Annotated in this window: 48 protein-coding genes, 1 tRNA gene and 1 pseudogene (2 of these 50 running past the window's edge); 40 read left to right on the top strand and 10 right to left on the bottom strand. The window is 62.8% G+C overall.

The window, feature by feature from the left end; all coding sequences use genetic code 11:
- The 12 genes from Uis1B_RS03200 to Uis1B_RS03145 all read left to right on the top strand — a co-directional run.
- Positions 1 to 345: the 3' portion of a hypothetical protein gene (locus Uis1B_RS03200; RefSeq protein WP_101615501.1), read on the top strand. 39 nt of this gene lie to the left of the window's left edge; 345 of the gene's 384 nt are visible here — the last part of the coding sequence; the start codon falls outside the window, past its left edge; its stop codon occupies positions 343 to 345.
- On the top strand, positions 246 to 722 hold the full coding sequence (locus tag Uis1B_RS11825) for a hypothetical protein (RefSeq protein WP_133124814.1): 477 nt from the start codon (positions 246 to 248) through the stop codon (positions 720 to 722). Before Uis1B_RS03200 ends, Uis1B_RS11825 begins: the two co-directional genes overlap by 100 nt.
- Before the next feature lie 24 nt (positions 723 to 746).
- Complete coding sequence (locus Uis1B_RS03190; RefSeq protein WP_101615497.1) at positions 747 to 2921, top strand: tape measure protein; 2175 nt, start codon at positions 747 to 749, stop codon at positions 2919 to 2921.
- Positions 2918 to 3652 (top strand): hypothetical protein, encoded by a 735-nt coding sequence (locus Uis1B_RS03185; protein ID WP_101615495.1) that lies wholly within the window; start codon positions 2918 to 2920, stop codon positions 3650 to 3652. The genes Uis1B_RS03190 and Uis1B_RS03185 overlap by 4 nt, the downstream gene beginning before the upstream one ends.
- Positions 3653 to 3656: 4 nt before the next feature.
- Positions 3657 to 4793: a hypothetical protein gene (locus Uis1B_RS03180; RefSeq protein ID WP_101615493.1), complete on the top strand. Its 1137-nt coding sequence runs from the start codon at positions 3657 to 3659 to the stop codon at positions 4791 to 4793.
- Complete coding sequence (locus Uis1B_RS03175; RefSeq protein ID WP_101615491.1) at positions 4793 to 5425, top strand: hypothetical protein; 633 nt, start codon at positions 4793 to 4795, stop codon at positions 5423 to 5425. Before Uis1B_RS03180 ends, Uis1B_RS03175 begins: the two co-directional genes overlap by 1 nt.
- The gene (locus Uis1B_RS03170; RefSeq protein ID WP_101615489.1) at positions 5425 to 5787 is read left to right on the top strand and encodes a hypothetical protein; all 363 of its coding nucleotides are present in this window, start codon (positions 5425 to 5427) and stop codon (positions 5785 to 5787) included. The genes Uis1B_RS03175 and Uis1B_RS03170 overlap by 1 nt, the downstream gene beginning before the upstream one ends.
- Positions 5788 to 5849: 62 nt before the next feature.
- Entirely contained in the window at positions 5850 to 7532 is a 1683-nt protein-coding gene (locus tag Uis1B_RS03165; protein WP_101615487.1) for a hypothetical protein, read from the top strand.
- Positions 7533 to 7589: 57 nt separating this feature from the next.
- The gene (locus Uis1B_RS03160) at positions 7590 to 8012 is read left to right on the top strand and encodes a hypothetical protein (RefSeq protein WP_101615485.1); all 423 of its coding nucleotides are present in this window, start codon (positions 7590 to 7592) and stop codon (positions 8010 to 8012) included.
- 13 nt (positions 8013 to 8025) lie between these two features.
- Positions 8026 to 8760: an N-acetylmuramoyl-L-alanine amidase gene (locus Uis1B_RS03155; protein ID WP_101615483.1), complete on the top strand. Its 735-nt coding sequence runs from the start codon at positions 8026 to 8028 to the stop codon at positions 8758 to 8760.
- Between the two features lie 15 nt (positions 8761 to 8775).
- A complete protein-coding gene (locus Uis1B_RS03150) occupies positions 8776 to 9231 on the top strand; it encodes a hypothetical protein (RefSeq protein ID WP_101615481.1) in 456 nt (151 codons plus the stop codon).
- A 209-nt stretch (positions 9232 to 9440) separates the two neighbouring features.
- Complete coding sequence (locus Uis1B_RS03145) at positions 9441 to 10634, top strand: tyrosine-type recombinase/integrase (RefSeq protein ID WP_101615480.1); 1194 nt, start codon at positions 9441 to 9443, stop codon at positions 10632 to 10634.
- A gap of 30 nt (positions 10635 to 10664) precedes the next feature.
- Here the strand turns inward: Uis1B_RS03145 and Uis1B_RS03140 are convergent.
- A tRNA-Val gene (locus Uis1B_RS03140) sits at positions 10665 to 10738 on the bottom strand.
- Positions 10739 to 10912: 174 nt separating this feature from the next.
- On the opposite strand from Uis1B_RS03140, the gene Uis1B_RS03135 reads away from it, so the two are divergent.
- From Uis1B_RS03135 to Uis1B_RS03095, 9 genes are all read left to right on the top strand, one after another.
- Positions 10913 to 12421 carry a DivIVA domain-containing protein gene (locus Uis1B_RS03135; RefSeq protein ID WP_101615478.1) on the top strand — a complete coding sequence of 503 codons (1509 nt, stop codon included), beginning with the start codon at positions 10913 to 10915 and terminating at the stop codon, positions 12419 to 12421.
- Between the two features lie 23 nt (positions 12422 to 12444).
- Positions 12445 to 13671 (top strand): 1-deoxy-D-xylulose-5-phosphate reductoisomerase, encoded by a 1227-nt coding sequence (dxr, locus tag Uis1B_RS03130; protein ID WP_101615476.1) that lies wholly within the window; start codon positions 12445 to 12447, stop codon positions 13669 to 13671.
- A complete protein-coding gene (gene ispG, locus Uis1B_RS03125) occupies positions 13664 to 14983 on the top strand; it encodes a flavodoxin-dependent (E)-4-hydroxy-3-methylbut-2-enyl-diphosphate synthase (RefSeq protein WP_243390237.1) in 1320 nt (439 codons plus the stop codon). The genes dxr and ispG overlap by 8 nt, the downstream gene beginning before the upstream one ends.
- 56 nt (positions 14984 to 15039) lie before the next feature.
- A complete protein-coding gene (locus Uis1B_RS03120; protein ID WP_243390236.1) occupies positions 15040 to 16776 on the top strand; it encodes an alpha/beta hydrolase family protein in 1737 nt (578 codons plus the stop codon).
- A 75-nt stretch (positions 16777 to 16851) separates the two neighbouring features.
- Positions 16852 to 17601, top strand: coding sequence for a DNA repair protein RecO (gene recO / locus Uis1B_RS03115; protein WP_101615474.1), 750 nt, complete (start codon positions 16852 to 16854; stop codon positions 17599 to 17601).
- A gap of 4 nt (positions 17602 to 17605) precedes the next feature.
- Complete coding sequence (locus tag Uis1B_RS03110; RefSeq protein WP_101615472.1) at positions 17606 to 18397, top strand: isoprenyl transferase; 792 nt, start codon at positions 17606 to 17608, stop codon at positions 18395 to 18397.
- Between the two features lie 174 nt (positions 18398 to 18571).
- The gene (locus Uis1B_RS03105) at positions 18572 to 18949 is read left to right on the top strand and encodes a GntR family transcriptional regulator (RefSeq protein WP_101615470.1); all 378 of its coding nucleotides are present in this window, start codon (positions 18572 to 18574) and stop codon (positions 18947 to 18949) included.
- A gap of 100 nt (positions 18950 to 19049) precedes the next feature.
- Positions 19050 to 19985 (top strand): ABC transporter ATP-binding protein, encoded by a 936-nt coding sequence (locus Uis1B_RS03100; protein ID WP_101615468.1) that lies wholly within the window; start codon positions 19050 to 19052, stop codon positions 19983 to 19985.
- On the top strand, positions 19982 to 20695 hold the full coding sequence (locus Uis1B_RS03095) for an ABC-2 transporter permease (RefSeq protein WP_101615466.1): 714 nt from the start codon (positions 19982 to 19984) through the stop codon (positions 20693 to 20695). Before Uis1B_RS03100 ends, Uis1B_RS03095 begins: the two co-directional genes overlap by 4 nt.
- Before the next feature lie 96 nt (positions 20696 to 20791).
- On the opposite strand, the gene Uis1B_RS03090 is transcribed toward Uis1B_RS03095, so the two are convergent.
- The 5 genes and pseudogenes from Uis1B_RS03090 to thiM form a co-directional block, all read right to left on the bottom strand.
- On the bottom strand, positions 20792 to 22366 hold the full coding sequence (locus Uis1B_RS03090; RefSeq protein WP_101615464.1) for a glycoside hydrolase family 32 protein: 1575 nt from the start codon (positions 22364 to 22366) through the stop codon (positions 20792 to 20794).
- A gap of 88 nt (positions 22367 to 22454) precedes the next feature.
- A pseudogene (locus tag Uis1B_RS03085) lies at positions 22455 to 23803 on the bottom strand (oligosaccharide MFS transporter).
- Between the two features lie 341 nt (positions 23804 to 24144).
- Positions 24145 to 25239, bottom strand: a complete 1095-nt coding sequence (locus Uis1B_RS03080) for a LacI family DNA-binding transcriptional regulator (RefSeq protein WP_101615462.1) — start codon at positions 25237 to 25239, stop codon at positions 24145 to 24147.
- Between the two features lie 27 nt (positions 25240 to 25266).
- On the bottom strand, positions 25267 to 26382 hold the full coding sequence (gene thiE, locus Uis1B_RS12295; protein WP_243390235.1) for a thiamine phosphate synthase: 1116 nt from the start codon (positions 26380 to 26382) through the stop codon (positions 25267 to 25269).
- Between the two features lie 25 nt (positions 26383 to 26407).
- Positions 26408 to 27304 (bottom strand): hydroxyethylthiazole kinase, encoded by an 897-nt coding sequence (thiM, locus tag Uis1B_RS03070; RefSeq protein ID WP_423734855.1) that lies wholly within the window; start codon positions 27302 to 27304, stop codon positions 26408 to 26410.
- A 257-nt stretch (positions 27305 to 27561) separates the two neighbouring features.
- On the opposite strand from thiM, the gene Uis1B_RS03065 reads away from it, so the two are divergent.
- From Uis1B_RS03065 to priA, 15 genes are all read left to right on the top strand, one after another.
- Positions 27562 to 29037 carry a glycine--tRNA ligase gene (locus Uis1B_RS03065; RefSeq protein ID WP_101615458.1) on the top strand — a complete coding sequence of 492 codons (1476 nt, stop codon included), beginning with the start codon at positions 27562 to 27564 and terminating at the stop codon, positions 29035 to 29037.
- A gap of 126 nt (positions 29038 to 29163) precedes the next feature.
- Positions 29164 to 30393, top strand: coding sequence for a tRNA dihydrouridine synthase DusB (gene dusB, locus Uis1B_RS03060; RefSeq protein WP_243390234.1), 1230 nt, complete (start codon positions 29164 to 29166; stop codon positions 30391 to 30393).
- 132 nt (positions 30394 to 30525) lie between these two features.
- The gene (ftsZ, locus tag Uis1B_RS03055; RefSeq protein ID WP_101615455.1) at positions 30526 to 31770 is read left to right on the top strand and encodes a cell division protein FtsZ; all 1245 of its coding nucleotides are present in this window, start codon (positions 30526 to 30528) and stop codon (positions 31768 to 31770) included.
- 28 nt (positions 31771 to 31798) lie between these two features.
- A complete protein-coding gene (locus tag Uis1B_RS03050) occupies positions 31799 to 32278 on the top strand; it encodes a cell division protein SepF (RefSeq protein WP_101615453.1) in 480 nt (159 codons plus the stop codon).
- 95 nt (positions 32279 to 32373) lie between these two features.
- Entirely contained in the window at positions 32374 to 32658 is a 285-nt protein-coding gene (locus tag Uis1B_RS03045; RefSeq protein WP_423734851.1) for a YggT family protein, read from the top strand.
- Positions 32659 to 32781: 123 nt separating this feature from the next.
- Positions 32782 to 34029, top strand: coding sequence for a DivIVA domain-containing protein (locus Uis1B_RS03040; RefSeq protein WP_101615451.1), 1248 nt, complete (start codon positions 32782 to 32784; stop codon positions 34027 to 34029).
- 8 nt (positions 34030 to 34037) lie between these two features.
- Positions 34038 to 34592 carry a signal peptidase II gene (locus Uis1B_RS03035; RefSeq protein ID WP_101615449.1) on the top strand — a complete coding sequence of 185 codons (555 nt, stop codon included), beginning with the start codon at positions 34038 to 34040 and terminating at the stop codon, positions 34590 to 34592.
- 3 nt (positions 34593 to 34595) lie between these two features.
- Positions 34596 to 35525 carry an RluA family pseudouridine synthase gene (locus tag Uis1B_RS03030; RefSeq protein WP_101615447.1) on the top strand — a complete coding sequence of 310 codons (930 nt, stop codon included), beginning with the start codon at positions 34596 to 34598 and terminating at the stop codon, positions 35523 to 35525.
- A gap of 45 nt (positions 35526 to 35570) precedes the next feature.
- Complete coding sequence (gene dnaE / locus Uis1B_RS03025; RefSeq protein ID WP_101615445.1) at positions 35571 to 39161, top strand: DNA polymerase III subunit alpha; 3591 nt, start codon at positions 35571 to 35573, stop codon at positions 39159 to 39161.
- A gap of 97 nt (positions 39162 to 39258) precedes the next feature.
- Positions 39259 to 40665: a histidinol dehydrogenase gene (gene hisD, locus Uis1B_RS03020; RefSeq protein WP_341476244.1), complete on the top strand. Its 1407-nt coding sequence runs from the start codon at positions 39259 to 39261 to the stop codon at positions 40663 to 40665.
- Positions 40662 to 41819, top strand: a complete 1158-nt coding sequence (locus Uis1B_RS03015; RefSeq protein ID WP_101615443.1) for a histidinol-phosphate transaminase — start codon at positions 40662 to 40664, stop codon at positions 41817 to 41819. Before hisD ends, Uis1B_RS03015 begins: the two co-directional genes overlap by 4 nt.
- A 1-nt stretch (position 41820) precedes the next feature.
- A complete protein-coding gene (gene hisB, locus Uis1B_RS03010) occupies positions 41821 to 42420 on the top strand; it encodes an imidazoleglycerol-phosphate dehydratase HisB (RefSeq protein ID WP_101615441.1) in 600 nt (199 codons plus the stop codon).
- Positions 42417 to 43037, top strand: a complete 621-nt coding sequence (locus tag Uis1B_RS03005; protein WP_101615439.1) for a hypothetical protein — start codon at positions 42417 to 42419, stop codon at positions 43035 to 43037. The genes hisB and Uis1B_RS03005 overlap by 4 nt, the downstream gene beginning before the upstream one ends.
- A gap of 42 nt (positions 43038 to 43079) precedes the next feature.
- Complete coding sequence (hisH, locus tag Uis1B_RS03000; RefSeq protein WP_101615437.1) at positions 43080 to 43721, top strand: imidazole glycerol phosphate synthase subunit HisH; 642 nt, start codon at positions 43080 to 43082, stop codon at positions 43719 to 43721.
- 63 nt (positions 43722 to 43784) lie between these two features.
- Positions 43785 to 44513, top strand: a complete 729-nt coding sequence (gene priA, locus Uis1B_RS02995; protein ID WP_101615435.1) for a bifunctional 1-(5-phosphoribosyl)-5-((5-phosphoribosylamino)methylideneamino)imidazole-4-carboxamide isomerase/phosphoribosylanthranilate isomerase PriA — start codon at positions 43785 to 43787, stop codon at positions 44511 to 44513.
- A gap of 91 nt (positions 44514 to 44604) precedes the next feature.
- Here the strand turns inward: priA and Uis1B_RS02990 are convergent, their stop codons facing one another.
- Positions 44605 to 46059, bottom strand: coding sequence for a DUF2252 domain-containing protein (locus tag Uis1B_RS02990; protein WP_101615433.1), 1455 nt, complete (start codon positions 46057 to 46059; stop codon positions 44605 to 44607).
- A 150-nt stretch (positions 46060 to 46209) separates the two neighbouring features.
- Between Uis1B_RS02990 and glnA the strand changes: the two genes are divergently transcribed.
- Together glnA and Uis1B_RS02975 are read left to right on the top strand one after the other, a co-directional pair.
- Complete coding sequence (glnA, locus tag Uis1B_RS02985) at positions 46210 to 47547, top strand: type I glutamate--ammonia ligase (protein ID WP_101615431.1); 1338 nt, start codon at positions 46210 to 46212, stop codon at positions 47545 to 47547.
- A 338-nt stretch (positions 47548 to 47885) separates the two neighbouring features.
- On the top strand, positions 47886 to 48992 hold the full coding sequence (locus Uis1B_RS02975; protein ID WP_243390233.1) for a formate/nitrite transporter family protein: 1107 nt from the start codon (positions 47886 to 47888) through the stop codon (positions 48990 to 48992).
- A 27-nt stretch (positions 48993 to 49019) separates the two neighbouring features.
- Here Uis1B_RS02975 and hrpA read toward each other — a convergent pair whose 3' ends face one another.
- Complete coding sequence (gene hrpA / locus Uis1B_RS02970) at positions 49020 to 53075, bottom strand: ATP-dependent RNA helicase HrpA (protein ID WP_101615426.1); 4056 nt, start codon at positions 53073 to 53075, stop codon at positions 49020 to 49022.
- Between the two features lie 57 nt (positions 53076 to 53132).
- Positions 53133 to 53798, bottom strand: a complete 666-nt coding sequence (locus Uis1B_RS02965) for a class I SAM-dependent methyltransferase (protein ID WP_101615424.1) — start codon at positions 53796 to 53798, stop codon at positions 53133 to 53135.
- 135 nt (positions 53799 to 53933) lie between these two features.
- Here Uis1B_RS02965 and hflX point away from each other — a divergent pair, with 135 nt between their 5' ends.
- Positions 53934 to 55496, top strand: coding sequence for a GTPase HflX (hflX, locus tag Uis1B_RS02960; RefSeq protein ID WP_101615422.1), 1563 nt, complete (start codon positions 53934 to 53936; stop codon positions 55494 to 55496).
- 177 nt (positions 55497 to 55673) lie between these two features.
- Positions 55674 to 56636 (top strand): L-lactate dehydrogenase, encoded by a 963-nt coding sequence (locus tag Uis1B_RS02955; protein ID WP_101615420.1) that lies wholly within the window; start codon positions 55674 to 55676, stop codon positions 56634 to 56636.
- A 416-nt stretch (positions 56637 to 57052) separates the two neighbouring features.
- On the opposite strand, the gene lexA is transcribed toward Uis1B_RS02955, so the two are convergent.
- Positions 57053 to 57671 carry the 3' portion of a transcriptional repressor LexA gene (gene lexA, locus Uis1B_RS02950; protein ID WP_101615418.1) on the bottom strand. Its footprint extends 131 nt past the window's final position, so the window shows 619 of its 750 coding nt (coding positions 132-750); the start codon falls outside the window, past its right edge — the gene reads right to left on this strand; it ends in the stop codon at positions 57053 to 57055.

Below are 57671 nucleotides of genomic sequence, written 5' to 3'. Positions count from 1 at the left end.
CAGACCCGCGAGGACCTGCCCGACGTGACCCTCAGCCTCAAGGGCCTCGACACCACCGTCACCCTCCCGAACCTCAACAGCGCCGACCTGCCCATCGAACTGGTCAACGTGGTCCTCATCATCAAAAGCAAGGTCGCCCTGAGCGAAGAGGACACCTTCCACGCCACCGCCGTGTTCCTCGCCTACCTCGAACAGATGCAGCCGAACCTCTGGAACCGCCTGCGCCGCGCAGGCAACCCACTCGGATGGATCAGCGCCATCATGCGCGGCTGGGCCGAAGGCAGCGGCCTCGACCCAAAACAGCTGTCCTCCTCACCCTCCACCAGAACCACCACGGCGCACTAGCCGCCGACTGGCTCAACCGATACCACCTCATCTGGAAACCCATAGGCCTGCCCGCATGGCTCAACGCACCCCACGACGCGAAACCACGCGGCAACATCGGCATCGGCCTCGCATGGGAACTCACCCGCGAGATCCTGCGCGACCACACCTCCAGCAGCTTCGCCGCCCTCGCCGGCTGGTCCTACACGCCCACCGGCAGCGAGATCGCCATGTGGGACCGCATGGACATGGAAAAACGCCTCCGCCGACACGGCTGGCGGCCATGGAAGAACCAGCCCGACCCGCTGCGCGCCAAACCCATGGAGGATCCACGCGTCCGGGCCGAACGCCTCCGACGACGCCGACTGCTCAGGGAGCGCTTCCACATCACCGAATAGCCCACGCCGGAAGGAGACGACCACATGGCACAGGACATCGGCACCGTCTACGTCGAGGTCGCCCCCTCCGGCAAGGGCTTCGGCAGGAAACTCGAAGGAGACCTCGGCGCCAGCATCGACACCGCAGCCAAGACCGGCGGCACCAGCCTGCTCGACCGACTCGGCACCGCGTTCAAGGGCGTCGGCAAACTCGGCCTCGGAGCCGTCACCACCGTCACCGGAGGCCTCGTCGCCCTCGCCGCCAAAGGCGGATTCGACCGCGCCCTGAACATCGAGAACGCCCAGGCCAAACTCAAGGGCCTCGGCCACGACTCCAAAAGCATCAGCGGCATCATGGACAGCGCCCTCGCATCCGTCAAGGGCACCGCGTTCGGCCTCGGCGACGCCGCAACCGTCGCCGCGTCCCTGAGCGCATCCGGCGTCAAAAGCGGCACCCAGATGACCAACGTCCTCAAAACCGTCGCCGACACCGCCCAGATCTCCGGCCGCAGCCTCACCGACATCGGCACCATCTTCGGGTCCGTCGCCGCCCGCGGCAAACTCCAGGGCGACGACATGCTCCAACTCATGGCCAGCGGCGTCCCCGTCCTCCAACTCCTCGCCCAACACCTCGGCAAGACCAGCGCCGAAGTCTCCGACATGGTCTCCAACGGACAGATCGACTTCCAGACCTTCGCCGACGCCATGCAGCAGGGCCTCGGAGGCGCCGCCCAGGCAGCCGGCACCACCTTCACCGGCGCATTGTCGAACGTCAAGGCCGCGCTGAGCCGCATGGGCGAAACCATCGCCGCACCCGTGCTCAACGGCCTACGCGAACTGTTCAACCAGGCCATCCCCCTCATCGACGGATTCACCGCCGCAACCAAACCCGCCATGCAGAAGATCGGCGGCACCATCGGAGCCCTCCTGCCCGGCATCATCGCCACGATCAGATCATTCATCCCCGTGATCGGCCAAGTCATCTCCAGCATCACCTCCATCGCCGGCGCGGTCCTACCACTCATCGCCACCCTCGCCAGCCAACTCGCCCCCGTGATCACGCAGATCGCCGCCATCATCGGCCAGCTCATGGCAGCGCTCGCCCCCGTGATCGCCCAGCTGGTGGCGTCCCTGCTGCCGGTGATCACGAACATCGTCATCGCGGTCACGAACCTCGCCAACGCGGTGCTGCCCATCGTCATGAGCGTGATCGGCACCGTCCTGTCGCTGATTCAGGCCCTGATGCCGGTCCTCACCATGATCGTCACGGTGATCGCGTCCGTCTCGTCCGCCGTGATGAGCGCCGTGGGTCTGATCTCGGGCATCGTGATCAACAGCGTCGCCATGGTCGCCTCGGTCGTCGCGACGGTCGTCGCCGTGGTCACGGGACTGGCGTCCGCCATTGCGAGCGTGTTCGGCGCGATCGCCAGCACCGTAGGGTCGGCGGTCTCCTCGATCGTGTCCGTCGTGTCGTCGGGGTTCTCGACGGTGGCGGGCGCGATCTCCGGGGCGGTCAACGCCGCGGCGAGCGTGGTCAGCGGATTCTTCGCCACCGTGGCGAGCGTGTTCAACCGGATCTCGAGCGTGATCTCCAACGCGATCCACAGCGCGGCTTCGGCTCTGGCCTCCGGATTCTCCGGCATGGTCTCCTCCGCCGTGAGCGGCGTGGGAGGCGTCATCAGCGCGGTCAGCTCCCTGCCCGGACGGATCATGGGATTCTTCGCCGGGGCGGGCAGCTGGCTCGTCGAATCGGGCCGCAGCATGATCCAGGGCCTCGTGGACGGCATCACCGGCGCGATCGGCGGCGCCGTGAGCGCGGTGAGCGGCGCGCTGGGCAGCATCCGCAACCTGTTCCCGTTCAGCCCCGCCAAACAGGGACCGTTCTCCGGCCGCGGCTGGACGCTCTACTCCGGACGGTCGATCATCGACGGGCTGGCCGAGGGCATCGGCGACCGGCGCGGGGACCTCGTGGCCGGCGTGCGCTCCACGCTGGACGCCGCCAACGCGGAGATCATGCGCGGCATGCGCTCCGACGGCTCATGGCCAGGCCTGTCGGTCAACGCGAACGGCGTGCTCTCCGGCATGACGACGGCGTCATCAGGCGTCAACGATCGTTTCCGGCAGGACATCACCATCAACGGGGCGACCGACGCGCAGCTCGTCGCCGCCAAGGTCATGGCGCAGACCCGCATGGCATTGAACACGGGAGGCTACCGATGAGGGTCGTCATCACGTCAGACGTGGACGTACTCGAGCTCGACGACGGATACACCAAGCGGCGTGACGTGCCTTGGCTGCTCAAGGACGGGATCGACGGATGGTACAACACGCCCGGCCTGAAGTCGGACGTGGTGGACCGGCCCAACGGTGACGGAGCGTACCGGCCGAACTTCCTGTGGCAGTCCAAGCGGGTCGTCACGATCGACGGCGCGGTCGTACCCCGGTCGTCCGCGTCGGAGATCGGGTTCCATGATCGGATCAACGATCTCGTGGGCCGTCATCTGACCCTTCAGGTGCATGACTCGTCCGGCGTCCGGCAGGCGCAATGCCATGTGCAGGACGACACGTCGATCATCGTGCGCGCGGACTCGTATGTCATGAGGTTCACGATCATCCTGTGCTGCCCCGACCCGTTGCGCTACTCGCCGCCCGTCGTCTACCATGCGGCGGGCGGTTCCGTCCGGGTGGAGAACGCAGGCAACATGCCCACGTGGCCGTCCATCCACGTCACCGGCCCCGCATCGTCCCTCACGCTCGGCCTGAACGGCCGGAAGCTGACATGGAACGGGACCGCGCCGGACGGCGTGGACATCGACACGAGGGACATGATCGCCAGCGTCGGCACGCTCGGCTCGGAGGACGGGTTCATGATCCCGCCCGGACAAAGCACGGCCACCGCGTCCGGCACGTACAGGGGCGTGGCATTGAGCGTGCGCAGCGCATGGAGGTGAGACCGTGGAACCAATACAGCTCAAGGCGTTCAACGGGCTGACCGGCGCATACATCGGACGGGTGCCGTATTCGTCCCTGTCCGGCCAGGACTCCATCAGCGACGAAGGCTCGATGAGCGCGACCCTGCCGGACTGCCGCCAGCTGAGGCTCATCCCCAGCCTCGACCCGTACCTGCGCGCCTACGGCACGATCTACGCGGCCACGTCCGGCGACCGCATCCTGCACGCCGGGTATCTCACCCGGCATGCGATGAACGACAATCGCGACGCGCTCACCTTGGACATCGGCGGCGGGTTCACGATCCTCACGAAACGCAAGGTGCTGAACCGGAGGCTGAAGACCCTGTGGCGTGACGGCGAGGTCAGAATAGACGACGACAAGCACATCCCCGACGGGTGGCGGCTCACCGCACGCGGCACCTACCGCGACCTGATCCGCGCGCTCATCGAAGAAACCCTCGCATGGGGGCCGCTGCCGTTCGAACTGCCCCCGATCCAGGGCGGCGCCGACCATGAGCGCGACTGGGACGGCTGGGACTTCCCCGGCACGTGGGACGAGATCAGCGACATCGCCGACCTCGACGACGGGCCGGAGATCCGCGCCGACCCCATCATCGAGAACGATGCGATCCGGTTCCGCCTCAACGTGGGGGAGCCCGAGATCGTCGACCATGAGTGGCGGTGGAACACGCTGACACCCGGAACCGGCGTGACGCTCGCCGCGACCGACTGCGACGGAAGCGTGCTCACCTCGCAGCATTTCATGGTCGGCGGCAAGCACGCCGACAAGACCCTCGTCGCCATGGCGCAGGGGTCGGCGCTCGCGTCGGACGGATGGCCTCTGCTCCAGACCAGCGACGCCTCGCACTCCTCGATCACCGTGCTCAGGACATTGCAATCCTACGCGAGGGCGGCGATCCTCACCGGCGACACCGACCAGACCACGCACGGCCTGAACGTGGACATCTCACGGGACGTGCATGTCGGGGACCACGCCGTCGTGCGCGTGAGCGAAACGAACCCGGACGACCGGCAGAGGGACGTGCTGCTGCCGGAGAAGGTCGGACTGAAGATCACGGACGTGAAATGGGACGCCGGCAAGCAGTTCCAGACCCTACAGGCACGACCATTGGAGGCGTGATGCCCAAGTATCTTCCCGGCACGATCGACAACGAGAGCGTGATCCGACGCCGCCAGCAACGGGCCGAACGACGCATCCAGGCCGCGAACGCGAACGAGGGCACCCGCCCGTTCCAGGCGGTGGACAGGATCAGGCAGAACACGTCGGACCTGCGGAATCTGGTGAACGCCGCGTTGAACGTGGTGGCCCGCGACGTGGAGGCGAAGGGCCGGGGTGTCGGCCAGTCGAAGGCTTGGACCCAGTTGTGCGCGGTTGACGTGCCGGTTCCAGCGGGCCGTTCGGTCGGCGTGTTCCAGTGCACGGGCGTGGCGTCGCTCGTCGCGTCGTCCGTGTCGGTGGACGTCGGCTATCGGCTGCGGATCACGGTCGCAGGCCGGGTGATCGCCGTGTCGGATTCGGCGCGCGAGAACGTGGAGTCGGACGTGTGGGAGGCGTTGGCGTCGGGCGTGGTGAACCTCACCGGCCTGTCGGGCACGGTGGGCGTGGTGGTGCAGGCGTGGGCCGACGACAGGGCGGACTGGCCGGACGACGAGGCCGATTCGGCGTCGCTGGCGGTGCAGGCCGCGTTCCCCGCCGTCGCCAACAGTACGAATGAGACGAACGAGGATGCGATGAGCGAGGAGGATGTCTGATGGCCGTCTATGGGAAAAGGGTTCGCCGGCTGGATCGGTGGCTGGTGCGGGGCGACTCGAACCAGCTGGGCGGCCGATGGCGGAAACTCAACGTCCCCACGAATGAGATAACGCCGGTTGACCTGTCCGAATGGTCGGGCGTGGCGGAACTGTGGTCGCCGGACGGCGCCGAACGATGGTGGCATGGGACTTGCGGCGTCATGTCGGACGACGGTCACGCCGTGTGCTCGATCCCCCCGGCCGCGTTCGCGGGCGCCGAGTGGCAGTCGCGCCGCCACGGCACATGGAAGGTGACCGTGACCAGTCCGGACAAGGCGACCGTGCGCACGATCGGCTGGGGATACTGGACCCTCACCGGCTGACGGAACCATCACATCCCTCATTGACTCGCATTCCGGCCGCAGTGCCGGGGGAAGGAAGCATCATGATCATCGACGAACTGGCCGACCTCGTGGAAAGCGTGGACCCCGGCCCCCGGGGAGCCAAGGGCGAGAAGGGGGATCGGGGGCTGCCCGGCGTGAACGCGGTGCCCGCCGATCGGGCCGTGGGCGAATACCTTGCGGCGCAGGACACGAAGAGCCATGCCGCGCTCCACGCGCTCGACGGGTCGAAGGGCCCCGTCCTCGCCTACGACACCGTGGCCGACCTGCTGGCAAGCGGCTTGGAATCCGGGTCATTGGCGGTGACGAAGGGGTATCACGCGGCCGGCGACGGCGGCGCCGGCCTCTACCGGATCATGGACGCGAAGCCCTCCGGCCGCTGGTGGGCGGAGACCATGAAGTCCGGGCGGGTGGCCGTGCTCGACCCGCTGGATCAGGGCTTCAACCTGATCTGGACCGGCAGAACCAGCGTGAACGAGATGGTCGCCGCCTACGCGGACGTGTTCGGCGCGGACGTGCGGCCGGGACGCATCTGGCTTCCCGCGCCCAACGAACTCAACCCCGCGTCCATCACCCTGAAGAAGGACGATCCCACGGACCCGGACGGCGACGGCAACGTCACCGAGGCGATCTACTGGCACGTCACCGACACGATCGTGTTCGACAACCGCCTGAACTTCCACACGGTGGACATCACGGGCGGCCTGTGCGCGGACGACACCGTGGGCAGCGTCATCAGGATCGGCCCCGAGAACAACACGAACGTGACCTACGCGAAACCAGAGGACATCAACTTCCACCTGCATCTGATCCGAGGCACCGGCGCTAAGAAGCCGGACGGCACGATCGGGCATCCCGCGTGCGGCGTGGAGGTCGTCGGCGGCACGCGCATCATGTTCCACGGACAATTGGACCTCGACTTCGTGGCAGTGGGCGTGATCGTCGGCGGGCTGAACCAGTTCGCCATGGGCGCGGAACCCGTGTTCGACTACCTGTCGATCGGCAACGTGTACGAGTGCGGCATCCGCGTGACCAGCGGGCCGAGGATCACCGACGCGGCCGGCAAACCCGACCCGGACAGGGAGACCCTGCGCGCCAACACCCTGACACGGCTCCTCGCAGACCGCATCTACATCCAGGCATGCCATTGGACGATGTCGCAGAGCATGCCGATCATCGACCTGTCCGGCCACGTGGACACCATCAACATACACAGCCTCGTCGCCCAACGGCACACGGGCGAACCCATCGCATGGCTCATCTACTCGCACGACCTGTTGCAGATGGTCAAGGACGCGCACATCGGCACCCTCCACGTGGACAGGAGCACATGGCAGGGAGGCACGCTCCTGTGCCTCCAGTACACGGGCCTGAGGATCGACCAGTGCTACATCGGCATCGACTCGCGAGCCAATGACGCGAGTCTGATGAACGTGGAGCTGCGGGTCATGGACCCGTCCAGCTGGATCGACATCGGACGCCTGACCGGCAACCTCACCAAGCTCGCATGGCCGAACACCGTGCCCGGCATGATCTCCTACAGCTACGGCACGGATCTGACCGGTTTCGACGCGTCGAACACGCCGAACCACGTGCGCGTCAACGGCGTGAACCTCAACGGCCCGATGGCGCTGCCCGGTCTGATCGGCCTGTATCAGGGCGACAAGATCGTCGTCACCATGCCCGACAAGACCATGCGATACGCCGGCGTCGACAAACTCAACTGACAGTCGAAAGGAGCGTCGCATGAGCAGTCCGACCGAACAGACCAAGGAGGCCCGAAGATGACCGAGACGATGCCGGCATGGGCGTCGGTGCTCACCATGCTCATCGGCAGCGGCGCGGGCGGCACGATCGTCGCATGGGCGCTGCGCCGGATCGACCGCCGGGACATGACCATCACCCGCGACGATCTGGACGCGGCGCTGGCCTCCTCCAGCACGATCCGCGACCTGCAGGCCAAGCTCGACCGGGACTTCGAACGCTTGGACGAATCCGAGCGGGACCGCAAGGCCCTGCGCCGCGACGTGCTGCGGCTCGAACTGTTCTCGCACACCAGGTCCCGCGCCCAGCACGAACGCCAGCTCGAGGCCGGCAAGGAGTACGTGGACCTCGGCGGCAACGGGTACGGGCACGCCCGGTACGAGGCCCTCAAGCACGACTACGTGCGCAGGGAGACCCAGTGCGACTGGACGTACCAGCAGTAGAAAGGAGCAAGACATGGTACAGGCGCTATGGCGCGGCAGTCCGAACCACTATGCGGGCCGCCGCGGCTATCGGGTGACGCACATCACCCTTCACATCATGTGCGGATGGCTGTGGGGCACCGACAGCTGCTTCACGCAGGCCAGCTTCCGGGCGGCCAGCCACTACGGGGTAGGAGGCGACGGCACGATCCTGCAGTGGGTGAGCGAGGCCGACGGCAGCTGGGCCGACGCGAACGCGGCCAGCGACTGCTCCGGCGTGACCATCGAGCACGAGGGCGGGCTCGCGCACATCCCCGTCACCGACAGGGAGATCGAGGCCAGCGCCCAACTGTGCGCGGACATCGCGAAACGCTACGGCTGGTCGAGACTCTGGCACGACGAGACCGGAGGCCGACGCGGCAACGTGTGGCTGCACCGCGAGGTGCCCGGCACCGACCACGCCGACTGTCCCGATCTCGCCCCGAACGGCCTGCCCGTCAGGAAGGTCATCGACCGTGCCAACCGGATTCTGACAGGCGCCACCAACACCACCGAACACAAGGAGGACAGCATGCAGGCGATCATCCAACCAAACGGCGAAAGCCGCCTCGTCTACTTCGACGGCACGAAATGCCACAACCTCACCCACCCCGACCAGGTCAAGGCCCTGCAGCAGGTCGCCAAGGCCGGCGGATTCAGCCTGCCGACCATCAAGCTCGGCACCCGGACCGCACCGTTCTACACGCGACTGCTGCAGGCGCTCAAATAGCAAAGGAGAAGCCATATGACGGATATCGACACCACCGATCCCGGCATCGACGCGGCCGCGTCCGCGAACCTCACCGACACCGGTCCGACCGAACCGAAGACCGAAGGCACGCCGGTGGACACCACCGACACGCTCGGCCTCGAACCCCTCACCGACACCGAGATCCGGGACATCCTCGCCGACCTGACCGGAGACCGGGAGCGCGTGCAGGACATCTGGTACAAGGGCCAGCGGGTGATCCGCACCACGGCTCAGGCCGCGGTCGGCTTCATCGTCGCCGCCCCGGTGGTCACCCAGATCATCGACGCGATCGGCCTCGATCCCACCACGCACATGGGAGGATGGCTCGCCGCCATAGGCGCCGGCACCACCGCGCTGGCCGCCGTGCTCAGCCGCATCATGACCATCCCGGCCGTCAACCGGTGGCTCGTGACCCTCGGCATGGGCAGCGTTCCCCGCAACGCCGCCTGACGAAAAACGCCCCCGACCCACACCGCAGTCGTGCGGCAGGGTCGGGGGCGTTTTCGTCGTTTCCGGGCAGGGGTGTGCATCGCGCATCTCGGCGCCGGTGAGAGACCTTGACGCCACCGACATGCCGGCCGCATCATGACGTTTCGGACTCCTTGCGCCAAAAGCTGACCTCTGCTTATGCTGAGAGGCATCCGAGCCAAGGAGCGGGATTGGTCAGCATCACCAAATATGACACGGCAGAGGGGATCCGGTATCGCATCAATTACCGGAAGCCGAACGGTCGCTTGACCGCCAAACGCGGATTCCTCCGAAAGCGGGACGCCGAGGAATGGGCCGCCGAACACATCACCAGAGCCAAGGCCCTCGGGACCTACGTCGACCCGCAGGCCGGCCTGAAACGGATCGGCGAGATCTACGAGGAATGGCTGGCCGTCAAAAAATCACTCTGGAAGGAATCCCAGAGGGAAAGCATCGAAGCCTCGTGGAGGACCCACTGCCAGGCTTATTGGGAGAACCGGCACGTCGGCGATGTGACCCATGCCGAGATCCAGCAATGGGTCAGCCGGCTCGCGGCCCAACGGAGCGCCAGTGTCACGATCCGAGCCTGCGGCATCATGCGCGCGATTATGGACAAGGCCGTCCGCGACCGACTCATCGCGTCCAACCCATGCCAAGGCGTGGAACTTCCACGGAAGCCCAAACGCAAGGGGAGGCACATCTATCTCACCATCCCCGAACTGATCTCTCTCGCCGACGAATGCGGCAAAGCCCAGCAGATGGGGCGGGAACGGCGCGCGCTTGTCCCGACATTGGGATTCTGCGGCATTCGATGGGGCGAGGCCGCTGCTCTGAGGATCTGCGATGTGGACTTGTCCCGCGGATGCCTGAACATTGCCCGAAGCATCGTCCAGGTCAAGGGGAAACCCGTGGAGGGGACTCCCAAATCCTACGAATGTCGGCAGGTGCCGATGCCGGGGATCGTCTCCGAGGCATTGGGAGGGATCATAAGGGGGCGGGCCGATCAGGACGAACGGGTCTTCTCCGATCCGAACGGTGGGCCGATCCGTCCTCAATCCGCCAGCACGGCCAAGGGGAATCGGACATGGTGGCCATCGGCCCTGCGTCGGCTCGGATGGAGGGAGACCCAATGGCCCTCGCCTCATGATCTGCGTCACACCGCGGCGAGCATCGCGGTCAGTGCGGGGGCCAACGTCAAGGCGCTGCAGAGGATGCTGGGCCATGCATCCGCCACCATGACGCTCGACGTGTATGCGGATCTGTTCGACAGCGACCTTTTGGATGTGGCCCGCATGATCGATGCGGCCGTGCAGGTTCAGGTGCCCGAAGAAAAACGTTGTCAGAATGTTGTCACGCGGAAGGAAATCAGCGCCAAAACATCCTGAAATCGTTGAGATTCCAAGGAAAACCGAAAGTGGGCAATAAGGGACTCGAACCCCTGACATCCACCGTGTAAAGGTGGCGCTCTAACCAACTGAGCTAATTGCCCGATAAAACTCAAACATCATACCATGAGACCGCGTTCGGTCAAGACGGGTCGTGTGCAAGTCTCGTGGTTTTTGCCGTCCCGCGTCGGGAATCTGCCGCATTTGACCGAACGATCGCGTAAGGTGACTGTGTAGTTATCGGATTGGGGCCTTCGGCGGCCAAGGAGGTTGGTTCTATGGCACAGCAGCCCGTTTCTGAACGTACCGGTGCATCGCTTGCCCGCGCCGGCAAGCGCAAGCTGGGGTATGACGTGGCTCAGGTCGATTCGTTCCTCGAACGGGCGCATCATCTGTATGAGGACGACGAACCGAAGATGACCCAGGAGGATATTCAGAACGTTTCCTTCGCCGTGGAGAAGAACGGATACGTCATCGCTCAGGTGGATGCGGCGCTGAATCGTCTGGAGAAGGCTGTGGTCGACAAGCAGACCCAGTGGGACGTGAGCTCCTACGGACGTGTGGCGTGGAGGGCCGATACCGAACGGCTGGCGCATAGCCTGTATTCGCGTGCCGAACGGCCGGCGAGGGAACGCTTCTCGGACGGGCTGGAGAAGCGGCCATCGTATGACCGCAAACAGGTCGATCGTCTGATCGATCAGCTGGTGGGAAAGATCAAAAGGGACTTGGGGGAGTCCGGTGACGCGCCCAGTGAGGCGCAGCGCAAGGCCGATGCGGAGCTGGGATCCACCAGAGTTTCGAACATCATCTTCACGCAGCGTACCGGCAGGAAGGGCTACTCCGAACGGCAGGTGGACGCCTATCTCAACCGTGCCGTGCAGGTGCTTTCCCGCTTGGAATCGTTCGCGCGGCTTGAAGGGCCGTTGTCACAGGTCACATCGCAGGGCGATGAAGTCGATGGGACCGGTGCCGAGACGGCCGTTGCCGACGCGAAGTCGGCAGGATTCACTTCGGCGGATTCGGCGGATTCTCCGGCGGTTGCGGTTCCGACCATGCCGATGAATACGCAGAACTTCGGGGATTCGCCGGCTGCCTCGGTTCCGCCGGCTCCGACGGCTCCGATCACGCCGGTGGAACGCATCCATGACGCGAGCCAGCCTCAGGTCGATGCCTTCGCGGACGGTGAGATGGCTCCCGCGGCGATTCCGCCAGCGGCCCGACGCCGCACCGTCTCCTCGCAGCACGACAGGTCCTTCTACGATCTACGCAAGGCGGAAAGCGAGATCTTCAACAATGCCGCTCCCACCGCAACGGTTGCCGGACCGGCCGCCAAGGTGAGCGGATCCCTGGAGGGACTGGTCAACGCATCAGCGGATTCCGCCGCCGCTCCCGCTGTTTCCGACGATCACGACAGTCGGACCGTGAACCTCGCCGAACCGACCGTCGACCTCAGCGCTGCTCGCACGCACACGCCGGTGGTCCGCGCCCCGGCTCCCGCAGTGGAGCCTCACGTCACGCCGGTCGCCGCGCCAGAGTCTGTGGAGCCTCACGTCGCGCCGGTCGTTGACCGTGGGATCCCGACTGGTGATGGCGGGTCCCCGACCGAGAATGATGGTGGCCCCGCGAAGGGATCGGTGTTCGACGCCAAGGATGAGGCGGACGACTACTTCGCCGCACTGCTCGACACGAGTTCGATGCCGGCTGTGGATTTCCACATTCCGAATCTCACCTTCCCCTCGGTGGACGACGACCTTGATGATCATGACAGAAACGGCAAGCAGGCATGAGCGGCATGAATGATGCAGTGGCTATGAACAATGGCGGCGAAGCGGCATGGCGGCGCACGGTCGTCATCCTTGGATCAACCGGTTCCATCGGTACGCAGGGTCTGGACGTGATCGCCCGGCATCCGGAACGGTTCGACGTGATCGGTCTTGCGGCGGGTGGAGCCCACGTCGAGCTTCTGGCTCGGCAGGCCGTACGGTTCCATGTCCGCAGGGTCGCCGTCTTCCATGAGGAGGCGGCCGAACCTCTGCGTAGGGCTCTTGACGAGGCCAGGGCTCTTGACGAGGCCGGCGCGAAGGGCGTGGGCGTGTCCTGCGGTGCTCAGGCCATCGATGACATGGCCGCCATGGGAGCCGACGTGGTGCTCAATGGCATCACCGGTTCCATCGGCCTGGAGCCGTCCATCGCCGCGCTCCGATCCGGGGCGCAGCTGGCTTTGGCCAACAAGGAGTCCGTGGTGGCGGGAGGCCACCTGCTGTTCGACGCCCAGGTGCGGCCCGGCCAGATCAATCCGGTCGATTCCGAGCATTCCGCCATATGGCAGTCGCTGCGATCCGGAACCCATGGCGAAGTGGCGAAACTGGTGGTCACCGCATCGGGAGGACCGTTCCGCGGCCGAACCAGAGACGAGCTGGTGCAGGTCACTCCCGAACAGGCGCTCAACCACCCCACCTGGAATATGGGTCCGGTGGTGACCATCAATTCGTCCACGCTGATGAACAAGGGGCTTGAGGTCATCGAGGCCAGCCGTCTGTTCGACATCGAACCGGGTCGCATCGCCGTGACCGTGCACCCCCAGTCCATCGTGCATTCCATGGTCGAGTTCCGTGACGGAGCCACCATCGCGCAGGCGTCACCGCCCGACATGCGGCTGCCGATCGCCCTCGGCCTTTCCGCTCCGGACAGACTGGCGAACGTGGCCGTGCCGTGTGACTGGACGAAGGCCTCCGAATGGACGTTCGAGCCGCTGGACAACGAAGCGTTTCCCGCAGTGCAGTTGGCTCGGCACTGTCTCGCCGCATCAGAGAAGCACACGGCGGTGCTCAACGCCGCCAACGAGCAGGCCGTGCATGCCTTCCTGAATCGTCGTCTGCCGTATCTGGGCATCGTCGATACCGTGAAGGCCGTGCTGGATGAGATGGATGCCGATTTCCGCTCATCCCCGCTGTTCGAGTCCGTGGAGGAAATGAATCAAGTCGAACGAACCGCCCGCCGTCTGGCCGACGATCTGATAGACAACAACCGTGACTGAAGTGACCGAAACCGTGACTGATCAGACCAATATCCCCATGCATGCGTCCTCCGATACGCCGAACGGAACAGCGGAGGAGACCCGGAGCCAGCCTCAAGGCCATGACGGCGGCGGAGCCTTCCGCAAGACGGGGCAGGCGGCAATCAGCGAGTCGCCCCTGCATCCACGTCGCAAGTCGCGCCGCATCATGGTCGGACCGGTGCCGGTCGGTGGGGGTGCGCCGATTTCGGTGCAGTCCATGACCAACACCCTCACCGCCGATGTGGGCGCCACACTACGTCAGATCGGCGAATTGGCGCAGGCCGGCTGCGACATCGTCCGCGTGGCCGTGCCGAGTCAGGACGATGCCGATGCGTTGCCCCGGATCGTGGCCAAATCCCCGCTGCCGGTGATCGCCGACATCCACTTCCAAAGCAAGTATGTGTTCCAGGCGATCGACGCCGGCTGCGCGGCGGTGCGTGTGAATCCCGGCAACATCCGCAAATTCGACGAGGTGGGGCCGTCCATCTGCAAGGCGGCCACCGACGCGGGCATCTCGCTGCGCATCGGCGTCAACGCCGGATCCCTCGACAAGCAGCTGTACGCCAAATACGGCGGTCCCACGCCCGAGGCGCTGGTCGCTTCGGCGCTCAAGGAAGCCCGTATGTTCGAGGATGTCGGCTTCCATGACTTCAAGATCTCGGTGAAGCACCACGATGTGATCACGATGGTGCAGACCTACCGTCTGCTCGCGTCGAAGGGCGACTGGCCACTGCACCTCGGTGTCACCGAGGCCGGCCCGGCATGGCAGGGAACGATCAAATCGTGTCTGGCGTTCGGTGCGCTGCTGGCCGAAGGCATCGGCGACACGATCCGCGTTTCGCTTTCCGCGCCTCCCGTCGAAGAGGTGAAGGTGGGATGCAAGCTGCTTGAATACATGGGATTGCGCCCCCGTAAGTTCGACATCATTTCGTGCCCGAGCTGCGGCCGTGCTCAGGTGGATGTGATCCAGCTCGCATCCGCGGTGACCGAAGGCCTCAAGGATGTGACCGCACCCATCCGCGTGGCCGTGATGGGGTGCATCGTCAACGGTCCGGGCGAGGCCCGCGAAGCCGATCTGGGCGTGGCCTCGGGCAACGGCAAGGGACAGATCTTCATCAAGGGCAAGGTGATCGAAACCGTCCCCGAGGACAGGATCGTCGACACTCTGCTGAACAAGGCGATGGAGATCGCCGACCAGATGAAGGACGACGCCGAGCGCAACGGCACGTCGTTGGAAGGCACGTCCCCCGTCGTCGTGCCGATCCAGTCGCTAGGCAATCATCGGCGGTGACGGTCCGCTGAATGCCGGGTCTCGTCGTCGCCGTCGTGATACGGCCGTGATATAGAATGGCCTGCGTGTCGAAGCGCAGGAAACGAAACGGGTTCGAGCAGCCACGATGGAGCTGGTCCAAACGGCTGCTCGTCAGTCTGCCGATTTTCCTGATCCTCATGGGCATCCTCACGTCGGTGTCCCACGCCACCACCGTCGAATGGCACAACGATCCGATCGACCAGACGGTGAACACACTGGCGGCCGACACGTCGGTCACCTATGAGAATCCATCCGGTCTGCGACTGCCGAAGCGCGGCACCTATCAGGTGCGGACATCCGACGTCTGGATCGATCTCAAGCGTCCCTCCACCGGCGAGATCCAGCGCGCCCATGTGCTGATCCGGTCGCCGAAAGGCGTGTCCGCCAAGCGTGACCTTCCCGCGGCGGTATTCATGCACGGGGCCGGCTACGGTACCGCGGACAACTCCTTCGGCGACGTGGCCGCCGATCTGAGCTCGGCGGGCTTCGTCACCGCCACCGTCGACAAGCCGGTATGGTCCACCAGCGACATCGACCGCGACTATGCCGGGTCGGCGCACGCATACGGGCAGGTGGTGGACTATCTGCGGTCACTGCCGTCCGTGAATCCCGACAAGGTCGGACTGTATGCCACATCCGAAAGCACCTGGATCTCGCCGTATCTGGTGCGGGACGACGGTCGTATCGCCTTTCAGGTGCTGCTGTCTCCCATGGTGTTCTCTCCGCGGCACGCACTTGGTTTCTTCGTGGCGCAGGATTTCGCGATCGTCGGCGCCAACCCCGGATACCAGTCGATTGTACGACGGGTGTTCAGTGCCGACGCCGCCCTATTCGGGTTGACCAATCTCGACTTCGATCCGATGGTGGCCGAAGGATACGCGATCCCGACGTTCGTGGCGTATGGATCCAAGGACGTGATGACCGCGCAGGTGGATGGCGTCCGGCAGATCGAAACGATGGCCCATCGGACCGGCAACTGGGATGTGACCATACGGAACTATCCGGTGGCGAACCATGTGCTCAGGCTCGGCGACGAAGCCGAGGAGGGCACTCCGCTGGCCGACCGGTACGAGGACGACTTCGTGAACTGGGCCGTAGGCAAGGTCCGCGGCCTGGAACCGGATGGCGCGTCGATAGCCGGATCGTCGATCATCCAGTCGATCGGCGTGCCCACCTATCTCACCGCGCATCCGAAGATGACCGTCTACGGGGTGATCATCCATGTCGCGGCCGTCGTCATGCTGGTGGTCTCATGGCTGTTCGCCCTTGTTGCGCTGGTCCGCAAGATCTGGTTCATGACGCATGGCGGCGGCCGAGCCATCGGCCTCTCGCAGGGATTCCAAAGTGTGCTCGTCATGATCTGCCTCACCACGCAGGCCATGCTGGCCCTGTTTTTCGCCGGCGTTGGTCAGATCATCTGGCGCATGGTGAAGCTGATCTGGGGGGCCGCACCCGAACCGCCTGGCATGATCTACTGGAGCTGGTACGCACTGCAGGTGTTCTGCGCTGTGGTCGTGTGGGCATGGTCACGCGTCTTCGGACAGATTCTGGAAGCCGCTTCGCTCAGAGGACTGCTTCGCACCCCCGAGGAGTGGCGTGCCGACATTCAGGCATGGAGACTCACCGGCAAACCGGTGATTCGCATTCGAGGTGCGGAAACGGGCCCGGTCCTTTCTTCGACGCGCTTCGGCGTGGTGATGTTCGTGGTCACCACGTTGGCGATGTTCTGCCTGCTGCTGGTATTCGCCTTCTGGGGTCTGTTTGTCTACTGACGGTGGCAGGAGGTCGATTTCGCTCCGCCGGCACGAATCGGGGAAAGGAAACGGAGGAAAGGAGGCGGCGACGGTATGCCGCTGTATCGTGACGAAGGATTGGTGCTGCGCATGACGAAGCTGGGCGAAGCCGACGGCATCGTGACGGTGCTGACAAGCGGTCATGGCAAGGTGCGTGCCGTGGCCAAAGGCGTGCGCCGGATCAAATCCCGGTTCGGCGGTCGCCTGGAACCGTTCATGAGGGTCGATCTGCTGATCGCAACCGGGCGCAGTCTCGACGTGATCTCGCAGGCGGCCACCGTCAGCGCCTACGCCGATCCGCTCATCGCCGACTATGATCGGTATCTTGCCGCCAATGTGATCGGGGAGACCGCGGACAAACTGTTCTCAACGTTGGACGAACCTTCCGTGCCGCAGTATCGGCTGGTGGTCGGCGCGATCTCGGCTTTGGCGCGACACCTGCACGATGTTCGCGACGTGACCGATTCCTATCTGCTGCGCTCGCTGGCGTTGGCCGGATGGCGGCCGCGTCTCGAATCCTGCGTGGTGTGCGGCAGACCGGCCACAGGAGAAGACGAACGGTGGTTCCTCTCCGTTCCAGCCGGCGGCGTGATGTGCGAAGGCGATCACACCCCCGAATCCAGAGGGATCGATATGAGCCGCATCATCCGTCTGCGATCGCTGCTGTCGGGGGATTGGCGGGCATTGGAGGATCCGACAGCGGGAGCGGCAACCGACCGCGCGGTCATCGTCGATCGACTGATCGAGGAATGGGCGGAATACTATCTGGAACGGCCGATTCGTTCCGCACGCCTGTTAGATTAGCGGTATGGCTTTTGAACATGTGGACTACCGGTCGCTGGATATTCCCGCCGCACCGTTTTCGGACCCCTCCCGCATTCCCGATTTCCCCAAAGGCAAGGTGCCCCGCCATGTCGGTGTGATCATGGACGGCAATGGCCGTTGGGCCCAGCAGCGGGGACTGATCCGTACCGAAGGGCATCAGGCGGCCGAACCGGTGGTGTTCGACACCATCGCCGGTGCCATCGAGGCCGGTGTGCGGTATCTGAGTCTGTATACGTTCTCCACCGAAAACTGGAAGCGCTCACCGCAGGAGGTGCGGTTTCTGATGGGCTTCAGTCGCGAGATCATCCATCGCCGGGTGGCGCAGATGGATGATTGGGGTGTGCGCGTGCGATGGTCCGGCAGGCGGCCGAAGCTGTGGAAGTCGGTGATCGACGAGCTTGAGGTGGCGATGGAACGGACGAAGCACAACAGGACCATCGATGTGGTGTTCTGCATCAACTACGGTGGCCGGGCCGAGATCGCCGACGCCTGTGCGGCCATCGCCCGCGAGGTACGTGACGGGCGGATCAGCGGGGATCGTGTGACCGAGAAGATGATCTCCCAGCACCTGTATAACCCTGACATTCCCGACTGCGATCTGGTGATCCGCACGTCCGGGGAGCAGCGGACCAGTAATTTCCTGCCGTGGGAGGCGGCCTATGCGGAGCTTGATTTCGTTCCCGAGCTGTTCCCCGATTGCGGCCGCGAGGTCCTGTGGCGTTCCATCGACCACTACATTCACCGCGATCGTCGGTTCGGTGGTGTGAAGCGCTGAATCGCTGCGCCAGAATCGCCGCCGATGACGGAGAATCATCGGTTTAGCGGCGATGGTTCTCCGACATGCCTACTGTTATGGTTCCGAGTTGCACAGTTGTCGCAACTGTTGTACTGTTCTATATGACAGCACAACAGTACTGGTGCTGTTGAACAACAAGGAAAGGGGCAGGGAATGAGGCTGATCATCTCTTCCGTGTCCGGTGAACCCATCTACGAGCAGATCAAGACGCAGATCCGTTCGGCGGTGCTCTCCGGCGAGCTGGAAGCGGGCGAGGCATTGCCGTCGCTGCGCAAGCTCGCCAAGGAGCTTCGCGTCTCCGTGCTCACCATCACCAGGGCATACAACGAACTGGCTGATGAGGGCGTGGTGCGCAACGTCCAGGGCAAGGGCACCTTCGTCATGCCGAAAGGCAACGACGTGATGAGGGACCGTCTGGTCGTTCGCGTACGGACCGGCCTTGCGGACGTGGTGAAGGCGGCGAAGGCTGCGGACATTCCGGCTGCCGAACTGCACGCCATGCTTGATGAGGCATACGGCGAAGAGCCATGATCATGCGGATGGGTTGACCTGGAACAACGCGGGCCATTGAATTGGCCGCGCGCTCGTTGCCCGTATTCCGGGCATCGGCGATGACGAAAAAGGAGCGATCATGGTGCTTGATGCGATCAGCGGCACCGAGCCGCTCGCGCTCAGCGTGAACGGCGTCAGCAAGCAATACGATTCCGGATTCCGGCTTGACGACATCACGTTCGACCTGCCCTCCGGGTACATCATGGGACTCATCGGCCCCAACGGAGCGGGCAAATCCACGCTCATCAAACTCATCCTCAACATGGTGCGGCGCGACGCCGGCTCCATCGAGGTGCTCGGATACGACAACATCACGAATGAGGAGCAGGCGAAGGAACGTCTGGGCGTCGTATTCGATTCCAGCTATTTCGTCGACGTATGGACCATCCGCAAAGTGGAGCAGTCGGTCAGGGGACTGTACTCCACATGGAATCATCGTCTGTTCGATGGATACCTGCGGCGGTTCGGCCTCGACCGGAGGAAGAAGGTCAAGGAGCTTTCGCGCGGCATGCTGATGAAGCTCATGCTCGCCGTGGCGCTCAGCCACGACGCCAGGCTGCTCATCCTCGACGAGCCGACCAGCGGCCTCGACGTGCTGGCCCGGGACGAACTCATGGACATCCTCCACGAATACATCGAGGATGGCGAACACACCGTGCTGTTCAGCACGCACATCACCTCCGATCTGGAGAACGCCGCCGACTTCATCACCTACATCACCCGCGGGCGGCTGTACTTCACCGGACCGAAGGACGAGTTCCTCGACGCGTTCCGCGTGGTCAAGGGCGGGCTGGGCGACCTTGACGAGACCATACGGGCCCGCGCAGTGGGCATCCACCGATACGAAACCGGATTCGACGCGCTACTGCGCGTGGAGGATACCCGTGACCTGAACGGGGCAGGGCAGGCGCGACTGCTGGTGGAACCGGCCAGCATCGACGAGATCATCCGACTGACGAATGCAAGGAACGGCCGTACTGGAAACGGCAACGCAGTGAAGGGGGTCGCACGATGAATGCGATGGTGAAATCCATGCGTGTGGACTGGGCTCGCATGACCAGCGTGGGGTATGGCATGGTCGTCGGCTATGTACTGTCGATGCCGATACTGATGGTGGTGCTGACGCTCGTCATAGGCGGCGATGCCGCCACTGCGGGGATCCTCTGGCTGTACAAGTACCTCGCCGCTCTGAACCTGATGATGTACGTGAGCTTCATGACCTTCCCCTCCGTGTATCAGGATATGGGCAACAATGCGGATATGAACGGGCTGATGCCGGTGTCCCGCCGCAATCAGGTGCTGGGTCGGTACGTGTATCTGCTGATCTTCGGCGTGATCTTCATCCTGACCGAGGCCCTCACCTATCCGCTGGCCTTCGCCGTCGCCGGTCAGCTGGGATCCATGGGTGCCCTGCCATGGGGGACGTTGGCCGCACTGCTGTTCGCATACGTGGTGCTCGCCGCCATCGTGCTCGTGCTCGTCTATCGATTCAAGGCGCAGACGCTCCTGTACGTCGTGGTCTTCGCCGGTTCCGGACTGATGCTTTGCGGATTCGTTCTTGCGGCGCGGTTCTCCGATCAGGTCCAGACGATTCTGGGCTGGCTCGGTTCCCATGTGTTCTCCTCCGTCTGGCTCACCGGTGTGCTTGGCGTGGTCATCGCCGCGGTCGTGCTGGCGGGCTCGTATCTGCTTTCGGTGAGACTGTACGAGCGCAAGGAGATGTAGGCTCGTGCCATGCGAAAGGCCGGTGAGCTCCCGTCGTGGGCACTCACCGGCCTTTTCGTTCTTTTGCCCGCCCTTCGTCGTCCGGGGGAACGTCGACTATTCCAGTCCGATGGACTTCAGATGATGCGTGGTCAGGGCGCTGACCGTAAGGTCGCCGGATTCGGCGGAGAGCCTGATCGCGCGCGTGCCTCCGTCCGCGTAGCTGTAGGAGCTGAGCACCTGATGGCCGTCGTTCACGTAGACCTCCACGGAACCGCGGTCCACGAACACCCGCAGCTTCAGCTCGTCGGCCTCGCGTTCGGCCTGATCGAGCGGCGCCATGCGATAGCCACGGTCGCCGTACCTGTTGGTCTGACGGTCCACGACCACACCGCCGATCTGGTTGTCGTATGCCACATACGTGTAGGAGTCGTCCTCGGTGGCGTGGACCTTCAGCCCCGCACGCTCGGCGGTGGTGTGCTTCAGGTCGATGGTCAGCTCGATCTCGACGGCCTCGGCATCGTCCATCACCGTGTGGTCGGTGCCGGACCTGACCTCAAGGGCGCCGACTTCCGTGGAATCCTCGCGCAGACCGGTCATCTCGGCCGCCGGAGCGGTGTATACGTCACCGTCGTCGCCGAGGAACACCTCGCGCGGCAGCGTCAGCTGGCCGCACCAGCCGTCGGCCTGCATCGGGATCGGATCGACGAACGGGCTGTACCAGCCGTACATGATCTGCCGGCCGTCGGCGTTGTCGGCCGTATCTCCGGGCACGGTGTTGAACGACTGCGGCGCGTAGAAGTTGTGGCCGCAGTCCCACAGGCGGAAGTCGGTCTCCGGCTTGAACTCGCCGCCCGGCTCCCATGTGCCGATCATGTACCCGGCGTTGTTGACGTTGCGGTTCATGAATCCGCTCGGCTTGGACCCCATGGCGGAGAATCCGATGACCCATTTCTCGGTGCCGTTCTTGTCGGTGACGGGGAAGAAGTCGGGGCATTCGAGCATGAACACGTCCGGGTCCGGATGTTCGAAGAGCACGGTCTTGAACGTCCACTCGACCATGTCCTCGGAGGTGTACAGCCACATCTGGCCGCGCTTTTCGGCGGAGGAGACGCCGAAGGTCATGTACCATACGCCGTTGGTCTTCCACACCTTCGGGTCGCGGAAGTGCGAGTTCACCTTCTCGCGCGGGCAGTCGACGACGACGCCCTTCTTGTCGACCGCGTTCAGGGTGTCGTCGGTCGGTTCGGCGAGCATCTGCACCTGCCATTCGCCGTCGGAGCCGTCCACACCGTTGGCCCAGCGGTGGCCGGTGTAGTAGAACCGCACCTTGCCATCGTCGTCGATCACCGCGGAACCGGAGAACACGCCGTCCTTCTCCTCTTCAAGGCTGGGAGCGAAGGTGATGGGCTCGCGCCGCCAGGTGATCATGTCGTCGCTGGAGACGTGGCCCCAGTGGCAGGAACCCCACTGGGTGCCGTAGGGGTGCAGCTGGTAGTAGACGTGCCAGCGGCCCCGGTAGTAGCACAGGCCGTTGGGGTCGTTGATCCAGCCGCCGTTGGAGGCGATGTGGAACTTCGGGTACCAGCGGTCGTTGCGGGTCGCCGCCAGCCGGGCCGCGCCGGCCTCGGCCCTGGCGAGTTCCTCGGCGTGATTCCTGATGGGGGAGTAGATGGGAGTGAAGTCGCTCATCGTCGGATGATCCTTTCTGATTGGTGTTCGCGTTGGATGGATGGTGTTCGTGTTCGATGGGTTGCTGCCGATGCGCGGTGCGGCGTTCTCAGTCCTTGGACTCGGAGGCCTGAGCGGCCTTCATCTCACGCAGCTGCCTGTCGGTGTAGAACGGGTCGCCGCCGACCTCCTGATCATCGCGCTTGATGACGAAGATGCCGTAGATCAGCGCGCACAGCACGATGGCGGAGATGACCCAGAAGGTCACGCGGGAGCCCATGTCGTTATAGGGGAGCACTTGGGCCATCTTGTCGTGGAAGGCGCCAGCGGGGTGGAGAAGATGACCTGGCCGACCTGCGAGGCGATCTGGAAGCCCACCATGTACAGCGTGGCGGAGAGCTTCGTGTCGAAGTGCAGGGTGAAGTAGCGGAACGCCGGCAGGCAGAACAGCGGCACCTCGATGGAGTGGAACAGCTTGACGATGGAGACGGTGACCGGATCGTGGAACACGCCGCACAGGCCGATGCGCAGGAACATCACGGTGGCGCCGAGCAGCAGGGCGTTGCGCACGCCGACCTTCTTCATGATGATCGGCACGACGCCCATCATCGCGGATTCGAGGAACACCTGGAAGCCGTTGAGCGTGCCGTAGGTGGCGTTGCCGATGGCTTCGGTGGGGAACAGGGAGGCGTAGTAGGTGGGGAACATCTGCTGGTCGAACACGGTGTAGAAGGTGTTGGTCAGCAGCATGAAGACGATGAGCACCCACAGGGTCGGCATTCTGAGCACGGCCACCATCTCCCTGAAGGAGGGGTTGGTGGGTTCGGCGTTCGGTTCGGATTCCTTCCTCAGTTCGGTCCTCTGCTCGCTCGGTACCCAGAAGGCGTAGACGAGCAGCATGCACACGCCGAAGGCGGAGCCGACCCAGAAGTTGATGAGCGGATTGATGTTGAACAGGAATCCGGCGCACAGGGCGACGATGGCGTAGCCGAAAGAGCCCCAGGCGCGGGACTGGCCGTATTCGAATCCGAACTTGCGGGAGTAGCGTTCGGTGACGGCCTCGAAGAGCGAGCAGCCCGACATGAAGCCGGCGGACAGCACGATGGAGCCGATGAACGCGCCGATGTAGCGGGTGGTGCCGCCGGCGAGGATCATCGGGGCGTAGACGAATTGGACGAACGGGCCGACCAGAGCGGCGACGGCTGAGACGAAGATCACCAGCTTGCGCTTGATGCCGAGCTGGTCCTGGATGGCGCCGTAGACGAACATGATGATCAGCGTGGCCAGCGAGTTGATGGAGTAGATGGTGCCGACCTCGGCGTTGGTGAGTCCCACGCCGGAAATCAGCCAGCGCTGGAAGAACGACCACCAGATGCCCCAGGAGCAGAAGAACAGGAAGATGCCGAACGAGCTTTGCAGATACGAGGGGTTCCGCCATACCTTGGTTGTGTTTGCCATGAATGATCCGTTTCTCTCTGTGATACGTGTCGGTGCGCCGTGCGCCGCATCGCTGCGGCAGTGACTCGGTCGTTGATCCGGTCGGGTCGGCTACTGTGCCGCTCCGTTACTTGCATTAATGATGTTAATTGTTAAACGCGTTTACGTCAAACGATTGACGCTTGGTTGACGTCACGGATTTCGCGCAAGCGCTTGCTCAGATGGGGGGTGGTGCGTTCTCGGCGTGTCGAACGGGTTCGATGGCATACGCGGTCATGCGGGCGACGATGATCCGCACCAGCATGACCATGCCGTGCAGGTGCGGGATGCGATGTCGGAGTTAGGTGGCGGTCTGTTCGCTGTTATCGACCGTCGGGGCTGACGACCGAGCTTTTGTCGATCAGCGTGCAGTGGATCATCGCGTTCGCGGCATCCAGATCGGGCAGGGGGGAGACCGTGTCGGTCGGCCTCATGTCGTCGAGACCGCGGTGCTCGATCATCGACACCAGCTTGAGCGTGCCCCAATATCCCATCTCATAGTGTGGCAGGTCCACGGTGGTGAGCTGAGGAGACAGCGTCTCCGCGACCAGACGGTGGTTGTCCACGCCCACGACGCTGATGTCGCGGCCTATCCGGAGATTGCGCTGCGCGGCGCACAGGTAGACGTACCAGGCGCGGGCGTCGTTGAAGCAGACGAATCCGTCGGGATGTCCGCCATCGAACAGCGTCTCGACGGATTCGAGGGCCGAATGGTTGTAGTCGACGTGAACCACCAGATCGGGATCCGCCTTCATCCCCGCTTCGCGCAGGACATCCTGGTATCCCCGCTCCCGAAGAACGTCGGCGGGATATCGGTCGGCCAGTATCCTGCCGTTGATGCGAGGACGATCCTCGCCGCCGGCACCGATATAGGCGATCGAGCGGCATCCGACCGAGATCAGACGTCGGGTGGCGTCGTATCCGATGCGACGCTCGTCAGGCGCGATGGAGACCGCCCTCCCCATCCTGTCCGTACCGTCCAGCAGAACGGTGGGCAGCGGGTCAAGGTTGCCCGGCAGATCGACAGGGCGATCGAACATGCAGGCGTAGAGGAACCCGTCCACGTCATATCGTTTCAGCGTCTCGATCTCATGATGTTCGAGATCCTGATCGCCATTCGTGTTGACGGTGAACAGCATGTACCCCAACGACCGTGCGGCGTCCTGCGCACCGAGGATCAGTCTGCCCGCATATGGGGTGGTGGCGATCTCGTCGCTGATGAATCCCAGTATCTTCGTTTTGCTGGTCCGCAGACTTCTGGCCAGCGGGTTGGGTATGTATCCCAGATCTTTTGCCGTCTTGCGCACGTTCGCCGCGATGCCGGGCTTCACCCTTCCTGCATCACGGCCGTTGAGAACTAAAGAGACCGTCGAAACCGATACCCCCGTGCGCTCGGCAATCTCCTTCATGGTGGTCATGACTACCAAGTCTAACGGGTGTGAGGGTTATTGTCCGTTTCGCTCGATGATTTCATCGACCAGCTCGACCTTGCGATGCATCTGATCCCGGTATCCGGGCCGCATGTCCATCTGCAGACTCACCTGCGTGCGGTATCCATGGTCGCGCAGCACGAACGCGGCGCGCTTCACCAACGCGATCACGTCGTCGTAGTCACCCTCAAGCTCCGTGGACATGGCATGGGTTTCGTTGCGAATGCCGGATTCGCGGATCACCCTCACCACCTCGGCCACGTAATCGCTCAGTTCCTCGCCGACTCCCGTGGGCCAGATCGTGAGCTGGGCCAACGTGTTGACGTATCGGTCATCGTCCGGCCGTACATTGGCGGCTCCGATCTCGATCCGTGCGTGGCGGGTGCCGGTGTGCGACGAATCAGGCATTGATGCCTTCGTCTTCCGCCAGATCGTGGTCATCTCCCGGGCGGCCGATTGAGGATCATCCGCACCGGCGATGGCCGAGACGACGAACCAGCCGTCGGCGCCGGCCCGTGCCAGGGGTGCCACGTCATCGGGCTTCACGCCGCCGCCGGCCACCACCGGGTATTCGCTGATCCTGCACAGCCGGGAGATCGCCTCGATGGATGCGGCGTCATCCCCGGCGTTTTCGATCAACGTGGCCTCCGGTTTCGTCGAGGTGGGGTGCACGGCTCCGGCGCCGATGTAATCGATGATTCCCGCAGGCATCCGTTCGATGATGTCGAACAGTTCCGTGGTGTTCGCGCTCAGACCGACGATCGCCTCCGGTCCGAGCAGTCGTCGGCAGATATCAGCGGGGACATCGGTCTGTCCCACATGTACGCCGTCGACCTTGATCCCCCGTTCGCGTGCGGCGAGCACCGCATCGAGTCTGTCGTCGATCAGCAGCGGCACCGTATAGCTCTTGCCTTCCTTGCGGATCACATCCGCGATGTCGCGGGCCATCTCGATGATCTCGCCGGCATCGGAATGCTTGGCGCGCAGCTGTACGAACGTCACCCCTCCGCGAAGAGCGTCCCGCACGACTTCGGCCACCGGACGGCCGTGGGTGTCATCGGGGCCGAGAACCAGATAGGCCGAGATGTCGAACTTCTCGCGCATCGAGGGATGGGGAAATCTGAATGTCATGGTGTTCCTTTCCTCTGCAATGGGATCAGATGAAGATCGTGGACTGCGCGATTTCATCGGCCGATGTGTTCCACAGGGCGTCGATGAACGCCGTCTGGAACGAGGCGGGTCCGTTGGCCACCCTTTCGGCTGCGTCGGCCGCACGGTTGTAGTGCAGCGCCGCGGTGAGGGCCGCGACCAGCGGTCGGGCCACGCAGGCGTAGGTGGCGCTCACGCCGCCGAGCGAGCAACCGGCCCCGGTGATCTTGGTCATCCACACGCTGCCTCCGGGAAGATAGAAGTCGAGATGGCCGTCGGTGACCAGATCCACGGCGCCTGAGACGCAGACCACGCCGGAGGTGAACCGTGCGATGGCGTGGGCGGCCGGCACCGCCGATTCCACATCGTCGGCTGATTCCACGCCGGCGTGCGGGTGCGTGGCGCCCGGGGCGTCGAGATTCCAGATTCCCGCCAGCGCCATGGCTTCCGAAGCGTTGCAGCGTACGATGTCCGGAGGGTTCTCGACGAACGATCGGAGAATGGCCGTCCGCAGCTCTCCGGCACCGGCGCCCACGGGGTCGAGCACCCAGGGCAGTCCGGCGGCCGCGGTGTCGCGGGCCGCGGCCGGATACTGATCCCGGAACTCCTCCAGCAGGGTACCCATATTGATGTAGGTGGCCTTGGAGGCTCCCTGATTGAGTGCGTGGGCCTCTTCGGCGCTGTAGTGCATGGCTGCCGTGCCGCCTACCGCCAGCTGGGCGTTGGCCACCAGATTGATGGTGACGACATTGGTGAGTGACTGGGCCAGCGGCCCCGAGGCCCGTACGTCCGCAACGGCTTGGGCGATCTCGTTGCGCAATGGGTTGTTGATCGGCAGATTGCGATTCGTCTTCGGATCGTATGCCGTGGTTTTGCCGCGCGGTGCGTTCGAATCACGAGGAATATCGGTGTTCGGTGCGTCCGTGCTCATGCGATGCCTCCCTATGATGATGTCGTCCGATGACGGTGTCGTCCAACAGGTTCCAGGAGATGGGCCGCACCCCTTTCGACCCGTGACCCATACGGCGGGCTCCCCGGTTTCCGTTCCACAACCTATGCGCGATAGTGGACAGATCCTCCTCGGCTGCCCGCTGTCATCGCTTGGCGGTAATGTAAAGCGGTTGTACACGACCCCAAACCGTTCAAACCAGAAGGTGCATTGTGGCTGAATCGAAACTTGATGCCGTTGTCTCGCTCGCGAAGCGTCGCGGCTTTGTGTTCCCCGCCGGCGAGATCTACGGCGGTACCCGTTCCGCTTGGGACTATGGTCCGCTCGGCGTCGCTCTGAAGGACAACATCAAGCGCGAGTGGTGGCGTTCGATGGTCGTCACTCGCGGCGATGTGGTGGGCGTGGATACGTCCATCATCCTGCCGACTCCCGTATGGGTGGCGTCCGGCCACGTCGCGGTCTTCAATGATCCGCTGGTCGAATGCCTCAACTGTCACAAGCGCAACCGTGCCGACAAGCTGGAGGAGTCCTATGCCGAGAAGCACGGGGACAAGCTGCCGGAGAACGGCATGGCCGACATCGTCTGCCCCGACTGCGGCACCCGTGGCAAGTGGACCGAGCCGCGCGACTTCAACATGATGCTGCGCACCCATCTCGGTCCCGTGGAGGACGAGAACAGTCTGCACTATCTGCGTCCGGAGACAGCCCAGGGCATCTTCGTCGATTTCAAGAACGTGATGACCTCCTCCCGGTCCAAGCCCCCGTTCGGCATCGCCAACATGGGCAAGAGCTTCCGCAACGAGATCACGCCCGGCAACTTCATCTTCCGAACCCGCGAATTCGAGCAGATGGAGATGGAGTTCTTCGTTCAGCCCGGCACCGATGAGGATTGGCACCAGTATTGGATCGACGCCCGTACCCAGTGGTATCTCGATCTCGGCGTCAAGCCGGAGAATCTGCGCCACTACGAGCATCCGAAGGAGAAGCTCGCCCACTATTCGAAGCGAACCGTCGACATCGAATACAAGTTCGGTTTCCAGGGATCCGACTGGGGTGAGCTCGAGGGCGTGGCCAACCGCACCGACTTCGATCTTTCGGCGCATGCGAAGCACTCCGGCGAGGACCTGAGCTACTTCAACCAGGCCACCGGAGAACGGTACGTGCCGTACGTCATCGAACCGGCCGCCGGCCTGACCCGCTCGCTCATGTGCTTCCTGGTGGACGCCTACGACGTCGACGAGGCGCCGAACACCAAGGGCGGCGTCGACAAGCGCACCGTGCTGCGTCTCGATCCGCGTCTGGCTCCGATCAAGGCCGCCGTGCTGCCGCTGAGCAAGAAGCCCGCCCTGCAGGAGGTGGCTCAGAACCTCGCCGCGGATCTGCGCCAGAACGAATGGATGATCGACTACGACGAGTCCGGGGCCATCGGCCGCCGCTACCGTCGCGAGGACGAGATCGGCACCCCGCTGTGCGTCACCGTCGATTTCGATACGCTCGACGATCAGGCCGTCACCATCCGCGAACGCGACACCATGAAGCAGGAGCGCGTGTCGCTCGACAAGGTTTCCGATTACGTCGCCGCCCGCATCGGCGAGAAGCGCACCCATGTCCCGCAGAAGCCGGTATCCATGGGAGGGGATCCCTGGCCGGATTCCGTGAAGATCAACGAGGCCGGAGGCCTGTACTGATCCTGCGCGTCTGATCCTGTCCGCGTGATCCTGCGTGGTCGGTTTGCCGAACGGTGCGAACGGTCGGCAAGCCGGACCAGCCGGTTCATTGTTGTTCATTGCGTCGTTCATTGAGTGATGGAGTCCATGGAGACCACGATTACCTCGCCTCACGAAACCGAAAACCTCGATCCTCGTACGGATTCCGCGGCCGATGCCGTGGAAGTGGTACGCATCCATCCGGTGAAACTCGGTTCGATCACCGTACCTACCCCGGTGATGCTCTCCCCGATGGCGGGAGTGACCAACTGGCCGTTTCGCGTGCTGTGCGAGGAATACGGACCCGATGGTCTGTATGTGGCTGAAATGATCACGGCCAGGGCTTTGGTCGCCCGCAATCCCAAGGCGCTGAGGCTGTGTCGTTTTGCGCCTACCGAACGTGTGCGCTCCCTGCAGCTGTACGGGGTCGATCCGTCGATCGTCGAACAGGCCGCAAGGATCGTCGTGGACGAGAATATGGCCGATCACGTCGACCTCAATTTCGGATGCCCGGTTCCCAAGGTCACTCGGCGGGGCGGTGGCTCCGCGCTGCCGTGGAAGACCGATCTGTTCGCCGAGATTCTGCGGCGCGTGGTGAAGGTGTGCGACGATGCCGGCATTCCGGTCACCGCGAAGATCCGCGTCGGCATCGACCACGAGCATGAGACGTTCCATGAGGCCGGTCGCATCGCCCAGGAGGAGGGATGCCGGGCGGTCACGCTCCACGCCCGCACCACCGCCGAATACTATGGCGGACATTCCGATTGGAGTCGTATCGGCGAACTCAAGTCGATGCTGGACATTCCGGTGTTCGGCAACGGCGACATCTGGGGCGCCGAGGATGCTCTGGCCATGATTCGTCAGACCGGATGCGACGGAGTGGCTATAGGGCGTGGATGTCAGGGTCGCCCGTGGCTGTTCGCGAACATCAGGAACGCCTTCGAGGGCAGCCGTGAACGTCTCAATCCGAATCTGGGTGAGGTCTGTGCCGTGATCTGGCGTCATGCCGAACTGCTCACGCGGTTCTACGATGGCGACGAGCGGATGGCCGTTCATGATCTGCGCAAGCACATCGCCTGGTATCTCAAGGGCTTCCCGGTCGGCGGCTCCACGCGCAGAGCGTTCATGGAGTGCGAATCCCTCGACGACGTCAGGCGCGAGATCGGTCGGCTCGATCCGACGGTGGAGTATCCGGTCCGGATCATCGACAAACCCCGCGGTCGTGTGAGATTCGCCAAAAAGGTTCATCTGCCGTATGGGTGGCTGGATTCCCGAGTCACCACGCATGAGCAGCGTGAAACGCTGTTCGGTGACGATCCGATGGATGCGTCATACTGAGATACGGGACGACTCCCGTGGGGGTTCCGCGTTCGCGGCCTGAAAAAAGACGTACACGCCATAGAATATTCACGTTTGATCGGAAATACTGCGATAAAGTTAGGCATAACCGTGAGTGACAGGAGCAGAATAGTGAGCGACATTGCCCAGGCTGAGAATTTCAGCGATAAGACCGTGATCAAGGTCGTCGGCGTGGGCGGAGCCGGAGGCAACGCGGTCAATCGAATGATTGCCGAAGGACTGCAGGACGTTGAATTCGTGGCCATCAACACCGACGCCAAGGATCTGATGCGTTCGGACGCCGACATCAAGATTTCGCTCTCCGACCAGTCCAGTCGAGGCCTCGGCGCAGGCGCCGACCCCGAGAAGGGCGCCAAGGCCGCTCAGGATCACCAGTCCGATATCGAGGAGGCGCTGAAAGGCTCCGACATGGTGTTCGTCACCTGCGGCGAAGGCGGCGGTACCGGTACCGGAGCCAGCCCGCTTGTCGCACGCGCCGCACGCCAGCTCGGCGCACTCACCATCGCAGTGGTCACCCGCCCGTTCAGCTTCGAAGGTCCGCGTCGTTCCGCCTCCGCTGATTCCGGCATCGAAAACCTGCGCAAGGAGGTCGATGCCCTGATCGTCATTCCGAACGACCGTCTGCTTGACCTTTCCGATCGTTCCGTCAGCATCATCGATGCTTTCAAGCATGCCGATTGGGCCCTGCTCGCCGGCGTTCAGGGCATCACCGATCTGATTTCGATGAACTCCTACATCCATGTGGACTTCTCGGACGTCACGGCCATCCTCAAGGATGCGGGAACCGCACTGTTCGGCATCGGTTCCGCGCGGGGGGAGGATCGCGCCACGCAGGCTGCGGAGATCGCCATCAGCTCGCCTCTGCTGGAGGCCAGCATCGAAGGCGCCCATGGTGTGCTGCTCAACGTCGCCGGTCCCACCGATCTCTCCATGCAGGAAGTGGCGGAGGCATCCGAGCTGGTGCGTCAAGCCATCCACCCCGAGGCTCAGATCATCTGGGGTCTTGCGCTGGACGACGCTTACGGCGACGAGGTGCGCGTCACCGTGATCGCGGCCGGATTCGATGCCAAGAAGGCTACGGCCAGCTCCTATCGCCCGGCCGAACGCAAGGACGTTTCCGTTCCCGAACTGCCCGAACTGCATCTGGAAACGGGCGGCAACGCCATCAAGGCGCAGGAGCCGCAGGCGGCGCCTGCTGAACCGGCTCCCGCCGCACAACAGCCGGTTCAACCCGCCCAGCCGGCGGCGGCACAGCCCGTTTCGTCCGACGATACTTCCGAGCATCGGATCATTCCTTCGAGCCGTATGCCCGATTCGGATCCGGGTGACCTTGACATTCCCGATTTCCTTCGTTGATGAACACTGAACCTACTGGAGGGCAAAGATGGCTGGCTTCATGAAGAACGCGATGTCCTACCTTGGCATGGCGGATGTGGTTGACGAAGAAGAGGAGATCGAGCAGGAAGAGCCCTCCACCCGTGAATCGTCCTTCGATTCCGATCGCACGGTCACTCCTGCCGCCGCTCCCGCCGCGGCGTCGCCGGTTGCGGCTTCCCCGCGCAGTCGCACGACCCCGTTCAAGGGACAGCTCAATCGCATCACCACCATTCATCCCAAGTCCTATGAGGAGGCCCAGCTGGTCGGTCGGGCCATCCGCGATGGCGTACCTGTGGTGCTCAATCTCACCGGCGTGGAGGAGAGCATCGCCTACCGCATCGTCGATTTCTCGGCCGGTGTGGTGTTCGGCGTCAGGGGCTCCATCGAACGTGTCACCCCCCGGGTGTTTCTGCTCAGTCCCGCTCAGGTGAACATCAAGGTGGAGGATACGTCCAGCCCGTCGAACGCCGACATCTTCAACGAGTAAAGCTCCGCAGGGCGGCGATCATCCGCAGAGGTGCATGTTTTTTGCACCCGGCGTAATGGTCAGGTGTGGTGACGGGCGCTGATACGGTGGTGGGCATGACCTTGATTTTCCTGCTGAGGCTGATTCTGCATTGGCTGATCAACGCCTACATCTTCGTGCTGTTCGTCCGGATGATCCTCGATTGGGTCAGCGTGCTCGCCCCGCGATGGTATCCGAGCGGAGCGGTGGCGTCGCTGATCGATGTGGTCTATCGGATCACCGAACCGCCGCTGAGATGGCTTCGCCGCTATATTAAGCCCATACCACTTGGTACTGTGTATCTGGATGTGAGCTTCATCGTACTGTATTTCGCGTTGGTGGTACTGCAGATCCTGATCTGACGCGGGATGCGGCCGGATGGCAAGCCGAAACCCTATACAGTCGTAGGCGCCGTGCTAGCATGGTGCCGAGTACGTAATTTCATAAGCTCGTAGTATGAGCTGAGAGTGAGGTTGGGATCTGTAATGGCCCTGTTGACACCGAATGATATTCGTAACCATATTTTCCAGACGGTTCGTTTCAAGGAAGGCTACGACATCGACGAGGTCGATGATTTCCTTGATGAGGTCACGGAAACGGTCGAGGCTCTCGGCAGCCAGGCCGCGCAGTCGGGTTCCACCCAGTCGCTGGGTCCGGATGTCGCCGCGCTGAACGATAAGATCGCGCAGCTGACCAATGAGAATGCGCAGCTGCAGAACCAGCTGGCCAAGGCTCAGTCCGAGTCCAGGGAACAGGCTCAGAATTCCGTCGATGCGGAGCAGGTGCAGACCCTGTCCAACCAGAACGCGCAGCTGAAGTCCCAGGTCGATCAGCTCAACGCTCAGATCGATCAGCTGACCGCGCAGTCGGCACAGAGCGGTGACGCTGCAGCGGCTCTTGAGACCGAACGACGTCGCAGCGCCGATCTGACCGGCCAGCTCCAGAACGCGCAGCGTCAGATCTCCACCCTTCAGCAGCAGATCGCCTCCGCCGGTGACGCCGGCAAGCAGATCGCCGCGCTCAACAAGGAGCTTGAGGCAGCCAAGGCCCGCGAAGAGCAGATGCGTCAGCAGCTCGCCAAGGTGGAGCCTCCGGCCGAAACCGGCAGCCTGCGCAAGATCGCCGGTGCCGGTGCCGGTGCCAACTCGGAGCCTGAGCGCGCCACCGCCATGTTGGCCCTCGCCATGCAGCTGCACGATCAGTACGTCGATAAGGGCAAGGCCCAGCGTGATCAGTTCATCGCCGATGGCCAGGCCAAGCATGAGGATCTTGTCAACAAGGCCGATGCGTACTCACAGCGCATCCATCAGGATGCCGACGCCTATTCTCAGCGCATTCACTCCGAAGCCGATGCCTACACCAAGAAGACTCGGAGCGAGGCGGACGAGTATTCGAAGAAGACCCGCAACGCGGCCGATGAATACTCCGAGAACACGCACAACGAAGCGGAGAACTACTCGAAGAAGACCCGCGCCGAAGGCGACGAGTACGCTCAGAAGACCCGTAACGTTGCCGATGAGTACGATCGCCGTACCCGTGCCGCCGCGGACGACTACGCACAGCAGGTCAAGGACAAGCTGTACGCAGATTCCAAGGTGATCGAAGGCAACATCGAGGGCCTCAAGCAGTTCGAAACCGAGTATCGCAGCCGTCTGACCGAGTTCCTCGGCCAGCTGACGGCCCAGATCTCCGATACGAACAACTATCAGGCCATGGGACAGTCCAAGCGCTGAAACTTCGTATGACTGAGTCGAAAACCGCAAGACGGCCGCGTGTCTGCGTGGCCGTCTTCGTATGTGTAACGATCGTCACACTGATCGTGGACCGTGTGACGAAGAACATGGCCTTGTCGTCGCTGACCACGGATTCGCAGGTTCCGGTCGTTCCCGGACTGTTGTCCCTGCGGCTGTTGCATAACCCCGGTGCGTCGCTCGGTATGGGATCCTCCGCGACCTGGCTGATCTCCCTGTTCGCCATGGTGGTGTCCGTGTGTCTGCTGGTCGCCGGGGTGAGGACGACTTCCGTGAAATGGGCCGGTTGCCTTGCCCTTGCGTTTTCCGGGGCCGTGGGCAATCTCGTCGATCGTGTGATCTACGCCGATGGGTTCCTTGATGGCAGCGTCGTGGATTTTCTCGACTACGGCTGGTCGGTCGGCAATGTGGCCGACATCTGGCTGGTCGTGGCCGGTGTGGGATTGGTGGCGCTGATTCTGCTGTCCGTACCGTTTCGTGATGCCGGGCGGGAGGATACGCGCGATTCGGACGCCGGGCCGTCGAACGAACACAAGGAGCGCTGAACCATGGAAACCATCGTTCCTGCGCCCGATGCACTGGTGGGGCGTCGATTCGACGTCGCCGTGGCCAAGATGACGGGGGAATCACGGTCGAAGGCCGGGCACCTCATTGATTCCGGGCAGGTGCGTCTGCTGCATCGCTCATGCGACCGTTCCACCACCCTGCTGGCGGGCGATATGGTCGAGTTCGCGTTGAAGACCGAAACCGTCGAACCCGAGCCCTTGGCCGAGGACATGTCCATCGTGTACGAGGACGATGACGTGGTGGTCGTCGACAAGCCGGTAGGGGTGGCCGCCCATGCCTCCGTGGGGTGGACGGGGCCGACCGTGCTCGGCAGCCTGCTGCAACGCGGCGTGCACATCACCAGCTACGGAGCCGCGGGACGTCAAGGCATCGTCAGCCGGCTCGACGTGGGTACATCCGGACTGATGCTGGTATGCAAGTCCGAGCTGGCCTACAAGGAGATGCGACGGCAGTTCTCCGAACACGAGGTGATCAAGACCTATCATGCGGTGGCCCAAGGCAACCTCAGACAGGACAAGGCCACCATCGAGGCGCCGATCGGCAGGGACCGCGTCTCCGACTTCCGTTTCACCGTCACGCCGTCGGGCAAGCCCGCCGTCACGCATTGGGATGTGCTGGAGCGTTTCGGGGAGGCCACCCTGGCCAGCATCAATCTGGAAACCGGGCGAACCCATCAGATTCGCGTGCATTTCTCCTCGATCGGTCATCCGCTCGTCGGCGATCACATGTACGGTGCGAATCCGAAGCTGGCCGAGGAGCTGGGGCTTGATCGCCAGTGGCTGCATGCCATGGAACTGGAGTTCCGCCATCCGCGTACCCGCGTATGGACTCGTGTGAGATCTCACTATCCCGTCGATCTCGAACATGCCCTCGATCTGCTGCGTCGACGTGCCGCCGAGCGCGAACCCTGACCTGCCGGCGCCCCGCTCGTCAGGGCTCCATGTAGATTGGAATTCATGGCTGAATCGTCGAATTTCGTGCACCTGCACAATCACACGCACTATTCCCTCCTGGACGGCGCTTCGAAGATCCCGGATCTCGTGTCCCGTGCCAAGGAACTTGGCATGCCGGCCGTCGCCATCACCGACCACGGCAACATGCATGGCGCGTACGAGATGTGGAGCACCGCCGTCAAGCAGGGGGTGAAGCCGATCATCGGCATCGAGGCGTATGTGGCGCCGGAGACCGCCAGGCAGGATCCGACCAGGGTCAGCTGGGATGCGAACTGGGATCCGAACGTCGACGAGAAGCATCGCAAGCGCAATCCCGATGACGTCTCCGGCGGCGGTCTGATCACCCACATGACCATGTGGGCTGAAACCGATGAAGGTCTGGTCAACCTGATCAAGGCTTCATCGGTGGCGAACCTCGAAGGTCGTGTGATGCGCTACCCGCGTATGGACAAAGAGGTGCTGGCCACGTATTCGAAAGGTGTGATCGCCTCCTCCGGATGCCCGTCCGGCATCATCCAGACGAGAATCAGGCTTGGTCAGTTCGACGAGGCATTGCGTGCCGCCGGTGAGATGCAGGACATCTTCGGCAGGGAGAACTTCTACATCGAGCTGATGGATCACGGTCTCAGCATCGAAACGCAGGTCACCCGTGATCTGCTCGACATCGCGAAGAAGCTGAACGCCCCGCTGCTCGCCACCAACGATTCGCACTATGTGCATGAGGAAGATCGCGGCGCTCAGGACGCCATGCTGTGCATCAACTCGGGATCGCAGCTCGACGACCCGGACAGGTTCAAATTCGACGGTTCCGGATACTACCTCAAATCGGCCGAGGAGATGCGGGCCTTGTTCTCAGAACTTCCCGAGGCCTGCGATAACACGCTGGAGATCGCGGAACGCTGCAACGTGATGTTCGACGACGGCGAGGACGGCGCGTTCATGCCCCGATTCGAGTGTCCCGAAGGATGGGACGAGACCTCGCTGTTCCTCAAGAAGGTGGAGGAGGGGCTGGAGAAGCGGTACGAAGGCAACGTGCCGCTGAACGTGGTCAAGCAGGCCGACTACGAGTGCGGCGTGATCTGCCAGATGCAGTTCCCCGGATACTTCCTCGTCGTCTCCGACTACATCAACTGGGCCAAGGAGCACGGCATCATGGTCGGCCCGGGACGAGGATCCGCGGCAGGCGCCATGGTGGCCTACGCCATGGGCATCACCGAACTCGATCCGCTCAAGCACGGTCTGATCTTCGAACGGTTCCTCAACCCCGAACGAGTGTCTCTGCCTGATATCGATGTCGATTTCGATCCCGACGGCCGTATGCGCGTGCTTGACTACGTGGGGGAGAAGTACGGTCACGACAAGGTCGCGCAATGCGTGATCTACGGCACCATCAAAACCAAGCAGGCGCTCAAGGACTCCGCCCGCATCATGGGTTACGAGTTCTCCATGGGCGAGCGTGTGACCAAGGCTCTGCCTCCGGCGGAAACCGGCGGCAAGGACATCAAGCTGCATGACATCTTCGATCCGAAGGCCAAACGATACGCCGAAGCCCGCGAATACCGCGAACTGTACGAATCCGATCCGGACGTCAAACGCATCACCGAGGAGGCCATGGGCATCGAGGGTCTGATCCGACAGACCGGAGTCCACGCCTGCGCCACCATCATGGGAAGCGAGCCGATCACCGACACCTCGCCGCTGCTGGAGCGCACCGACGGCACGGTGACCACCACCTTCGAATACCACACCTGCGAAACGCTGGGGCTGGTCAAGATGGACTTCCTCGGTCTTTCCAACCTCACGGTGATCCGCGACACCCTACGCAACATCGAAAACAACGGCAAGAAGCCGATCGACTACACCAAGATCCCCCTGGACGACGAAAAGACCTACCAGCTACTCTCCCGAGGGGACACGCTCGGCGTCTTCCAGCTCGATGGCGACGGCATGCGTTCGCTGCTGAGAACGTTGAAGCCCACCAACTTCAACGACATTTCCGCACTCATCGCACTGTATCGACCCGGCCCCATGAGCATGGAGTCCCACACCAACTACGCCAAGCGTAAGAACGGTCTGCAGAAGATCGAGCCGATCCATCCGGAACTCGACCAGCCGCTCAAGGAGGTGCTTGACGAAACCTACGGCCTGATCATCTATCAGGAGCAGGTGCAGTCCGCCGCACGAATCCTCGCTGGCTATTCGCTGGGCAAGGCCGATGTGCTTCGACGCGCCATGGGCAAGAAGAAGCCCGAGGTGCTGGCCAAGGAGAAGGTGCCGTTCTTCGCCGGCATGAAGGAGCACGGCTATTCCGAAGAGGCGGCCGAGGCGATCTGGGAGATCCTCGTGCCGTTCTCCGGCTATGCCTTCAACAAGGCCCATTCCGCCGCCTATGGGCTGATCTCGTATTGGACCGCCTATCTCAAGACCCATTACCCCACCGAATTCATGGCTGCGCTGCTGCAGGGCGCCAGCACCAACAAGGACAAAACCGCGTTGTATCTCGGCGAGGCGCGCCGCATGGGCATTCAGGTGCTGCCTCCCGACGTCAACGAGTCGGTGCTCGAATACTCGGCAGTCGGCGACGTGGTGCGATTCGGCCTCGGCGCCATCCGCAACGTGGGGGAAAAGGCCGTGGCCGACATCATCGCCGAACGCAATGGTCCGCATGGCAAGTACGTGAACTTCATGGACTACGTCAAGCGGGTGCCGCTCACCGCGCTGAACCGGCGTCTGGTGGAATCGCTGATCAAGGCCGGGGCGTTCGACTCCATCGATCCGAATCGTCGGGCGTTGTTCACGATCCACGAAACGGCCATCAATCAGGTGGTGCCGCTCAAACGCAAGGAGTCCGAAGGACAGTTCGACCTGTTCGCCGGCATGGACGACGCCGACTCCGTCGGCGACGCGATGGGCGACGCCGACGTGACCGTACCCGATATGGATGAGTGGGACAAGAAGACCAAGCTCAACTTCGAACGGGAGATGCTCGGCCTGTACGTGTCCGACCATCCGCTGAGCGGCATGGCGGCCGTGCTGGCCGGGTTGCGGGACATGTCCATCGCCCAGCTGGTCGATCGAGCCAAGACCATGGGGGATCGCGAGCAGGTGGCGATCGCCGGTCTGATCACGAGCATCGACCGACGGGTATCGAAGAAGGGCAATCCGTGGGCCATAGTGACCATCGAGGACATGGAAAGCTCCATACAGTGCATGTTCTTCGGCAAGGTGTATGAGAGCAGCGCTTCGGAGATGTCTCTGGACACCGTGGTGCGCATCCGCGGCATGGTGGAGCTGCGCGACGAGACCGTTTCGCTGCGCGCCACCGAGATGGAGGTGCCGACGCTCGACGCGGAGGATGAGCGGCCGCTGGTCATCATGCTGCCGTCCACCGCGTTGGATCGTCGTCACGCGCAGTCGTTGTCGGACATTCTGCAGCAGCACCCCGGATACTGCGAGGTGAAGCTGGCGATCAGCGACGACAAAGGCAATGTGCGCATGCTCACCTTCGGGGATCGGTTCCGAGTCAAACGCGATGCGTCGCTGTTCGGCGAGATCAAGACGGTGTTTGGCCCGGCCAGTCTGGTGGCCGCCTGACCCCTGCTCGAAACGGCTCGGCGCCGTTCTCCGAAGTGTGAGACGATGGGCGCGATATGGGATTATCTGTCAGAAGGGTTTCCTACCATCGGTAGGTATGACCAATACTGAAGAGAAGATCATGCGCATCATCGATTTGCGCGGAAAGAACCTCACTCGCGCCGAACTGCTGGAGGCCATGCCCCGCGCCCAGATGGGCACTCAGGAGGCGACCGAGCTCGTTCGTCCGATCCTCGACGACGTGAAAGCCCGCGGCGCTGCGGCGCTTCGCGATTTCGAGGAGAAGTTCGACGGCATCCGTCCCGAGCACCTGCGTGTACCGGTCGAGGAGATGACCCGGGCGCTCGAGACGCTCGATCCCGAAGTCCGTGCCGCCATCGAGGAGTCCGTGCGCCGATGCCGCGCGGTCTCCGCTTCACAGGTGCCTGCGCCGTTCCACACCGATCTGGCCGAAGGCGCCCGCGTATCCGAACGCTGGATCCCCGTCCAGAGGGTGGGCCTGTACGTTCCCGGCGGCAAGGCCGTGTACCCCAGCTCCGTGATCATGAACGCGGTGCCCGCCCAGGCCGCCGGCGTCGAATCGCTGGCCATCGCCACGCCGCCGAGCAAGGCCACCGCCGATGGCCTGCCCGACAAGACCATTCTCGCCACCTGCGCGATTCTGGGCGTCGATGAGGTCTACGCCGTCGGAGGCGCTCAGGCCATCGCCATGTTCGCATACGGAGCCAAGGGATCCGAACCTCAGGACGGCGACGTGCTGTGCGATCCCGTCGACAAGATCACCGGTCCGGGTAACATCTTCGTCGCCACCGCGAAATCACTGGTCTCCGGCATCGTCGGCATCGACGCGGTCGCCGGCCCCACCGAGATCGGCATCATCGCCGACAAGGACGCCAATCCCAGCTGGCTCGCCGCCGATCTGATCGGTCAGGCCGAACATGATGAGCTTGCCGGTTCCGTGCTCTTCACCGATTCCACCGACATCGCCGACAAGGTGCAGGAATCGCTGGCCTACCGCGTGCCGCGCACCGAGCATGCCGATCGTGTGCATACGTCGCTGTCCGGCACCCAGTCCGCCATCGTGCTCACCGACGATCTCGACCAGTCCATTGCGGCGGCCAACGCCTACGCGGCGGAACACCTTGAAATCCAAACCGCCGATCCGGATGCCGTGATCGCGCGGATCCGCAACGCCGGCGCCATCTTCCGCGGCCCGTATTCGCCGGTTCCGCTGGGCGACTACATGTCCGGCTCCAACCATGTTCTGCCCACCGGCGGCACCGCACGTTTCGCCGCGGCCCTCGGCGTGCACACCTTCATGAAGCCCGTCGAGGTCATCGAATACGACGAGCGTGGTCTCAAGGAACTGGCCGCGCGAATCAACGCCTTCGCCGTCTCCGAGGATCTTCCGGGCCACGGTGAGTGCGTGCTCAGCCGATTCGTCAAGGATCCCTACGACAAGGCCACGCTGGACGAGCAGGAGAAGGAAGCGGGTCTTAAATGAGCATTCCCGCCAGTCTTCCACTGCGCAACGATCTGAAGGGTGAGGAGCCCTACGGCGCTCCGCAGCTCGACGTTCCGGTGTGCCTGAACGTCAATGAGAATCCGTATCCGCCGGCTCCCGATGTGGTCGATACCATTGCGGAGCGTGTGCGGCGGATCGCCCCCACGCTCAACCGATACCCTGATCGGGAGCACATGGCTCTGCGCCGTGCGTTCAGCGATTACCTCGCCAAGGAGTCGCATACCCGTCTGGATCCCGAGCAGATCTGGGCGGCCAACGGATCCAATGAGATCATGCTGCAGCTGTTCCAGGCATTCGGAGGCCCCGGGCGTAAGGCGCTCGGATTCGCGCCGACGTATTCCATGTATCCCGAATACGCCCGAGACACCTTTACGCAGTGGGTCACCGTGCCCCGCAACGAGGATTTCACGTTGGACGTCGATGCCGCGATCGCCGCGATCAACGAGGTGAAGCCGGCCATGGTGCTGGTCACCAGCCCGAACAATCCCACCGGCACACCGTTGCCGATGGATCAGACCCGGCGTCTTCTCGCCGCATGCGAGCAGGCGGACGTCGATGGGGCGGATGATGGCGTGCACCCGATCCTTGTGGTCGACGAAGCCTATGTCGAATTCCGTACCCCGGGCGTACCCTCCGCCGTCACGCTGATAGCCGATCATCCGAATCTGGCGGTCAGCCGCACGATGAGCAAGGCGTTCGCCTATGCGGGAGCTCGAGTCGGCTATGTCGCCGCCGATCAGGGCATCGTCGACGCGATGCGCATCGTACGCATGCCGTACCACCTGAGTGCGGTGACCCAGGCCGCGGCGCTCGCCGCGCTGGAACACACCGACGAACAGCTCAGCACCGTCGCGCACCTTCGCGAAACCCGTGAGGCCACAGCTCAGTGGCTCGGCTCCCTGACCTATAAGGGGCGTCCGCTCACCGTCGCCCATTCGGAATCGAACTTCGTGTACTTCGGTCTGTTCGATGATCGAGACTTCATCTTCAACGAACTGCTGAACAGAGGCGTGCTGATCCGCGACGTCGGCCCCGATGGCTGGCTGCGCGTCTGCATGGGCACCGACGAGGAAATGGCGACCTTCCGCAAGGCGTTCGTCGAAGTGCTGGAACTGGCGCAGAAGGAGGCCTGACATGGTACGTACCGCAACGATCCACAGGGTGACCAGCGAATCGGACATCACCTTGAGCCTGAACCTCGACGGCACCGGCAGAACCGATATCGACACGTCGGTGCCGTTCTACAATCACATGATGACCGCGCTGGGCAAGCATTCGCTGATCGACCTGAGCATCAAAGCCACGGGAGACACCGACATCGATGTGCATCACACCGTGGAGGACACTGCGATCGTGTTCGGCGAGGCTCTGAAGCAGGCGCTGGGCGACAAGCGCGGCATCCGTCGGTTCGCGGACGCCACCGTGCCGCTGGACGAAGCGCTGGCCAAGGCCGTGGTCGACATATCCGGCCGCCCGTACGCCGTATGCTCCGGAGAGCCAGCAGGTTTCGAATACTGCATGATGGGCGGGCATTTCACCGGGTCGCTCGTGCGGCACGTCATGGAGTCCATCGCACTGCATGCCGGCATCTGCCTGCACATGCAGGTGCTGGCGGGCCGTGACCCGCATCACATCGCCGAAGCCGAGTTCAAGGCGCTGGCGAGGGCCTTGCGATTCGCGGTCGAGCCGGATCCCCGCGTCGATGGTATCCCCAGCACCAAGGGAGCGCTATGAGCGACGATCGAATTCCCAATACGCCCGACAAGGATCGGGACCCCGACTCCTTCAGCGAGGAGGAGATCAACGCCGCTCTGGCCGGCTTCGAAAACGATCTCAACGGATTCGATTCCTTCGATTCCGAACTGGAAGGCCTGTTGGGGAACAAGGCGCGATGCGCTGTGCTGATCACCCAGCTGAGTGCGGCCGATCTTCTGGCCGCGTTCTGCCAGCTTTCCGACATCTCCGCCGAATGCGTCGGCAACGAGAGCGGTGCCGTGGCAGTGCTGCGCAACGTGAACGGAGATGGTCCGGAGGCGGCGGCGCGTGACCTGACCACCGTGGTTTCGGGACTATCCGTGGTGCTTGCGGTGAATCGCGCCGACAAGCTGGAGGCCACGCTGTACGTCAACGGCAAGCCCGGCTCGCAGTTCGCGCCACCGGTGCTGTTCATGTCCACGCCGCCGTTCGTCGAGGATCTGCTCATCGGCACCACGAAGGTGGATGATCTCAAGGCACAGGGGCTCGACGTGGTGGATGCCGGGAAGATGGAACGGGCCGAAGCCCTGAAGGTGATCGCGGGGCATACGCGGTTCGGGCGCGGCGGCTCCACGCGCGGATCCGAAGTGGACTGAGTCGTCGACGTAATTACTGACCGTAACGAGGAAGGCGGATCAATGACCTCAGTAGTGGTCTTTGACTACGGATTCGGCAATGTGCGATCCATGGTTCGCGCGCTGGCGAATCTCGATATCGATGTGACGTTGACCAGCGACTACCGTCAGGCCATCGAGGCCGACGGACTCGTGGTTCCCGGCGTGGGCGCGTTCGCCGCCTGCGTGCAGGGGTTGAAAACCGTGGGTGGCGATCGCGTGGTCTACGACAGGCTTGCGGCAGGCCGGCCGGTGATGGGCGTGTGCGTGGGATTGCAGGTCATGTTCGCGCACGGACTTGAAGGTGGCGTCGAAACCGAGGGACTCGGGCTCATCGGCGGCACGGTGTCGCAGCTCGACGCCGACGTGGTGCCCCACATGGGATGGAACACCGTTCAGGCTCCGCAGGATTCCCGACTGCTCAGTGGAGTGGCGGGGGAACGGTTCTACTTCGTGCACTCCTACGGCGTGACCGAGCCGACCGACAAGGCTCCGCACGCCGATCTGCTCGCCGGATATGATCGGCGGGTAACGTGGTGCGAATACGGTCGCAGCCGATTCGTCGCCGCCGTGGAACAAGGGCCTTTGGTGGCCACGCAGTTCCATCCCGAAAAATCCGCCGAGGCGGGTGCCCGGCTGCTGCTCAACTGGATAGGCACCTTCTAGGTACCGTCAAGGCACATAACAAAGGCCATAATCAAAGCGTCATAATCAAGGCAAGGAACAATCATGTCACTCACCCTTCTTCCCGCCGTCGATGTCCGTGACGGCAAGGCCGTGCGTCTTCGCCAAGGCGAATCAGGATCCGAAACCGATTACGGCAGTCCGCTTGAAGCGGCCCGTACCTGGGTGGAATCCGGCGCCGAATGGATTCACCTGGTCGACCTCGACGCCGCGTTCGGCACCGGGGATAACCGGGATCAGCTTCGTGGCATCGTTCACGAGCTGGGCGACAAGGTGAATATCGAAATGAGCGGTGGGGTGAGGGATGACGCCTCATTGGATGCTGCTCTTGAAGCCGGCGCCGCCCGTGTGAACATCGGCACCGCCGCTTTGGAGAATCCCGAGTGGACGGCTGCCGCCATCAAACGATACGGTGAACGCGTGGCCGTAGGCCTTGACGTGCGAGGACACACTCTGGCCGCCCGAGGCTGGGTGAAGGAAGGCGGTGACCTGTTCGAGACCATGAAGTTCCTCGACTCCGTGGGATGCTCGCGATACGTTGTCACCGACGTGGCTCGCGACGGCATGATGAGCGGGCCGAACATCGCCCTGCTGCGTGAGGTCGCGGAACGCACCGACGCCAAGGTCACCGCATCAGGCGGCATCTCCAGCCTCGATGATCTGCGGGCCATCAAGGAATTGGATTCGTTGGGCGTGGATTCCGCCATCCTCGGCAAGTCCCTCTACGCCCGTGCCTTCACCCTCAAGGAAGCCCTTGAGGTGGCGAACGGCTGAACTATCGGGGTTCATGATGCGGGGAGGCGGTATTGGCGTGATCCCCGCCTCCCCGCATCATCCCCGCATCATGGCGAACGGGATGACCGCGCTACTTCGCGCAGGGTAGCCGTCCCGATTTGATGGCCTTCATGAACACTTCGTAATCCAGCTCGTTCTGATCCGCATACTGCTTGGCGAACGAGATGATCGCATTGTCGAAGATCTCACCGTGATCCATATACGCGCTGATCGCTATGGCATCACCCGTGCGGGCGTGCGCATGCGCCAGCGCCCATGCGCTCATACGAGCCGTATTGATGATGCCTTCCTTACCGGCATGATCAAGATCAATCGACCCCTTGCCGTTCCACAGCTGGCGTACATAGTAATCCTTGCGGAGTCCCTCCGGTGTGGTCATGCTCGTCCACCCGAGCAGCACATCCGACGTGGTCTGAATCACCTTCTGGCCCTGTACCACACGCTCGCCATGCGTGGCGAACCGGCTATGCCCCACGAACCGTTCCAGCACCGATTCCTCAGCCTCCTTGATCTGCAACACCAGCGCGTCGTTGACGTCCCGGCCACTGAGCAGCATCACCCACACCCTTGTGCCCACGCTGCCCACACCGACGACCTTGCGGGCCGCATCGTGATACCGATGATACGAATCCAGCACCTGACGGCGATCGGCATACAGATTCCTCTTATACCGGTCGAACAGCGTGCGGATCGTCACGTCCAACGGACCTTCGAGATCATATCCGGTCAGTTCGCTGATCGGTACCAGCTCAGGAGGCTCGGAACGGAAACGCGGCTCACCCTTCACCATCTGGCCGAACTTCTGGGCCGCATGATTCGAATCCTTCGACAGGGCCTTCTGCACGGCCTTCCTCAGCGTCTTGCTCGGCATGCCGTTCTTCGTGTACTCCTGAAGCGTCTTCTCCACATCGAGATTCGCATACCACACGTCAAGATTATCCATCTTCGCGAACATGTCCATCGACTCGTGATACGAGTGAATGCACTCCTGCACCGCCCGACGTCTCGTGGCCGCATCGAAACCACGATCCCTCGCGCAGATCTCCACGCTGGTCACCAGACGCTTCACATCCCATTCCCAAGGTCCCGGCAGCGTCTCGTCGAAATCGTTGATGTCGAAGACCAGATGCTGGGTGGGTGACATGAAGATGCCGAAATTCGCGATATGGGCGTCACCTACGCACTGCACCGGAATGCCGCTGACCGCGGTCGTGGCCAGATCCGACGTCATGATCAGCGCCGTACCTCGATAGAACGTGAACGGGGAGACGCTCATTCTCGCGTACCTGAGCGGAATCAGCTCCTGCACTCGTATGGCCGACTGTTCCTCGAGCAGTGCGATCTTCTCCGTCCTGTTCGGCCGCGGATGCCAGATCGCATGATCCCCCAACGGTGCACGTCGTCGTGCGATGGTGCCCATCAGCGTCCGGTCTTTCGGATTCGTGGCCTCGACCCAATCCAAGGTGACCGGGGGATCCTCGGTATATCGCGTCGTATGTTCTCCTGTTGTTCCTTCGCGTTCCATTCCCTGGCTTTCTTTGATAATGCTGTCGGACGAATTTCAAAAACTGCCGCATTCAAACATACCCCACTTCCAGCGGCGATGATGCGCATATGCGACACGCCCGCTTCTGTTAACGACGCATGAAATAAAGCTATGAAACCATAGGCAGCTATGGATAGACAGCAAGAGTTTGCCCTGCGCACGGTCGAGGAACGCGACGTGCGCTTTATTCGTTTGTGGTTCACCGACGTGTTGGGAACGCTGAAGTCCGTGGCCATCGCGCCGGCGGAGCTGGAAGCGGCGTTCGAGGAGGGGCTTGGCTTTGACGGCTCCGCCATCGAAGGCCTCACACGCGTCTCCGAAGACGACATGATCGTCAAGCCCGACCCATCCACCTTCCAGATCCTCCCCTGGCGAGGTGGTCCGCAGGGTACCGCGCGCATGTTCTGCGACGTGCTCACCCCCGAAGGGGAACCCAGCCTGGGCGATCCCCGCCATGTGCTGAAGCGCACATTGGCCAAAGCCAAGGAAAAGGGCTTCACCTTCTACATCCATCCGGAAATCGAGTTCTACCTCTTCGAAATGCAGGACGACTGGTCGCAGACCCCCAAGCCGGTCGATGAAGGCGGGTACTTCGACCATGTGCCCCGCAGCCCCGGCATGGATTTTCGCCGCGCCACCGTCAACATGCTCGAACAGATGGGCATTTCCGTGGAATACTCCCACCACGAAGGCGGTCCCGGCCAAAACGAGATCGATCTGCGCTACGCCGACGCGCTCACCATGGCCGACAACATCATGACCTTCCGCACCGTCGTCAAGGAGATCTCCCTGGAGCGAGGCATCCACGCCAGCTTCATGCCCAAGCCCCTTGCCGACCAGCCCGGCTCCGGCATGCACACCCACCTGAGTCTCTTCGAAGGCGACGCCAATGCCTTCTACGAGGCCGGTCAGGAATTCAACATGTCGCTCACCGCCCGCCAGTTCGCCGCCGGCATCCTCTACCATGCCGCCGAGATCACCGCCGTCTGCGACCAGTTCGTCAACTCCTACAAGCGCCTCTGGGGCGGCAATGAAGCCCCCAGCTACATCTGCTGGGGCCACAACAACCGCTCCGCCCTTCTCCGCGTCCCCCAGTACAAGCCCGGCAAAGGCAACTCCGCCCGCATGGAGTTTCGCGCCCTCGACCCCGTCACCAACCCCTACCTCGCCTACTCCCTGCTCCTCGCCGCCGGCCTCGACGGCATCGACAAGCAGATGGTCCTCGGCGAGCCCACCAGTGACGACGTTTGGGAGCTCACCGACGAGGAACGTCAGGCCATGGGCATCGAGCCCCTTCCCGACTCCCTCGACACCGCCCTGAAAATCATGTCCAAATCCGACTTCGTCGCCGACGTTCTCGGCGAACACGCCTTCCGCTACTTCCTGCGCAACAAGCGCAAGGAATGGGAGGACTATCGGATGCAGGTTACCCCCTACGAACTCAAGCACTACCTTCCACGGCTGTAAAATCCGCGCTGCGGAGCGTTATCGGCACCGCTCAGGTTCGACGTACCTTTGTACGCCTTCACCTGCGCGGCACCGATACCGCACGTGCAGCGCGGATTTTGTTGTGGGTACGCCTTCGTCTTCCAACGCCCGATACCGCACTCGCAGCGCGGATTTTATGTGATTGGGTTTTTGTTTCCAGCGCCCGTACCGCACGCATATATCGGCATCATCGGTATACGGTACGGTAAATGTGGGGAATATCACGGCAACATGAGTACTTGGCAGCGCTTCCCTGAATTACTGTGATGAAGAGATACAGAGGGAATTATCAGTTTTTCAGAATGAGAGAGCGTTCCATGCCTTCCAATCCCGAATCAACATCAGTCCAGTCATCTCCGGCATCAGCCCCGTCCGTCCCCATGCCCACTTCGGCTCCGGAAGCCGCCACCGCGGCGGCGGCCGCCGCGGCCACGGCAGCGGCAGCGGCCGCATCCGCAGCCGCCACGGCGGCCGACGCAGCCAACAGCGCGGCCAACACCGCCGCCTCCACCACCAGCGCTTCCGCGACGGCTCCTGCATCCTCCCCACTGGGCGCAGCCCCGAAACTGCATCCGCTGTTCCCCGGCAACGTCTTCGTCTCCACCGTGCTCGACGTACTCAACAGCAAGGAGACCATGACCGGTCGGCTGGTGAGCAAATACATGCAGCGAGCCCTCATGGCTGGTCTGTTCGTCGGCATCTTCTTCACCGCGTTCTTCACGATCAGCGCCACCTTCGCCGCCGTAAGCCCCGCCATGGCGCTCGTCGGCAAGGTGCTCGGCGCCTGCACGTTCGGCTGGGCGCTGGTGCTGATCTACTACACGAACTCCGAGCTGCTCACCTCGAACATGATGATCGTGTCCATCGGCGTCTACCATAAACGCATCAGCTGGCTGCACAGCCTGCGAATCCTCGGCCTGTGCCTGATCGGCAACCTTCTGGGCGGTCTCGTCGTGGCGGTGCTCATGCGATGCTCCACCATCGTCAGCGGCGACATCTACACCGTCATGGCCACGGCCGTCGCCACCAAAACCGGATACCTCAGCCAAGGAGCCTTCGGCATCGCCGACCTGTTCGTGCGCGCGATCTTCTGCAACTTCTGCATCAACATCGCCATGCTCATGTGCTACAACGGCAAGATCGTCAACGACTTCACGAAATGCATCATCATGATGGTCGCCGTGTTCGTGTTCGCCTACCTCGGCTTCGAGCACTCCGTCGCGGACTCCGTGCTGTTCCTCATCATGGGTCTGCACGGAGTCGGCGATCCGCTTATGGAGGTGCTCGCCATCATCGTGGTCATACTCGGCAACTTCGTCGGCGGAGGACTGCTCATCGGCATCAACTTCGCGGTCATGAACGACCAGCACTCCCACCATCACAGCAATGGTCGTGCGCTCCGCCACGACATCGGACGGCGCTGACCGCACGACCGGCAGCGAACGCGGCGCCTAGTCCCTCAGCAGCTTCGCAATGCGCTTGAGGCTCACCGGTCGCGGCGTTCCCAGCTCCTGCGCCCATAGCGACACATAGAACTCCTCCAGCAGCCATCGGGCAGTATCGGCCTTCGCCATCAATTCGTCATGACGAGGGCCGGCCGGCTGCTTTCGGGCCGAATCCAACGCCTTATCCACCAGCTGGCGGGCTTCGTCAGCCTGCCACGCCCAGTTCACATCACGCGACTTATCGGTCTTCGCCTTCTCCAAACGAAGCAGATCCGCATGCAGATACCGCTCCATCGAACGTAGGGCATCCGGGGGAGCGGCGGCCACGAATCCTGGCTTTACCAGCGCATCGGCGTGCTCGCGGATGGACTGCAGCACCGCCAGCAAAGGCAACGAAGCTGGACCGGTCACAGCCTTCTCCACTTCCGCGTACCGCTTAAGGATCGCGATCACATCACGCGACACCTGATACACCGTATCCTCATACACCTGCATCACGTCGCTTACGGCGTCGGCAAGCTGCGAATCATCGTCGATGCTTCCGATATTCGGCAGCAGACGCTTGACCGCGGCCATCTGAAGATCCTCCACCAGAGTCTGCGTGCTCTTGTACGGTGCGGAAGCCAGCATCAGCGACTCGGCACCCAGCCAGCGGGAGGAGATCCGCTCGGCGGGCAGACGCAGCGCATCCAGCGCGGCACCCCACAGCATATCGGCACGCGAGACGGTTGTGGCACCCGCCCGATGCAGCAGATTCGCGGACTGCACCACATGCCCCTGATCGGCCGCCTTGATCGCCTGCCGTTTCACCGTCTGCCTGGCCGACGCCACCGCCTGTTCGGCGAAACGACGCTGCAGATCGGTCAGAGACCTGCCCGACCCCACCACGGTCATTCGTGGGCGACGTCCCCGACCGCGCCCGCGGCCGGATCCGCGGCCATCGGCAACCGGCTTCTCGATCGCGAACAGCATCCTCAAATGCTTCGGCAACCGTTCCAACTGCGAATCGCCGAACACTTCCGGATGCACCTGCGCTCCGACCACCGCAATCGCCGCCTGCGTGAACACATGGGTGAAATCAGGCCATCGCGCAGCCCCGGTTGACGGGTCCACGGGAGCGGCGACCGGATGGCCCCGATCACCGGATCCCGGCAGATCGGGATAATGCGCGTCTATCCACGAACGCATGGCCCTTGCGGTGTCCGGAGCCGGCACGAACTGTACGCGCAACGCCTTCGGCAGTGATTTGATCGTCGTCACGATCAGCTCATCAAGCAGACCGGGAACGGACCAGGTGAACTGCTCGGGGGAGATGCGGGACAGGAACTTCAACGGCACATGCACGGTGACACCGTCGTTCTCGGCGTTCGGATCATACACGTAGGTGAGTTTCAGATCGATTGGCGTGCCATCCGAGCCCATCGTATGCCAATGATCGGGATAATCGTTGAGATCCACCTCGTCCAAGGTCTGAAGCCGCTCCACCTTGGACGGATCGAACCGCAGAAGATCGGGATTCTCATCGTGATGCCGCCTCCACCACGCTCCCAGAGCCGCGATCGACGTGATGTCGGCCGGCAGCACATGATCATAGAAATCGACGAGATCCTCATCCGTCACCCTGTCCACCACATGACGGGTGCGACTCGTCTCCTCATCGGCCTCCTGCAGCACGGCGCGATTGTCGTCGATGAAATCATCGTAAGGGAACCGCTGCTGGACATCACCCTCTACCAGACCCTGACGAATCAGGAAATCACGGGCTTCCACCGGATTGATACGCCCCCACAGCACCGTGCGATCCTGCACGATCGGCAGACCATACAGCAGGATCTTCGCACTCGCCACCGCCGCGCCCTTCGACGCCGACCAGTGAGGCTCCGCATACGTGGTGCGCGTGAGATTGCCGGCCAGCGGTTCGGCCCACGCGGGATCGATCGCCGCCGACGAACGGGCCCATAGCCGCGAGGTCTCCACCAACTCGGCCGCCATCACCCACTGAGGCGTGCTCTTCGCCACCGCGGACGCCGGAAACAGGGCGAAATGCGTGCCCCGAGACCCCAAATACTCGTTTTTTGCGCGCTTCGCCGCCATCTTCATGGCACGAGCTTTCGCCGGCCCCCTCAATCCAGCGAAATCCGAAGCCTTCGGTTCGCGAACCTGCTGCATGCCGATACTCGACAGCAACCCGGAAAGCATCGCCTTATGAATGCCCACGGCATCCCACGAACACGTCAGCGAATGCGCCGCCTGCTGATTCAGCGGCAACTGACGAACCTCAAGCCCCGGACGGGACGACGGCAGCGGCTCGCCCACACCGAACCGAAGCTCCCGACACATCTGCCGCAGCTGACGATACAGATCCTTCCACTGACGCATACGCGGATAGTTCATGAACTCCGCCTTGCACGCCCTGCGAAGCGCGGCGTTCGACGTCTCGCCATCCGCCTGGAAGAACCGATCCCAGATGTTAAGCGCTGTCAGAAAATCACTGGACTCGTCCGCATACCGGTTATGAATGCGATCGGCCTCATCACGCTTGTCCTCCGGACGCTCCCGAGGATCCTGAAGACTAAGAAACGAAACGACCACCAGAATCGCGGCCAGCGTATTCGGCGTATCCCCGGACGCCTGAATCACCATGCGCGCCAGCCGCACATCGATGGGCAGACGAGCCAACTGCCGGCCGATGCGGGTCAACCGCGCATCACCATGCGAACGGGAGATGGCCCTGAGCTCCACCAGATCATTGAAACCGTTCGTCACCGCCTTGGTATCCGGCGGGTCGATGAATCCGAAATCGGTGACGTCCGAAACGGTCCGAGCCACACCCACCGACAGCATGTGCAGCACCACCGAAGCCAATGCGGTCCGTAGAATCTCCGGCTCCGTGAACCGAGGACGATTCTCGTAATCATCCCGATCGTACAGGCGGATCGCGATGCCGTCCGCGATACGACCGCAGCGACCGCTACGCTGGTCGGCGCTCGCCTGGCTGATCGGCTCGATCGGCAGACGCTGAACCTTCGCGGCCTTCGAATACCGGGATATGCGCGCCGTTCCCGGATCGACCACATACCGGATCCCCGGCACCGTCAACGAAGTCTCCGCCACATTGGTGGCCAGCACGATGCGCTGATGCGTATGCGGCTCGAACACGCGATGTTGCTCCTTGGCCGAAAGACGGGCGAACAGCGGCAGGATCTCAATCGCATCGGGACGCTTCATGTCCACGCACCGCTGACCGAAATGCCTACGCATCGACGACTCGAAATCATGGATGTCGCGCTCGCCGGCGGCGAACACGAGAATATCGCGGGGTCCGCGTTCATGGGAGGAGCGGATCACCAGTTCGGCGCAGGCGCGGGCCACGGCCGTCGGCATGTCGGAGGTTTCGTCGTCCTCGCCGTCCGAATCCTCGAATCCCGGCACGTACCGCATCAGGGCGGGGCCGGAACCCAGCGGCTCATAGACGATCTGTACCGGATAGGTGCGTCCCGAAACCTCGATCACCGGCACCTTCTCGTGCAGTGCTTCGGCGAAATGCGTCTGGAACTTCACCGAATCGATGGTCGCGGACGTAATGATGAGCTTGAGGTCACGGCGTCTGGGCAGCAAGGCCGTGAGATATCCGAGCAGGAAATCGATGTTGAGACTGCGTTCGTGCGCCTCGTCGATGATGATCGTGTCGTAGGCGCTCAGATTCGGATCCCGCTGTATCTGGGCGAGCAGAATGCCGTCCGTCACCACGCGCAGTCGGGTCTTCGGCGAGCTTTCGTCGGTGAATCTCACCTGAAAGCCCACTTCGTCACCCAGCGACACGCCCATCTCCGAAGCGATGCGCTCCGCCACCGTTCTGGCTGCGATGCGACGCGGCTGCGTGTGCACGATCTGATGACCGTGCGTGCCCCGCCCCATTTCCAACAGGATCTTCGGCAGCTGCGTGGTCTTGCCGGAACCGGTCTGACCGGAAACGATGACCACCTGATGGGTGCGCACCGCTTCGGCGATTTCATCTTTCGCGGAGCTGACCGGCAGCTCGGAGGGATACTCGAATCTCATATGTCCTAAATTCTTGTCGCGTCCGTTGATGCGGTACCTTCGTACCGCGGTTAACCGCTATCTACGCAAAATCTCAATGATACGGTAGCCCTTGGAACTGGCGTATTTGTCCACGGCGAATCCGCTGCCGAGCGCATCCGCGAGCCACTTCATCAGCGAATCCGAACCAAGATTGCGCTGAACCACCAGATACGCCTCGCCGTCGCGCGACAATCGCGGCAACCATGTCATGAGCATGTCGTGCAGGGCTTCCTTGCCGATGCGGATCGGAGGGTTCGACCAGATCGTGTCGAACCGCAGATCCTCGGGCACGTCGTCGGGCAGCGAGACGTGCACGTTGCCGTACCCGTTCGCGGTCGCATTGCGTTCGGTGAGGGCGAGGGCCCGTTCGTTCACATCCACGGCCCATACGTTCGCTTCGGGATCGGCTTCGGCGAGCGCGAGGGTGATCGGCCCCCATCCGCATCCGAGGTCGAGGAAGGTGCGGGGGCCGGTTGTTTCGTCGTCGCCGTTGGGGTCGGTGTGGTTGTTCGCCGATGCGGCCGGTTCGGGGGCGTGACGGAGCAGTACGGATGTGCCCAGATCCAGTCTTCCGGAGGAGAAGACCCCGTTGGAGACTTCAACGTCGGTCTGCTTTCCGCGGATCGTCACATGCAGGACGCGGCGGATGTCGTCCGAGGACGGTGTTGCCGAGAAGTACTGTTCATTGCCTTGTGCCGTCATGCATGCTCCTTGGGGTTCGTTGTCGTCTTACATGATGATAATAAGTATTCAGAATAGAACAGCGTTCGAGAGGTGTCAGTGACTACTACCAATACCGACAATGCCGATGGGCAGCCGATGGGGTCGACGAAGACGATGGTGCCGGAGCGGAAGGAGCAGACGGGGGCGGATGCCGAGTCGCGGCATGCGAGGGTGCCGGTGCGGCGGGAGGAGGATTCCGTCGATGTGCTTGCCGAGCATTCCGAGGTGCTGCAGGATGGTGCCGGCGTGCCGGCTGGTCCGGGTGGGCAGGAGTGGCAGGAGCGTGAATCTCGCAATGCCCTCAAGCATGTGCTTGGTCTTGGTGAGAAGAAGGACGTCACCGAGGTCGAGTACCGGCAGGTTCGTCTTGAGCGTGTGGTGCTGGTGGGTGTGTGGTCGAGTGCGCAGACCACGCAGACCAGGGCCGAGGAATCGTTGCGAGAGCTTGCCGCTTTGGCTGAAACCGCCGGTGCCGAGGTGATGGATGGTCTTCTTCAGCATAGGCTGAGGCCGGATTCCGCCACCTATGTCGGTTCGGGCAAGGCCAAGGAGATCGCGAGGATCGTGGAGCAGCTCGATGCCGATACGATTGTGGTGGATGCCGATCTTCCCCCGTCCCAGCGTCGTGGTCTTGAGGATGTCGCCAAGGTCAAGGTGGTGGATCGTACGGCGGTGATCCTCGATATCTTCGCCCAGCATGCCACCAGTCGTGAGGGTAAGGCGCAGGTGGAGCTGGCTCAGCTGGAGTACATGTTGCCCCGACTGCGTGGATGGGGTGGATCGCTTTCCCGGCAGGCCGGAGGTCAGGCCGCGGGGCAGAACGGCGGCATCGGTTCCCGTGGCCCCGGTGAAACGCAGATCGAGATGGATCGTCGTGTGATTCGCAGTCGTATGGCCCGCCTGCGTCGGCAGATCGCGCAGATGGCGCCCGCCAGGGAGGTCAAGCGTGGTTCCCGGCGGCGCCACGGCATGCCGTCCGTGGCGGTGGTCGGGTACACCAACGCCGGCAAGTCGTCGCTGACCAATAGGCTCACCGGTTCCGAGGAGCTGGTTGGCAACGCGTTGTTCGCCACCCTCGATACGGCCGTGCGACGGACGAAATCGGCGAACGGCCGCATCTACACCTATGTGGATACCGTTGGATTCGTTCGTAGACTGCCTACGCAGCTTGTCGAAGCCTTCAAGTCCACGTTGGAGGAGGTGGGTGAGGCCGATGTGATTCTGCATGTGGTCGATGCCTCGCATCCCGATCCGTTCGCGCAGATCGACGCGGTCAACGACGTGCTGTCCGATATCGACGGTGTGGAGGGTATTCCGCGGATTCTCGCGTTCAATAAGATCGATATGATCGACGGAACCACCAGGGATAGGCTCGCCGAGCTGGATCGCGACGCCTTTCTGGTGTCCGCGGCGAACGGTGACGGCGTCGATGAGCTGCGGACGGCCATCGAACGATTGCTTCCCGTTCCCGACGTCCACGTATCCGCCTTGCTGCCCTACGATGCGGGATCCCTTGTTTCGGCGGTCCGTGAATACGGCATCGTGACCTCGGTGGATTACCGCGGCGACGGCATATACGTCGAGGCGGACGTCGACGATCATCTCGCCGCCAGGATCGTGGAACGATCCATCGATGATGGTGTGGATGGGGAGGAACGCATCGGATCCTCCGTATGATTGCGACCGTGTCGTGGGTGACGTCCCGTATCACGGGATCATGTCGAGAACCAGTGGTTGCCTAGTATTGCTTTTGGCTGTCCATATCGCTCGTCTCGTCACAAGGTGAAGATATAGTGTAGCCGAAGTTCGGCTTAAGAATGCCGCTATTGGAGTAATTCAAAGAGAGGTGCCTTTATGGCAGAATCACCGATTCGTCCCACGAAGCTTGCGATCATCGGCGCAGGCGCTGTTGGCTCCACTATGGCCTTTGCCGCCGCACAGCGTGGCGTTGCACGTCAGATCGTGCTCGAAGACATCGCCGCCAAGCGTGTCGAGGCCGAGGTCCTGGACATGCAGCATGGCTCCAGCTTCTACCCCACGGTCTCCATCGAAGGCTCCGATGACGTCGAGATCTGCCGTGATGCCGACGTCGTCGTCATCACCGCAGGAGCCCGTCAGAAGCCCGGACAGTCCCGACTGGACCTCGCCGGTGCCACCATCAACATCATGAAGTCCATCATCCCCGGTGTCGTCAACGTGGCCCCCAACGCCATCTACATGCTCGTCACCAACCCGGTGGACATCGTCACCCATGTTTCCATGAAGCTGTCCGGCCTTCCCGCCAACCAGATCTTCGGTTCCGGTACCAACCTCGATTCCGCTCGTCTTCGCTTCCTGATCGGTCAGCAGACCGGCGTGAACGTCAAGAACGTCCACGCCTACATCGCCGGAGAGCACGGTGATTCCGAGGTTCCGCTGTGGTCCTCCGCCACCATCGGTGGCGTCCCCATGTGCGACTGGACCCCCCTCCCCGGTCATGAGCCCCTTGACGCTGCCCGTCGTGAGCAGATCCATCAGGAAGTCAAGAACGCCGCCTACCGCATCATCGAAGGCAAGGGCGCCACCAACTACGCCATCGCCATGTCCGGCGTCGACATCATCGAATCCATCATCAAGGATTCCAACCGCATCCTGCCGGTCTCCTCTCTGCTCGACGACTTCCACGGCATCTCCGACGTCTGCATGTCCGTTCCTTCCGTGCTGAACCGCCAGGGTGTCAACACCCACATCAACACCCCCGTCTCCGACGGCGAGCTGGCAGCTCTTAAGCGTTCCGCCGAAACGCTGAAGCAGACCGCCGCCCAGTTCGGCTTCTAGAAAAACGGCGCCGATGGAGCGTCCTCGGCGTTGCTGCCCTCTTCGACGTACCTTGGTACGTCTTCGAGGGCGCGTCTGGAGGCCGCGCGCATCGGCGCCGTTTTTCATTTCAGGGGGATCCCCATGGCTGTTTTGCCGTGGGGATCTTCGTTTCCCGCGCCTTGCGGACACACGCGTAGGGCTTTGTTGTATTCGTTGCTTCGACGTACCTTGGTACGTCTTCGAGGGCGCGCTTGGAGGCCGCACGCATCGGCGCCGTTTTTCATTTCAGGGGGATTGGCTGGTGTTTTGATTGCAGGCGACGGTTGTCCGAATCGTGAAATACTTCCTGAGACGACGGTGTCTCGAATTGATAACAAATTCCGCGCCCGAACCCGACATGGAAGTCGTGATCTGGCGCGGATGGAATCGGCGACCTACAGTTTGCGCAGTACGGTGACGACCTTGCCCATGATGGTGGCGTTGTTGCCGTCGATGGGGGAGTAGGCGGGATTGTGAGGAATGAGCCACACATGCCCCTTCTCCTTGCGGAATGTCTTCACCGTCGCTTCGCCGTCGAGCAGTGCGGCGACGATTTCGCCGTTGACTGCGGTCTGCTGCTCCCTGACCACCACGAAATCACCGTCGCAGATGGCGGCATCCACCATGGAATCCCCATGGACCTCCAGCATGAACAGATTGCCGTTGCCGGTCAGCCGTTCAGGCAGACGCATCACATCGTCGACATGCTGCTCGGCGGTGATCGGTGCGCCTGCGGCGATTCGCCCCACGAGCGGGATGTCATGGAACTGTGCCATCTCCTCGTCGTCTTCCTTGCCGAAGACGACGGTGACGGGGATGCGACTGATGTTCGCATCCGAGTACGTGCTCTGAAAGGAGCCGGTGCGTGACGGGCGTCGATTCGCCTGATCCAGCAGTTCGATGGCGCGGCCCTTGTTGGCACTGATGCGAATGAAGCCCTTTTCCTCAAGCACCTGCAGCTGGTGCTTGACTGACGACGGGCTTTTCAAGCCCACCGCGGTGCCGATCTCCCTG

The sequence above is a fragment of the Bifidobacterium margollesii genome (assembly GCF_002860355.1).
Lineage (GTDB): Bacteria > Actinomycetota > Actinomycetes > Actinomycetales > Bifidobacteriaceae > Galliscardovia > Galliscardovia margollesii.
This window is presented reverse-complemented; position numbering and strand designations above follow the sequence as displayed.

Excerpts from the sequence above, each read along its gene's own strand:
- Uis1B_RS11825 (WP_133124814.1), top strand. The coding sequence starts at position 246 with ATGGATCAGCGCCATCATGCGCGGCTGGGCCGAAGGCAGCGGCCTCGA.
- Uis1B_RS03190 (WP_101615497.1), top strand. The coding sequence starts at position 747 with ATGGCACAGGACATCGGCACCGTCTACGTCGAGGTCGCCCCCTCCGGC.
- Uis1B_RS03185 (WP_101615495.1), top strand. The coding sequence starts at position 2,918 with ATGAGGGTCGTCATCACGTCAGACGTGGACGTACTCGAGCTCGACGAC.
- Uis1B_RS03175 (WP_101615491.1), top strand. The coding sequence starts at position 4,793 with ATGCCCAAGTATCTTCCCGGCACGATCGACAACGAGAGCGTGATCCGA.
- Uis1B_RS03170 (WP_101615489.1), top strand. The coding sequence starts at position 5,425 with ATGGCCGTCTATGGGAAAAGGGTTCGCCGGCTGGATCGGTGGCTGGTG.
- Uis1B_RS03165 (WP_101615487.1), top strand. The coding sequence starts at position 5,850 with ATGATCATCGACGAACTGGCCGACCTCGTGGAAAGCGTGGACCCCGGC.
- Uis1B_RS03160 (WP_101615485.1), top strand. The coding sequence starts at position 7,590 with ATGACCGAGACGATGCCGGCATGGGCGTCGGTGCTCACCATGCTCATC.
- Uis1B_RS03155 (WP_101615483.1), top strand. The coding sequence starts at position 8,026 with ATGGTACAGGCGCTATGGCGCGGCAGTCCGAACCACTATGCGGGCCGC.
- Uis1B_RS03150 (WP_101615481.1), top strand. The coding sequence starts at position 8,776 with ATGACGGATATCGACACCACCGATCCCGGCATCGACGCGGCCGCGTCC.
- Uis1B_RS03135 (WP_101615478.1), top strand. The coding sequence starts at position 10,913 with ATGGCACAGCAGCCCGTTTCTGAACGTACCGGTGCATCGCTTGCCCGC.
- dxr (WP_101615476.1), top strand. The coding sequence starts at position 12,445 with ATGAACAATGGCGGCGAAGCGGCATGGCGGCGCACGGTCGTCATCCTT.
- Uis1B_RS03120 (WP_243390236.1), top strand. The coding sequence starts at position 15,040 with ATGGCCTGCGTGTCGAAGCGCAGGAAACGAAACGGGTTCGAGCAGCCA.
- recO (WP_101615474.1), top strand. The coding sequence starts at position 16,852 with ATGCCGCTGTATCGTGACGAAGGATTGGTGCTGCGCATGACGAAGCTG.
- Uis1B_RS03110 (WP_101615472.1), top strand. The coding sequence starts at position 17,606 with ATGGCTTTTGAACATGTGGACTACCGGTCGCTGGATATTCCCGCCGCA.
- Uis1B_RS03105 (WP_101615470.1), top strand. The coding sequence starts at position 18,572 with ATGAGGCTGATCATCTCTTCCGTGTCCGGTGAACCCATCTACGAGCAG.
- Uis1B_RS03100 (WP_101615468.1), top strand. The coding sequence starts at position 19,050 with ATGGTGCTTGATGCGATCAGCGGCACCGAGCCGCTCGCGCTCAGCGTG.
- Uis1B_RS03095 (WP_101615466.1), top strand. The coding sequence starts at position 19,982 with ATGAATGCGATGGTGAAATCCATGCGTGTGGACTGGGCTCGCATGACC.
- Uis1B_RS03090 (WP_101615464.1), bottom strand. The coding sequence starts at position 22,366 with ATGAGCGACTTCACTCCCATCTACTCCCCCATCAGGAATCACGCCGAG.
- Uis1B_RS03080 (WP_101615462.1), bottom strand. The coding sequence starts at position 25,239 with ATGACCACCATGAAGGAGATTGCCGAGCGCACGGGGGTATCGGTTTCG.
- thiE (WP_243390235.1), bottom strand. The coding sequence starts at position 26,382 with ATGACATTCAGATTTCCCCATCCCTCGATGCGCGAGAAGTTCGACATC.
- dusB (WP_243390234.1), top strand. The coding sequence starts at position 29,164 with ATGGAGACCACGATTACCTCGCCTCACGAAACCGAAAACCTCGATCCT.
- Uis1B_RS03050 (WP_101615453.1), top strand. The coding sequence starts at position 31,799 with ATGGCTGGCTTCATGAAGAACGCGATGTCCTACCTTGGCATGGCGGAT.
- Uis1B_RS03045 (WP_423734851.1), top strand. The coding sequence starts at position 32,374 with ATGACCTTGATTTTCCTGCTGAGGCTGATTCTGCATTGGCTGATCAAC.
- Uis1B_RS03040 (WP_101615451.1), top strand. The coding sequence starts at position 32,782 with ATGGCCCTGTTGACACCGAATGATATTCGTAACCATATTTTCCAGACG.
- Uis1B_RS03035 (WP_101615449.1), top strand. The coding sequence starts at position 34,038 with ATGACTGAGTCGAAAACCGCAAGACGGCCGCGTGTCTGCGTGGCCGTC.
- Uis1B_RS03030 (WP_101615447.1), top strand. The coding sequence starts at position 34,596 with ATGGAAACCATCGTTCCTGCGCCCGATGCACTGGTGGGGCGTCGATTC.
- dnaE (WP_101615445.1), top strand. The coding sequence starts at position 35,571 with ATGGCTGAATCGTCGAATTTCGTGCACCTGCACAATCACACGCACTAT.
- hisD (WP_341476244.1), top strand. The coding sequence starts at position 39,259 with ATGACCAATACTGAAGAGAAGATCATGCGCATCATCGATTTGCGCGGA.
- Uis1B_RS03015 (WP_101615443.1), top strand. The coding sequence starts at position 40,662 with ATGAGCATTCCCGCCAGTCTTCCACTGCGCAACGATCTGAAGGGTGAG.
- hisB (WP_101615441.1), top strand. The coding sequence starts at position 41,821 with ATGGTACGTACCGCAACGATCCACAGGGTGACCAGCGAATCGGACATC.
- Uis1B_RS03005 (WP_101615439.1), top strand. The coding sequence starts at position 42,417 with ATGAGCGACGATCGAATTCCCAATACGCCCGACAAGGATCGGGACCCC.
- hisH (WP_101615437.1), top strand. The coding sequence starts at position 43,080 with ATGACCTCAGTAGTGGTCTTTGACTACGGATTCGGCAATGTGCGATCC.
- priA (WP_101615435.1), top strand. The coding sequence starts at position 43,785 with ATGTCACTCACCCTTCTTCCCGCCGTCGATGTCCGTGACGGCAAGGCC.
- Uis1B_RS02990 (WP_101615433.1), bottom strand. The coding sequence starts at position 46,059 with ATGGAACGCGAAGGAACAACAGGAGAACATACGACGCGATATACCGAG.
- glnA (WP_101615431.1), top strand. The coding sequence starts at position 46,210 with ATGGATAGACAGCAAGAGTTTGCCCTGCGCACGGTCGAGGAACGCGAC.
- Uis1B_RS02975 (WP_243390233.1), top strand. The coding sequence starts at position 47,886 with ATGCCTTCCAATCCCGAATCAACATCAGTCCAGTCATCTCCGGCATCA.
- hrpA (WP_101615426.1), bottom strand. The coding sequence starts at position 53,075 with ATGAGATTCGAGTATCCCTCCGAGCTGCCGGTCAGCTCCGCGAAAGAT.
- Uis1B_RS02965 (WP_101615424.1), bottom strand. The coding sequence starts at position 53,798 with ATGACGGCACAAGGCAATGAACAGTACTTCTCGGCAACACCGTCCTCG.
- hflX (WP_101615422.1), top strand. The coding sequence starts at position 53,934 with ATGGTGCCGGAGCGGAAGGAGCAGACGGGGGCGGATGCCGAGTCGCGG.
- Uis1B_RS02955 (WP_101615420.1), top strand. The coding sequence starts at position 55,674 with ATGGCAGAATCACCGATTCGTCCCACGAAGCTTGCGATCATCGGCGCA.